Below are 54,868 nucleotides of genomic sequence, written 5' to 3'. Positions count from 1 at the left end.
ACAATGCTGGCTGCGGCTTGCAGCTGTTGGCGCACGTTGCCCGCCAGTTGGCGGAAGGCTGGTTGCATGGCCGCCGACAAAGGTACGGTGTCGTTGAGTTTGGCAATGTTCATGGGGTCTTCGTGCTGACCATTGACACGGAATTCAAAATGCAGGTGCGGCCCGGTGGACCAGCCAGTAGACCCCACTGCGCCCACGTGCTGACCCTGGCTGACGCTTTGGCCTTTTTGAACATTGATTCGGCTGAGATGGGCGTACAAGGTTGTGTGGTTGTTGCGGTGTTTGACAATTACCACGTTGCCGTATCCGCCCTGGACTCCGGCAAACTCGACCACGCCATCACCCACGCTGCGCACTGCGGTGCCTGTTGGCGCTGCATAGTCGACGCCAAGGTGGGCACGCCACGTTTGCAAAATCGGGTGAAAGCGCATCTTGAAGCCGCTGCTGACGCGCGAGAACTCCATGGGCGAGGCCAGGTAGGCGCGGCGAAGGCTTTGTCCGTCAAGGGTGTAATAGCCGCCCTTGACAGCGCCGGCGCTGGCAGTCGTGGCGCCCGATGTTGCCGGGTCGCTGAACCACATGGCTTGCAGTGTCTTGCCGTTATTGACAAATTCAGCGCTCAGGACTTTGCCGGTGCGAAGTGCTTCGCCATCGGCTTCCAGCGTTTCGTACACCACGTTGAAGCGGTCGCCTTTGCGCAACGCGCGATGAAAGTCGATGTCGCCAGAGAAAATTTCAGCGATCTGCACGGCAACGGCGTCAGGGACGCCGGCGTCATCAGTGGCGGCAAACAGGGAAGTCCTGACCATGCCGCTGGCCAGCTGTGTGGAGCGGGTGTAAGGCGCTGTTTCGAGGCGGGAGGTGAAGGTGTTTCCCTCGCCACGTTCCACCACGAGCCGGGTGAATTTGAACTCGTCGTCTGTGCTCCAGCGGGCAGAGAGCTTGAGCAACTGGTTGTCGTCAGTGGCCTCCACGGTCACGTTTTTGCCGGCGCGGCCCAGCAGGGACATACGCGCCTGGGTGTCGTTGCGCAGAAAAGCGGCGGCGGCCGTGTCATGAATATTCAGGCGTTGCAGCAAGGTGTCGGCTGTATCGGTGCCGCGTGTGCTTTCAGTGCGAAAAAGTTTGAAGCGGAAATCGCTGAGGGCGTCACCTTGATCTGCGGTGGGCAAAGTCTGTACGGCTTCCAGAACCTGCCGCACGGGCAACAGGGCGGCATCAGGAGCCAACGGCGCGACGCCGAAGGCCGTGACGCCCGTACCGAGCAACAGCACGGCGAGGCTGCCAGTGATCCGCTTAGGGTGCTGACGCAGGGTTTGAAGAATAGGGGCAACGAGGCGGGAGAAAATAGGCAAACGCAAAGCGGAATATCCCAACTGGATGCATCTGGCCGCGTTGACGCGGCAGACTGCGATATAAGGACATCGGCGACCGGCCCCATACTTGGTCGGTGGGGTCTTGTGACGCCGGACTTGAAAGCTTCAGCCTGATCAGCAAGTTGCACGCCATTTAAAATGGTCAGCTGATGTAGGCGAGGGGCCAGTATACCTGTCAGACAAATGCCCGACCCAAGAAAAACCCTTATGAATCAAGAGCTTGTTACAAATATGCCGGTGTCTAACAGTGTAAAGCACGCGCTGGCCGTCTCCTTGCGCGGATGCGAAGAGTTACTTCCTCAGGACGAATGGGTCAAAAAACTGGTGCGCTCCGAGGCGACGGGTCAGCCGCTGCGCATCAAATTGGGGCTGGACCCCACCGCACCTGACATTCATGTCGGGCATACCGTGGTTTTGAACAAGATGCGTCAGTTGCAGGATCTGGGGCACACGGTCATTTTCCTGATCGGGGACTTTACCTCCCTGATTGGCGACCCGTCCGGGCGCAACACCACCCGACCCCCCCTGACCCACGAGCAAATCAAGGCCAATGCCGAGACTTATTACAGACAGGCCTCGCTGGTGCTGGACCCGACCAAAACCGAGATTCGCTACAACAGCGAGTGGAGCGACCCGCTGGGCGCGCGCGGGATGATTGAGCTGGCGGCCAAATACAACGTGGCCCGCATGATGGAGCGCGATGACTTCAACAAGCGCTTCAAGGCCGGGCAGTCCATCAGCGTGCATGAGTTTTTGTACCCCCTGATGCAGGGGTATGACTCGGTGGCCCTGAAATCCGATCTGGAGCTGGGCGGTACCGACCAGAAATTCAATCTGCTGGTGGGGCGCCACCTCCAGGCGGAATATGGCCAGGAGCCGCAGTGCATTTTGACCATGCCGTTGCTTGAGGGGCTGGACGGCGTGGAGAAAATGTCCAAGAGCAAAAACAACTACATCGGGATTTCAGAAGACGCCAACACCATGTTTGCCAAGGTGCTGTCGATCTCTGACGTGTTGATGTGGAAGTGGTTCACGCTGCTGAGCTTCAAAAGCGAGGCCGATATTGCCGCGCTCAGGAAAGAAGTCGATGCTGGCCGCAATCCCAAGGATGCGAAGGTGGCGCTGGCAAAAGAGATCACAGCGCGCTTTCATTCCGCCGCAGCGGCGGATGCAGCGGAGCAGGACTTTATCAATCGCAGCAAGGGCGGCGTGCCTGACGAGATCCCAGAAGTCACCCTGAGTGGCGCGCCGCTGGGCATAGGCGCGATGCTCAAGATGGCTGGTCTGGCAGCTTCAAGTGGTGAGGGCAACCGCCTGATTGACGGCGGCGGCGTCCGGGTTGATTCCAGCGTGGTCAGCGACAAGGCGCTCAAGCTTGAGGCAGGCACGTACGTGGTGCAAGTGGGTAAGCGCAAGTTTGCCAAGGTTTTGCTCACCTGAGATGTTTTGGGCCTTTCGCGACCCCGCGTTTTCGCGTTATCTGGCACCCGCTTTTTCCAGCATCTTCACCATTTCTGTATAGCCCCGCGACTTTGCCAGTTGCAGGGGCGTGTTTCCCTGACGGTCTGTGAGTTGTAAATTTGCGCGCGCCGCGATCAGGGCTTCCAGAGTTTTCTGGTGCCGCGGGCCCCCGTCGCCCAGCACCACCGCTTCATTTGCCGCTGTCCAGTGCAGGTTGTTCACATGGTCCAGCGGTGCGCCTGCGGCAATCAGCTGGCGGACCACTCCGTCATGGCCCAGGTGCGCCGCAGCGATGAGCGCCGTCCCGTCATACCGACTCGTGACTTGTTTGGCGCTGGCGCCCAATGACAGCAGCACCTTCAAGGTCTCTTCATCATCAGCCACCGCGGCAATGGTGACGGCGTCGTAGCGATCCTTGTCGAGCAGGTTGAGCGCGGCCCCGGCTTTCACCAGGGCGTGAATGGCGCCCCGCTGACGGGCAAAGGTGGCGACGTGTAGCGCTGTTCGGCCATTGCCATCGCGGGCATTGAGATCGGCTTTTGCGCTGGCGAGTTTTTCGATGTCGGTGATGCTGCCCGCGTGGGCGGCTGCGTGCAGGCCCTTGTACTGCGCCGATTCCGCAGCGCTGGGAGCTAACTGGGCGGAGGCAGGTGCCATCCCCACTGCGAGCAGCCCAGAGGCAAAGATAAAGGCGAGCATGAGCCCTTGCAGGGAAAGGCGGCGGTTTCGGTTCATGGCGCGACTCCTGATAGCCGCTTCATGATGGGCGGCACTAGCGCATTTTGCGACATACGTGGCAGGGCATGGAAGATCATTCACAATGAGCTGATGCGTTTTTTCCGCCTGCAATCCCTGAGTCCGCAGCGCCTGCTACAGGCCTCGGTGCTGGTGGCGCTGGTGACCATCGTGCTTAAAACCGGGGCTTGGTACATCACGGACTCGGTCGGGCTGCTGGCCGATGCGATGGAGTCTTTCGTGAACCTTGCGAGCGCGATCTTCGGGCTGGTCATGGTCACTATTGCGCAGCGCCCTCCTGATGAGGGTCATCCCTATGGGCACCACAAGGCCGAGTATTTTTCATCCGGGTTTGAAGGGCTGCTGATTGTGGGCGCGGCGCTTGCCATCATCTGGGCGGCGAGCCACCGGATTTTTGATCCGCAGCCCTTGCAGCAGGTCGGATGGGGTTTGGGCCTGTCAGTGGTCAGCTCGGCGCTCAATGGTTTGCTGGCCTGGGTCATGTTTGGTGTTGCCGCCAAAAGTCGCTCGATTGCACTTGAAGCCGATGCCAGGCACTTGGTGACTGATGTCTGGACCTCCGCCGGTGTGGTGGTTGGCATCACCGCAGTTGCGTTGACCGGCTGGCTCTGGCTGGATGCGCTGGTGGCCATTGGCGTGGCGCTGAACATCCTGTCGGAAGGTTTCCGGCTGATATGGCGATCATCACAGGGCCTGATGGACGAGGCGCTTGAGCCTGAATTGCTGGCGGACATACACAAAACCCTGAGCGGTTTCGAGCATGCCACCATCCGTTTTGACCACCTGAGCACACGCCGGTCCGGTCAGCGGCGCTTTGTTGATCTACACATGCACATGCCGGGCAGCTGGTCGCTGGACAGGGCAGCGGCGCTGCGCACCAGGGTTGAGCAGGCGCTCATGAGCGCCGTGCCGGGCCTGCGCGCCACCATCCAGATGTTGCCGTCCGACGTGGAAGCACATTTTGACGACGAGAAGGATGTGATTTGATCAGCGTAATCCAGAGGGTAAGCCAGGCCCGTGTGCTGGTCGATGGCGCGATGATCGGTGAGATCGGCCCTGGCCTGCTGCTACTGCTGTGCGCCGAGCGTGGAGACAGCGAATCGCAGGCCGACAGGCTGCTGGCGAAAATCCTTAAGCTGCGGATTTTTTCAGACGAGGCTGGCAAGATGAACCGCAGCGTGCAGGACACAGGCGGTGGCCTGCTGATTGTGAGTCAGTTCACGTTGGCGGCTGATGTGTCAGGCGGCAACCGGCCCAGCTTCACAGGTGCAGCGGCTCCTGAAGAAGGGCGACGGCTTTATGAGTACTTTGTGGCGCGGGCCCGGGCAGCGCATGCAGACGTTCAGACCGGGCAGTTTGCAGCGGACATGCAGGTTCACCTGGTTAATGATGGGCCGGTAACGATTCCACTGCGGATTAACTAGCTACTGAATAGATAGCAAACTATTGCCGTCAATTAAGGGCCGGGTGCCGATTTCATTCTAAATAATGGTCATGCATAGGGATTTTTGATGCCCAGCCCCGCCAGGATCTCAATCTCCCGCGCTTCCATGGCGTCAGCATCTTTCACGCTGGTTTCATGGTCCCAACCCTGCGCATGCAGGGTGCCGTGCACCAGCAAGTGTGCATAGTGAGCCTGCAAAGTCTTCCTGTTCTCGCGGGCTTCTTTGGAGATCACTGGCGCACAGAGCACAAGATCGGCCGTTACCAGCGGCGCTTGTGTGTAGTCAAAGGTCAACACGTTGGTGGCGTAGTCTTTCTGCCGGTAGCCGCGGTTTAGCGCCTGGCCCTCTTCAGCATCCACAATACGCACCGTCAACTCGGCATCACTTTCAAGGGCGTGGCGAATCCAGCGCGCAACGCTGTGCCTGGGCAATGCAGCGCGGTGACGTTTGGCATCCTTGATGTCGCCAAACTGCAGCGACAGGCTTAGTTTTTTAAGAGCCATTTCTGCTTTTGGTTCGCGTCGGGCGCGCGACTGGCACGATGGTCTCAACATCATTCCCGGCTGTGACCGTGGGGCTTTTGTAGCCGTCATACGCATCCACAATACGCGCCACCAGCGGGTGACGTACCACGTCGGCGCTGGTCAACCTTGTGATGGCAATGCCCTTGACACGCTTGAGCACACGTTCAGCGTCCACCAGTCCGCTGAGTTGGGTACGCGGCAAATCAACCTGGCTGACGTCACCCGTGATCACCGCCTTGGCGCCAAAGCCGATGCGGGTCAAAAACATTTTCATCTGCTCGGGCGTGGTGTTTTGCGCCTCATCCAGAATCACAAACGCATGGTTGAGCGTGCGGCCGCGCATAAAGGCAAGCGGCGCGATCTCGATCTGCTGGCGCTCGAATGCTTTCTGCACACGCTCGAAGCCCATCAGTTCATACAGCGCGTCGTAGAGCGGGCGCAAATACGGGTCCACCTTCTGGTTCAAGTCACCGGGTAGAAAGCCAAGCCGTTCGCCGGCTTCCACCGCGGGGCGTGTCAACACGATGCGCTGGACGGCGCTGCGCTCCAGCGCATCAACCGCGCAGGCCACTGCCAGGTAGGTCTTGCCCGTACCAGCGGGACCGATGCCAAAAGTAATGTCGTGGGTTGCAATGTTTTCAAGGTACACGCCCTGGTTGACGGTGCGGGCACGCAGGTCGGCGCGCCGGGTCGACAGCGCGGTGGCGCCATCGGGTGCCACGCTGAGCGCGGTGTCGCCGGCCAGCATGAGTTGCACGGTTTCTTCGGGGATGGGCCGCTGCGCCAGCTCATACAGGGCCTGCAGCACTTCCAGCGCCTGCTGCGCCTTGGCCTTGGGGCCATCAATCTTGAACTGCTCGAACCGGTGCGCAATCGTCACCTGAAGCGCGGCTTCGATGGTGCGGATGTGCGCATCTGTGGGCCCGCAGAGGTGGCCCATGCGGGTATTGTTCGGGGGCGTGAAGGTATGGCGGAGGATCAAAAGCTTGTTCTCGCTGGTGGTGGACAGGCAGATGTGTGATTGTCCCCCGATATTCAAGATGAAGCGCACTGATAAGATTTGGGCATGATCGGACGAACATGATAGGAAGAATACAAGGCCTGCTGGCTGAAAAGAACCCCCCGGAGCTGCTGGTGGATTGCAACGGCGTGGGTTACGAAGTGATGGTGCCGATGAGCACTTTTTACAACCTGCCGGGGCTGGGCGAAAAAGTCTCGCTATTGACCCATTTTGTGGTTCGCGAAGACGCGCAAATCCTTTACGGCTTTGGCTCATCCAGCGAGCGCGCAGCCTTTCGCCAACTGATCAAAATTTCTGGCGTCGGCCCGCGCACCGCGCTCAGCGTGCTCAGCGGGATGAGCGTTGAAGAGCTGGCCCAGGCCGTAACCCAGCAGGAAGCTGGCCGCATCATCAAGGTGCCGGGCATAGGCAAAAAAACCGCAGAGCGCTTGTTGCTTGAGCTAAAGGGCAAACTGGGTGCCGACATGGGCATCACCGTCAGCGTGGCCAATGATGCGCAGTCCGACATTTTGCAGGCGCTGGTGGCACTGGGCTACAGCGATCGGGATGCAGCGCTGGCGCTGAAAGCATTGCCCAAGGACATTGGGGTTAGTGATGGTATCAAGCTGGCCTTGAAGGCGCTGGCGAAATGACCATCCAGACCGACGACTTCGACATGTCCGGCATGCCGCCTGCGAAGCGGGTCATGTCTGCCGCGCCAGCATCTCCGAATGAAGAGGCCATAGAACGTGCGCTTCGCCCCAAGCTGTTCGACGAGTATGTCGGCCAGTCCAAGGTACGCGAGCAGCTTGAAATCTTCATTGGTGCTGCCAAAAAGCGCAGTGAGGCGATGGACCATGTGCTGCTGTTTGGCCCGCCCGGTCTGGGCAAGACCACGCTGAGCCACATCATTGCGCACGAGCTTGGCGTCAACCTGCGTCAAACCTCAGGCCCGGTGCTGGAAAAACCAAAAGACCTGGCGGCCCTGCTCACCAATCTGGAAAAAAACGATGTGCTGTTCATCGACGAGATCCACCGTCTGAGCCCGGTTGTTGAAGAAATTTTGTACCCCGCGCTGGAGGACTATCAGATCGACATCATGATCGGCGAAGGCCCTGCGGCGCGAAGCATCAAGCTTGATTTGCAGCCCTTCACGCTGGTGGGCGCCACCACCCGCGCCGGCATGTTGACCAATCCGCTGCGCGACCGGTTTGGCATCGTTGCGCGACTTGAGTTTTACACCGCTGACGAGCTTGCCCGCATCGTGAGGCGCAGCGCCAAGCTGCTTAATGCCCCCATGGACGAAGACGGTGGTTTTGAGATTGCACGCCGGTCACGCGGTACGCCACGTATTGCCAACCGGCTGCTGCGCCGCGTGCGTGACTATGCGGACGTCAAGGGAACGGGCCATATCTCGCTCGACATCGCCAACAAGGCGCTGGCCATGCTGGACGTGGATCCGCAGGGTTTTGATGTGATGGACAGAAAACTTCTCGAAGCTGTGATCCACCGCTTCGACGGCGGGCCGGTTGGACTGGACAACATTGCCGCCAGCATAGGCGAGGAACGTGACACGATTGAAGACGTGATCGAGCCCTATCTGATTCAGCAGGGCTATCTTCAACGGACGCCTCGTGGGCGAATTGCTACGCTGGCTGCCTACCGACACCTGGGTGTTGCCGCGCCGGCGGGACGCCAGGAAGGCGCTCAGGATTTGTTTGTACCCTGAGCTAGCAGTAGTTCCCAGCGACTAGCTGCCCATTTTTCCCTGAAGCACAGCCACCAGATGCCCTTTGGCCTCGGCCAGCTGCGCCTTGTCTGCGTCGTGCACTTTTCGAAAGAACGCAGCGCATTCAGCAGAGCCGGCTGCCTCGGCATCCTTGATGTACTGGTCATACGCCATCAGCGCCTGGGCCTTGTTCTGAATCAGGGTGATCCAGTCGTAGGCGAGGTTGCTGATGGGGTGTTTGTCGGTTGATTGCTCTTGCATGAAAACTCCTGTTTAAACGCAAAGCATAGATAGCCACAGGCTTCGGATATGTAGGCCGGTGCCGACGGGTGGGCGTCCATATTGACGCAAGCTTCACACCGCGTTTGAAGCCTCAGATTCGAGGTGCTTGGCGATCACAGGTTTTGCATTGCAGAGGATCAAGATTTGCGCCGCGTAGTAAGTAGCCAGAACCCACAGCTGCGCCATCGGCAGGGCCTGAACAAAACGGTCGGTTGCCAGCAGTGCATCGCTCACCATGAAAACACAGGCCCCCGTGGCAACGGCAAGGGAAGCCCTGTCCTTCAGGATTGTTGCGCGGCCAATCGCCTGCCCCGCCATCAGGGCAATCACCAGCACGTAGGCTGCCACTGCACCCTTAAGCAGCGGCTCCAGCCCACTCCACAAGAAGGCATACATGGCTGCCCCCACGCCCAAGGTGATGACCAGGGCGCGCCGGTTTGGAAACCAGGCCACGCCCTGTTTGAACAGGGGGATATAAAAGAGATGGGCAATCAAAAAAGACACCAGCCCAGGGATGAAGTACCCGGGGACCATCAGCAACACATCGCCAGCGAGGCTGGCAGCCAGGGCGGCCAGCAGATACAAAGCAAATCGCGAGTCTGTCCAGGATCCACGGGCGCGTGCAGCTATCAAAATAATAGCAATTGCCATGGTCAACGGTTTGAGAATGTAGTGCAGTTCCATCAACCCCAGCGCTGCAGTAGTGGTGGCGCCCACCGCAGATTCGATCAGCAGCACCTGCAGTACGTCAAGCCGACCCTGCAACAAGCCGCCCACACACCACAGGCCGGAGCACAATGCCAGTAGCCACACCGCTCCTTCGCTTGGTGGCATGGCTTCAGCCTCCCACAGGAAGGCGGCAACGCCCAGCAGCAGAACGGCAAATTGCGCTGCGCCCAGCCACAAGACGGCCTTGCTGACGGGTGGGTGATAAGTGGCTGCCTGGCGAATGTCGAAGGCCTGCCTCGGAAAACGCTCTGCCAGCTCGGGTGGCCGCCAACCGGGCGGCTTGTACCAGATGCGCAGCTTGTCACCCCAATGTTTGGCGTGCCACGAATCTTTGGCCAGAGACCAGTAGACCTCGGTATTGGCCCAGAGCGGGTCCCAGCTGTTGAGTGGACTGCGCGTGCCATACACGCACTTCTCGTCCTCTTCCTTGAAGCTGCCGAAGATGCGGTCCCACACCACCAGAATGCCGCCATAGTTGCGGTCCAGATAACGATCGTTGACGGCGTGGTGGACGCGGTGGTTGGATGGCGAGCAGAACCAGCGGTCAAACCAGCCCAGCTTGGGCACATGCTCGGTATGCACCCAGAACTGATAGAGCAGATCGACCAGCGCAACAATGCCAAACAGCAGCGGCGGCACGCCCGCTACCGCCATGGGCACATAAAAAATCCAGCCCAGCAGCGCACCGCTGCTGGTTTGCCGAAGGGCGGTTGAGAGGTTGTAGTCCTGGCTCTGATGGTGCACCACATGGGCCGCCCAAAAGACGGCGCTTTCGTGGCCGGCCCGGTGCAGCCAGTAATAACAAAAGTCGTAAAACACCAAAGCCAGCAACCAGCCGTACCAGTGGTTCCATATCTCTGCATCCGGAAACAGCGCCACTGATGAATAAATTGCGGTGTAGATACCAATGCGAAACAACCCGGTGAACACCGCGCTGATCTGGCTCAGCATGCCCAGGCTGACGCTGCTGATGGCGTCGTTGACGCGATAGGTGTTGCGACCCTTGAAGTGGCCCCACGCAAATTCGGCAGCCATCAGCAGCAAAAAAACGGGAGTGGCAAGAACGATGATCTGGCTTGGCGTCATGGAACGAAATTGTCGCTTGCACAGGCTCACGACGCCCCTAGCGCCAACCCTGAGACGACGGGACCCGGATCTGGGGCGTGATACAAAGCGTCCTGCATCACTTGGGGCCATGATGGCCGTCCAATTCCCATGAAGATCTTGTTGCGCCTGACTCTTTGCGATCCTGCGCTTGCCCGCGCGCTGGCAGCCGATCCCGAGTTGGCCAAAGTGCTCGGAGCGCGGCCCAACGCTGCAGTGGCTTATGTGTTCCCAAAGTATTTTGACGCGTCCGGACCCATACTTTCGCGCGTGCTGCGATACGCCCGGGACCATGGGCAATCGTTGTCGCTGCTGCGTGACATGCAGTTCACCAGCGCCGAGTTGAATGCTGCGTCGCATCTGGAGGTGGTGTGCCGGACCACCATCGCGCAGACGCGCCCTGACGCAGATGCGACCCGCGCAGCGTGGAAGGCGGATACCTTGCACCCGACGTCCAGCGAGTGGGCGGTACGTTTGCCAAGTCAGCTTTACCTCACCGAGGTCGTGCCAACGACAACGATTGCCATCGTGGACCAGTGGACCGGTGAATACGCTCTTGGAGCCGATGCAACCCAATCGGTGCGTGCAAGTGGACTGAGCGGCTGGAAGCTGACGCCGGTTCTGCACCCCCGCCATGGCGCTCTTCCGGACGCAAGCCAACACCTCACCACCAGCGAGCTGCTGCCTGCAGCCCTAATGGACCTGACGCGCATTGCTACTTACGACGATGGCCCACGGCAACCCAGCCAGCCGCGTCGTTACGGGTTGTTATCCTATATGGCCGCATCCCTTGCCAATACTGCCGACTTCACTCGGACGGCCGAGCCCTGGGGGCCGTGGCGCACCCCTCAGTGGGTAGTGCGGCAACGCGTTCGCCAGTGGTTTTTGGGGAGTGGCTTGCGGGGTTGGGCGTTCTGGCCCATTCTGGAGGAAGGAACCGCCTTGCACGCCGAACACGTGGCGCGATGGACTGAGACGCTGGCGCAGCTGCGCGCTGCAGATGCCTGCGTGTCCATATAAGGTTCACGCTGTGTTAACTACGCCGATCTCGAAAGCTTGTCGCCAGCCGAGACCTGCGCCATGCTTTGTGAGCCCGGCTCCAGCGCCGGCTAGCCCTGGCCATCGACCATGCAGGCGCAGACCAGGTGCTGGAGATCGGGTGTGGTCACGGTGACGATACCGCCATGCTTGCCGGCGCCGAGGCCTCGGTTCGTCTGCTTTTCAATGATGGATGGCTGCACTTGTCGCTGGAGCACGTTGTGACGCCCAAGTACATCAGGTCAAAAGCCTTTGTGGGAAGTGGTGCTGCCCGTGGAGGCTTGAACGCCCAAACCCAGCGGGCCTGCGCCCTCAAGTCAAGGCGCCGCGGCCATCCACCCTGATGATCTGCTCAACGGTACCGTGCCCCAACCCACCACGCACACCCAGCAGATGGTCGTGCAGATTAACTGTGGGATCGCAGTGGCCCGGAATAAGCCACACGGTATCCCCCAGCGCGGGCAAAACCGCGCCGCGCAAAATCCCGTGTTCGTCCCCACCGTTGGCGTACTCAAGCGCCAGCCCGTGTACTGCCGGCAGGCCCGAATCGATCGCGTGGCACTTATGGCCCGCATCGATGACGGCGTGACTTGCGCACACGCTCATGACCTGGCTTTTGACAAACAGCGCGTGCTCAAAGCTTGGTTGTGCGGGGTCGTGTTCGTTGCCTGCGTAGTCGCGGTCCATAAAAAGGTAAGAGCCGGCCTGCAGTTCACCATAGACGCCGCTGGCTGCCTCGAGTGCAAAGGTACCGGTGCCTGCGCCCGTAACCAGGGGAACCGCGTGGCCCGCTGCCTGTAGCGCGGCTTGTGTGGCTTTTACATCGCTGATCACCTGCGCGATGCTTTGCTGCCTCTCCGCGACAGACCGCAGATGCTGGGCCCGGCCGTGGTAGGCCTGCAGGCCGTCAAACTGCAAGGACGGGTGCCGCTTGATCTCTTCAACCAGGGCCACACCCGCAGAACCTGGCGTAACGCCACAGCGGCCCTGACCCACATCAATTTCAACCAGCACCCGAATCAGCGTGTGCTGGCCATGCGCGGCGTGGGCCAGGCGCTTCACACCTTCCAGGCTGTCCACGGCAATGGCCAGCTGTCCGCCCAGGTCGTCAAGTTCCCGGGCGACGGCGACAACACGTTTCAGCTTGAAAGGTGACACCACCTCGTTGCTGATGTAGATGTTGTTAACACCCAGACCGGCCAGCGCTTCCGCTTCGGATGTTTTTTGAACGCAGACGCCGACTGCCCCATGCGCCATTTGCAATTTGGCGAGCGTGGCGCTTTTATGCATTTTGGCGTGCGGTCGCAGTTTGACCTTGTGTTTGGCCGCAAAGGCGGCCATGGTGGCCAGGTTGCGCTCCATCGCGTCCAGATCAACCACCAGTGCGGGGGTGTCGATTTCGGTGGCGGGGCGACCAAGCAGATCAGACAGGAGGTGCATCATCCGTTCGTTTCATCAAGAGGGACAGCGTCCAGATGCCGGCTGTCGGCCCAGCCCACCAGGGTGAAGCCGTCTGGGGTCCACAGCAGCCGGTTGATCGAGGCATTGCCCAGTGCCCAGGTGCGCGCGGCCTGCAGCTCCACGCGGGTTGCGGCGCGGTACAGCACATCGAGCACGCCGCCATGGGTTACCAGCGCAATCAGTTCACCGGGGTGTCGCGCCACCAGCTTTTGTGTGGCGTCCAGCACGCGGCCGCGAAACTGCACCAGAGACTCGCCGCCAAGCGGTGCATAGTCCGGGTCGCGCGTTCGCCAGCGCATGGCCTGCCCGGGTTGCGTCGCTTCAAGCTCTGCCAGCGTTCTGCCTTGAAACTCGCCAAAGTGCCGCTCGCGCAAGCCAGTGTCGGATTGCGCAGGGACAGTCAACTCGCCGCTGATCGCCTGCGCGGTGTCAAAGGCGCGCAGCAGATCGCTCGTATAAATAGCAGTGATGGGTTCGTCGATCAAGGCCTGAGCCACACGGTCCGCCTGCCAGCGCCCAGTGTCATTCAGTGCGATATCCAGGTGCCCCTGCATTCGGGCGTTAACGTTCCATTCAGTCTCGCCGTGGCGGATAGCGATGATGCGTGTCGGCTCAATCATTCTCAGCGGGGAATCTCGACGCTCACCCGGCGCGGGCCGGGCGGGGGCACGGGGAACCCCAGCAGCGCTGCGTCCAATATTGCTCCCATCAAAGGGCGGCTTTCGTGCCACGGGTCGTCGCTGATTGCACGGGTTTCGTACACCACGGCATTGCTGCGTAAATCGCGCATGACGATGCTGATGTCGCGTCTGTAAATGTGAGGATCCATTCCGCCGAGTGGAAAGCCCATACCAACTTCAATGGAGCCACCGCCGGAGCCGCCGCCGATAAATATGCTCGAGCCGCCGAAAGGACGATCAAAACCGCCCCAGCCGGGGCGCACCATGGGCAGCGTACTCGCGCTAATTTGCACGCTGAAGGCCGCTGCCTGTGGGTTGAATTGCATGCCGACTTTGGCCAGCGCGGCCTGGGCAGAGGCCTCCAGCTGGGCCTGGTACGGATCGGCCTGCTGCTGCGACGGCAATCGCTCAAAGCGGTAGGTCGCACCCGGCGCCGGTGGCGCGGGTGTCCAGCGGGCAAAACTGGTGATGTCGCTGTGCACCGTGCGGGTAGTGCCGCAACCACTGACCAGTGCAGCGAGCGACACTGCAAAAAGGAAAGTCGAGAGTAGTCGTTTCATAAAAGCTCCAGAAAGTTTGGTGGAGAACTATTTCAGCTCCATCACGGCCAGGGCCGGACGAACCGGTTCAAAAAACTCCTCCGCATCAAACGCCTTGTCGCCCTCCGGGTCGGGCATGCCTGTGCTGCGTATGCCCTTGAAATCGTGTTGTTTGCCGTCCATCAAATGAGAAGGCACGACGTTTTGCAACGAGGTGAACATGTTCTCCAGACGGCCGGGAAATTTTTTGTCCCACTCGCGCAGCATGTTGCCCACCTGCACACGCTGCAGGTTTTGCTGGCTGCCGCACAGCGTGCACGGAATGATCGGAAAGTCGCGCACCTGGGCCCAGCGGATCAGGTCTTTCTCTGGCACATAGGCCATGGGGCGAATCACCACATGGCTGCCGCTATCGCTCACCAGTTTGGGCGGCATGCCTTTCAGGCGTGACGCAAAAAACATGTTCAGAAAAAACGTCTGCAACATGTCGTCGCGGTGGTGGCCCAGGGCAATTTTGGTGGCACCCAGCTCGCCAGCCACGCGGTACAAAATGCCGCGGCGCAGGCGCGAGCAAAGCGAGCACATGGTTTTACCCTCGGGTATGACGCGCTTGACGATGCTGTAAGTGTCCTGCGTTTCGATGTGATACGGCACACCCAGCTTTTCCAGGTACTGCGGCAGGATGTGGTCGGGAAAGCCGGGCTGCTTCTGATCCAGGTTGACGGCAATCAATTCGAAGCGAATGGGCGCTCTTGCCTGAAGCTTGAGCAAAATGTCCAGCATCGCATAGCTGTCTTTTCCGCCAGACACACACACCATCACCTTGTCGCCTTCTTCAATCATGTTGAAGTCAACAATGGCGCGGCCCACCTCGCGGCACAGGCGCTTTTCCAGCTTGTGTTCTTCGCGCTCAATCTTCAGACCGGGTTTGGCGGGCGCAGCGGGGGCTTCACTCGCTCCATCGGTAGTTGGTTCGTTTAATACGGCACTCATATCGTTTTCCATTTCATTCACCACTGACCGGTCTCGACCCGAATAGCCACTTCGCAGTCATCAAAAATCTCAAGTTTTGCAATCTTCACGCGTACGCCCAGCACCCCAGGCAAGGTCATCAGCCGGTGCGCCAGTTTGCCGATCAGGGTCTCCAGCAAATTAACGTGCTCAGACGTGCACTCACTGATGATGATCTGCCGCACCTTGCGGTAGTCCAGCACATGATTAATATCGTCGTCACTCGGCAGCAAGGGCTGTGTGCCCAGGTTGAGTTCTGCGTCCACCTGAATGGGTTGCGGCGCCGTTTTTTCCTGGTCAAGAATGCCCAGGTTGGCGTCAAAGCGCAAACCGTTGAGTGTCAGGATTTGAGTACCCCGTGTATTGAACATATTCAGTAGCGTCTAGCTTGTGTGTAGGAAAACGCGCTCACATCAGTGAAAAATCACGCTCGAATTTCATGAGGTGCTGGCCACCATCCACCAGCAGCGTGGTGCCCGTGATTGAGGCATTTTCAAGCCCAAATTTCACCGTGGCGGCCACATCGGCGGGGCTGGAAGACCGGCCCAGTGGCGACAGCTTGTGCAGGGCGGCAAATTTCTCGTCGCTGAGCATGTGGCTGGTCAGGGTCAGTCCCGGCGCCACGCCCACCACCCGTACCTGCGGGGCCAGTGCCATGGCCAGCATGGTGTTGGCCGCTTCCAGCGCAGCCTTGGACAGGGTGTAGCTGAAAAAATCAGGGTTCTGGTTCCAAAGCTTTTGGTCCAGCAGGTTGACGACCGCGCCTGTTACACCGCGGGCCACCACATGGCTATGCAGGGCTTGCGCCAGCACAATGGCAGCGCCCGTGTTGCCGCGCAAGTGTTTGTCCAGGGCTTCAAAACTGAAGCTGGTCGCGGTGTCGTGTTCGAAGGTCGACGCGTTGTTCACCACGGCGTCTACCTGCCCAAAGTGGTTGATGACTTGCGGCAAAAGACCCCGAACCTGCGTTTCATCGTCCAGTTCGGCCTGAAACAGTGCTGCTGCCCCCGCCAATTGGGCGCACTCCGCTACTGTTTTGCTAGCGTCATCCTTTGAGCTGCGGTAATGCACCGCCACCCGCCAGCCGCCCGCCGCCAATACAAGCGCGATCTTGCGGCCCAGCCGTTTGGCGGCGCCTGTAACGAGAACAACGGGAGCGGGAGACGTGGGCTTCATGCAAGGGCAGGTTAAGGGGAAGGTGTGAGTTAAGGGGGCCGGGGCCGATCGCCGACAATTCGGGGGTGACTACCTCCCCCATGACAACACCCCCTAGTTTAACGAGCACCCTGACATCGCACATCCGTGCGGCCATAGCCGCCGCTGGCGGCTGGATGGGCTTTGACCAATTCATGTCCTTGGCCCTGTACACCCCCGGTTTGGGCTACTACGCCAACGACTCGCGCAAGTTCGGGCTGATGCCGGGGTTGGGCAGCGATTTCGTAACTGCCCCCGAGTTGTCGCCGCGTTTTGGGCGAGCCCTGGCACGCCAGATCGCGCAGGCACTGGAGGCCACAGCCACCAGCGAGGTCTGGGAATTTGGCGCCGGTTCGGGCGCCCTGGCGCTGCAGGTGCTGGACGCTCTTGGAAACGGGATCACTCGCTACACCATTGTTGATTTGTCTGGCAGCCTTCAGGCGCGCCAGCGTGAACGGTTAGCAGCTTATGGAGACAAGGTGCATTGGGTCAGCGAGTTGCCGGCGCAGATGCAAGGCGTGGTCATCGGCAACGAAGTGCTGGACGCCATGCCGGTGCAGCTGCTGGCGCGTGTGGACGGCGCTTGGTGTGAGCGTGGCGTTGCCTTAAGGGAAGAAGGTTTTGCGCATGCGGATCGCCCCACCAGCCTGCGGCCGCCCATGGAGGTAGACGGCAATCATGACTACCTGACAGAAATCCATCCCCAAGCCGAAGCCTTTGTGCGAACGCTGGCGGACCGGCTGCAGACTGGTGCAGTTTTCTTGCTGGACTACGGGTTTCCTGAACACGAGTATTACCACCCGCAGCGCAGCATGGGCACGGTCATGTGCCACCGCAGTCATCTGCAGGATGCCGATGCGCTGCAAGACGTGGGCGAAAAAGACATCACCGCTCATGTCAACTTCACAGGCATTGCGTTGGCCGGGCAAGAGGCCGGTTTTCAGGTGCTGGGTTACACCAGCCAGGCGCGGTTTTTATTCAACTGCGGCTTGCTGGAGGGTATGGATGACGCGCCTCTTGCAGAGCGGGCCATGGTGCAGAAACTGGTCAATGAGCATGAGATGGGGGAGTTGTTCAAAATGATTGGTTTTGTGGTCGATTCGGCGGCTTGTCCCTGGAGTGGGTGGCAGGCTGTGGGGTTTGGGGTTGGGGACCGGTCGCATACTTTGTGAGGGTGCTGCTGTCTGTCATCCCGGGCTTGATCCGGGATCCATGCTCGCTTCCTACTGTTTCTACTTCTAGCTTTTGTGGTGTGCCTGCTAGCCGGGGGTTGCCCGGCGGCAAGTAACTTTCTTTTGCGTCGCCAAAAGAAAGTCACCAAAGAAAAGGCGACCCCGCTGTCTGCGTCCCTCCGCTGCGCTACGGGCAACCTGCGGTGCTCGGTTCAGCCGGGGTCTGGCTAAACTCGCTTTGCTCAAACAACGCCAGCCCTGATCCGTCTGAACCTCCGCTCCTCGGCGCATACAGAGGGGGTGGGGAGCGCAGGCGGGGCCGGAACCGGGAGCTGGCTCCGGCAAGGGCGCGCTTTGCGCGCCCTTGCTTCCCCGAATTGGTTTGGTGTTTGTATTGTTCTGCTCAGCCCGTCGGGCCGGGCCGAGGAGCGCAGGTCAAAGCGGATCAGGGCTCGCAGCTGTCTGAGCCGAAGGCGAGTTCTGCGAGACCCCGCTTTGACCGAGCACCGCAGGTTGCCCCGAAGCGAAGCGCAGGGGACCCGGACCATCGGGTCGCCTTCTCTTTGCTTACTTTCTCTTGGCGAAGCAAGAGAAAGTGAGTCGCCCGCCGGGGCGAGACCCGGCTTCTATGAAGAACCATGGCCGTGGCAAGCTTGTATAGGCTTCGACAGGCTCAGCCTGAACGGGCAAGAGTACGTCGTAAGCATGGATCCCGGATCGAGTCGGGGATGACGACCTAAGAGGAAAGGAGGCTGCGACGGCCTCGGCCCGAGGCGCGTCCCTCATGAAGCCCTAAACTAACTCCATGATTCGCTGGATGCTGGTGATTTTTCTCGCGCTGATCCTGATCAGCTGGTTTACGCCGATGTTGCAAAAACTTGGCTTCGGAAAATTGCCTGGCGACTTTCGTTTCAAGCTTTTTGGCCGCGAATGGTTTATTCCGCTGACCACCACCATCATCCTGAGCATGTTGGCTGGCCTGATCAGCAAGTTGATCTAAAGCCTCTTTGCATGATGATTGCTACTAATTGAGTAGCAAACTAGTCCCGTAGTGAAAGGGCGATCATCGTCTTTAACACCAAATGAACGGCCAGAAGGTTGCCGGCGGGTGGATTAACCTGTCAGAGCCTCCAGATACGTCCGGCACCACCAATGCACGTCCTGCTCTCGTATACGGGCCAGCAATTGCTGGTGCCGCCGTTGCCGCTCTGCCAGCGGCATCTGCAGCGCCTGCTGAATACTTTCCGCCGTGCCGAAGGTGTCATAAGGATTGACCAGCAGGGCTTCTTCAAGCTGCTCGGCCGCGCCGGCAAAGCGCGACAGCACCAGCACGCCGGGATCTTCCGGATCTTGCGCGGCGATAAATTCCTTGGCCACCAGGTTCATGCCGTCGCGCAGTGGGGTGACCAATGCAACGCTGGCAACGCGGTACAGGCCCGGCAGCCGTTTGCGCGCAACGTTTCGGTGGATATAACGTACCGGCATCCAGTCCAGCTCACCAAAATCGCCGTTGATCGAACCGCACAGGCTCTCCAGCTCCTGGCGCAGGCCGGAGTAAGTGTCCAGTGCTTCGCGGCTGGGCGAGGCAATCTGGATCAGCGTGGAGCTGCCCAGGTTTTCGGGGTATTGCCTCAGCAGCTGGCGAAATGCGCGCAGGCGATGCGGCAGGCCTTTGGAATAATCCAGCCGCTCCACGCCGAGCAAGAGTCGGCGGCGTGAGTACTCGACCGCCATGCGGTCAAACATCTCGCGCGCTTCCTTGCCGTCGGCCAACGCTACAAACTCGTCGACATCAATGCCGATGGGAAAAGCCTGGGCGTGTACGGTGCGGCCGAAGGCACGGAACTCGTGCTCGTTCAGGGCCTCGGCGCCTACCTCTTTGCGCGCATAACGCGAAAAGTGGTCCACGTCGTATTGCGTCTGAAAACCCAGCACATCGTAGGCAAAAAGGGACCGAATCAGCCACTCGTGTTGCGGGATGGCCGCCAGAATCAGCGGCGGCGGTAATGGGATGTGCAGAAAAAAGCCGATGCGGTTTTTGCAGCCCATGGCGCGCAGTTCTGCTGCGAAGGGGATCAGGTGGTAGTCATGCACCCAGATGATGTCGTCAGGCTGCAGCATTGGCATCAGCTTGCGCGCCATCAGCTGGTTGACGCGGCGATAGCCACCTATGTAGCCCGCATCAAAATCAGCCAGGTCCAGCCGGTAGTGAAACACCGGCCACAACACGCCGTTGCTGTAGCCCAGGTAGTAGCTGTCGTGGTCCTCCTTGCACAGGTCCACGGTGGCCAGGGTCACGTTGCCAGCTTGCTGGGTATGCACCTCGCCTTCGCCGGGTGCGCCGTCCTCCACAATGGTGCCGCTCCAGCCAAACCACAAACCGCCGTTCACCGATAACGCGTCGCCCAGAGCGACCGCGAGACCACCAGCTGCCGTTTTTCGCGGGTCCGCCAGGCGGTTGGAAACAACAACAAGCCGACTCATTGCACGCAGCCTGCGATGGCCTTGGCTGCGACCAGCAGGGGCCGCGGAACCGGCTTAGCCGGGCCGCTGGCGCCGCCCCCTGGAAGGGGGGAAGGGACTACACGAAGTGAGTCTCCGACGGGGGTGTACTTCATACCTGGCTATCCCATGGGGCAGACAATCTGACAGCAGCATTGATGATGCCCACCATGGAGTAGGTTTGCGGAAAGTTGCCCCACATCTCACCGGTTACCGGATGGGTGTCTTCCGACAGCAGGCCGACGTGGTTGCGCGCGGCCAGCATGGTCTCGAAAATTTCGCGCGCCTGCTCCTTGCGGCCAATGCGCGCCAGCGCGTCAATGCGCCAGAAGGTGCAGATGTTGAAGGCGGTTTCGGGTTTGCCAAAATCGTCGGGCGCTTCGTAACGGCGCATGTAGGGGCCGTCGCACAGGTGTTTTTCCAGGGCGTCCACCGTGGCGATAAAACGCGGATCTTTGGGGTCGATAAACCCGACCTCGATCATCAACAAAACACTGGCGTCCAGATCGCTGCCGCCAAAACTTTCTGCAAAAGCCTGGCGCTCCTCGCTCCATGATTCGCGCAGGATCCGTTCGCGCATGACGTCGGCATGGTCGCGCCAATAAGCTGCGCGTCCGAGTTGCTCAAGTGTTGCCGCGATCTTGGCCAAGCGGTCGCAGGCGGCCCAGCACATCAGTGCAGAGGACGTGTGCACACGGGCGCGGGTGCGCAGCTCCCACATGCCGGCATCGGGCTTGTCATAGTTGCGCACGGCTTGCTCGCCCACCGCCTCAAGGCGCGCAAACTCAGCCTGTCCGGCTTGATGCAGCAAACGCTTGTCGTGAAAGGATTGCGCGGCGCCCAGCACCACATTGCCATACACGTCGTGCTGAAAATGCTCTTGCGCCTGGTTGCCCACACGAACCGGCCCCATGTTGCGGTAGCCGCCCAGGTGTTCATAAATCGCCTCTGGCAAGTCGCGCTCGAGGCCGATGCCGTACAGCGGCTGAATATGTCCGCCGCCGGCCTGCACCACCACGTTGCTGAGCCAGCGCAGGTAATCTTCCATGGTGCCGACTTCAGACAGGCTGTTGAGCGCTCGCACCACAAAAAAGGCATCGCGCAGCCAGCAGTAGCGGTAGTCCCAGTTGCGCTGGCTGCCCGGTGCCTCGGGGATGCTGGTGGTCATGGCTGCCACGATGGCGCCAGTGTCTTCAAACAGCGAAAGTTTGAGCGTGATGGCAGCGCGTATAACGGCCTCCTGCCACTCCAGTGGAATGTGCAGACGCTGGCTCCATTTGCGCCAGTAGGTCAGTGTCTCTTCTTCAAAAAGACGCGCTGTGTCGGCAATGCCATCTTGCAGGGTCTCGTCCGCACCGAGCAAAAAATTGTGCTCACGCGTCAACACAAAAGCCTGACGTGCCAGCAGGTGCGAGATGGGTGCGTCTGTGTTCAGGCGAAGGGTCAGCGCATCGCCGACATAGCGCAAGTGATTGCTGCCCTGGGTGATCACCGGTTTGCTGCGGCCCCAGTCATAACGCACATCCACCGACACCCGGATGCGCGGCGCACCCTGAATCGGCCGCACCCGACGCACAAGTGTCATGGGACGAAAAAAGCGCGAGCGGTTAAAGAAGCGCGGCGCAAAATCGGTGATTTCTATGCCCTGACCGGCGGCGTCAAACAGTTGGGTGCGCAGCACGGCTGTGTTGGGGTCATACGATTGCTTTGAGTGGGAGAAGTTTTCAATTTCGATGGAGAAGGCACTGCCTTTGTCGCTGGGGTCCAGGAGGGCGTTGAACACCGGGTCGCTGTCAAAGCGAGGCAGGCAACACCAGACAATACGGCCCCTCGCATCCACCAAAGCGCTGAAGCTGCAGTTGCCGATGACGCCCACCTGCAGGGACGGTGACGCGGGCGGCACGAAGCCAGTGGAGGGTGCGGCTGTGGTCATGCGGAAAGCCTTTCGGAGCCTTTGGCGTTCGAGTTGTGGGTGTCGGTTGCCTGATTGGCCATAACTGCTGATTGCAGCCATGCCATCAGTTGCCCGACGCTGTCGCAGCGGTGCTGCGCTACGGTGGGCCCCTGACCTACCTTCACGGCATAACCACCCATGCTTTGCACTTGTGTGAAACCAGCTTCGTCGGTGACGTCGTCTCCTGCAAACAGCGGTGTTCGGCCGGCAAACGGGGCCTCCGCCATAAACGCAGCGATGGCCGTGCCTTTGCTGACGCCGGCGGGCTTGATGTCAATCACACATTTGCCCTGCATCAGGTCCAGGCCGGTGCTGCGTGCGATGCCGGCCTGCATCTCAGCAAGGCACAAACTTTCAAGCTCGGGCGCGTGGCGGTAATGAAGGCTGATCGCCAGATTTTTTTGTTCCAGTCTGAGACCGGGGTGTTGGCTCACCAGCGCTCCGGCCGTTTGCAAAACTGCTTCCATATTGACGGCGTGAGCGCTCGTCAGCTCCCCATCGGCGCTGCGTCGGTGCGCGCCATGTTCAGCTGCGGTGGGCAATCGAAGGGGAGATAAAAACTGGTCCAGATCCAGCATGCGCCGACCTGAGACCAGAGCCAGCGCGCCGTTCAGCTGGTGAGACAGGGTCTTGAGTGAGTCCACCAAACCGGGTGGAATTTCAACCGCTTCGGGTTGCGAGGCCAGTTCAACCAGCGTACCGTCAAAGTCCAGAAAGAGGGCGGTGTCGGCGCTTATACGGGGAAGCATTTCTGAAGGCATTTTTAGAGGCAAGTGCATCGGAAAATACCTTAGCAGAGACTTTGCAAACCGCTTGTAGGCCAGATTCGTTTTTGCCTTCAACCGCTTTTAACCGTTTCATCAAAAGGAGCCCGCGTATCCGGCTGGTAACCCGACGGCCTGCCAGCCGTTAGCATACAAAGTTCGTTTGAATGCAGCCCCAAGGAGTTTTATCTTGACGAAAACCACAGAACGTACCGAGACCATCGAGCGGACCGAGCGCCCATGGGGCTGGTATGAGACCGTCTCCGAAGTTGCTGGCAACAAGATCAAACGCATTGGCGTGAACCCGGGGCAGCAACTGAGTTTGCAAAAGCATCACCAGCGCTCGGAACATTGGGTGGTGGTGCAGGGCACGGCCCGCATCACACTGGATGACCGCGAGTTTGACCTGCAGCCGGGCCAAGCCTGTGACATCGCGATCGGGCAGGTGCACAGACTGGCCAACCTCACGCAGGACACTGTTGAAATTGTTGAAGTGCAGTTTGGCAGCTACCTGGGTGAGGACGACATTGTGCGGCTGCAAGACAATTACGGACGCGCATAAAACGCAAAGAGTCACATGACCAACAGCACCGTTACCCCACCGTCCTCTGGCTTCAGCTTTCGCCTGCCCGAAGGCAGCGCACCTGTTGCGTGCGTTGATGTTGGCGGCACCAAGGTGGCGGTCAGCATTGCTGACCAGCGTGGCACCGTTGGTCGCGTGACAGAGCCCACCGCCACACAGGGCGAAAGCGACGCTCTGGGCCGCCAGGTGCTGCGAATGATTGCCGAAAGCTGCCGTCTGGCTGGCGTGCAGCAGCAGGCTTTGGCCATGGTCGGCGTTGCTTCCTGCGGGCCTTTTGTGTTGAACCGCGGCATGGTTGAACTGGCAGCGCCCAACATCTGCGGCGGCCTGGCTGGCAAGGCGCGAGGTTTGCCCAATGACTGGACCAGCGCGCTGCTGGAGGCGCCGCTGCACGAAGTCTTCAAGCAGGTGAGGGTGGAAAACGACGGCATTGCCGGGCTGGAGGCAGAGCGCCGTTGGGGCGCCCTGCAGGGCGTGGAATCCTGCGCTTACGTCACCTGGAGCACCGGCATTGGGATGGGGCTGTGTGTCGACGGCCATGTGTTGCGCGGCAAAAACGGCAACGCGGGGCATGCTGGCCACATGTTTGTCAGCGACAACACAGACGCCTTGTGCGGCTGCGGCAATGTGGGTGATGTGGAAGGCCTGGTTGCCGGCAATGCGATGGGGCGCCGTTTCGGGGCGCAGGGCTACCCGGATGCTGCTACTCTTTTGATAGCTGCCAAGGCTGGTGAATCAAGGGCGCAGGCCATTGTTGATGGCCTGTGCCGGGACATGGGGCGGGCACTTTACAACCTCATCGTTACCCTGGACCTGCAGCGCATCAGCGTGGGCGGCAGTGTGTTCTGGCATCACCGCGCCTATTTGCTGCCGCGCTTGCAATCAAACATCACGGGCAAGCTGGCCTCGCTGACCGACAGCTGCACCCTGGTTGCGGCGGGGCTGGAAGACAAGGTGGGCGATTTTGGGGCCCTTGCCCTGGTCGCTTAGAGCCTTTTTTCCTGAAATTTGAGGGCGTAGAGAACCGTTTGGATCGGACTTCGGGTAAATCCTATGGTCGATTATGAAAGATTAATGAAAAATTAATTAATTCGACAAACATCGTGTTTGCCGGATTCCATTTATGCCCCGGCAATGCTGCAGAGGGCGCCAACAAGGAGACCCCATGTTCAAAGTTTCGAGTCTGACTGCTGCTGTTTTTTTGGCCACTGCCGCTCTGACGGCCCAAGCCGGTGAGGTTGAAGTCCTGCATTACTGGACGTCCGGCGGCGAAGCCAAGTCCATCGCCGAGCTGAAAAAGATCATGCAGTCCAAAGGCCACGTCTGGAAAGACTTCGCCGTGGCTGGCGGCGGTGGTGACAACGCCGCAACCGTGCTGAAAAGCCGTGTGGTTTCGGGCAACCCACCTGCCGCTGCCCAGATCAAGGGCCCGGCCATCCAGGAGTGGGCCGCCGAGGGCGTTCTGGCCAATCTGGACACCGTGGCCAAAGCCGAAAAATGGGACTCCCTGCTGCCCAAAGTGGTCGCCGATGTCATGAAGTACAAAGGCAACTACGTTGCTGCACCCGTCAATGTGCACCGCGTCAACTGGGTGTGGGCCAACCCCGAAGTGCTGAAAAAAGCCGGCGTCGCAGGCATGCCCAAGACTTATGACGAGTTTTTTGCGGCCGCTGACAAGATCAAGGCCGCTGGTTTGATCGCCGTGGCCCATGGTGGTCAAAACTGGCAGGACTTCACCACGTTTGAATCCGTGGTGCTGGGTGTGGGCGGCGCCAAGTTTTACAACGACGCACTGATCAAGCTGGATCCCAAGTCGCTGAACAGCGACACCATGAAAAAATCGCTGGAGACCTTCCGCAAGATCAAGGGTTACACCGATGCAGCCTCTGCCGGGCGTGACTGGAACCTGACCACCGCCATGGTCATGCAGGGCAAAGCTGGTTTTCAATTCATGGGCGACTGGGCCAAGGGCGAGTTTCTGGCCGCAGGCAAAGTTCCGGGCAAAGACTTCCTGTGCGCCGCTGCCCCTGGCACGGCCAACGCCTACACCTTCAATGTCGATTCCTTCGCCATGTTCAAGCTCAAGGCCGCTGATGCGCAAAAAGCCCAGGGTGACCTGGCTGCCAGCATCATGGGCACCGAGTTTCAGGAAGTCTTCAACCTGAACAAAGGCTCTATCCCCGTGCGCCTGAACATGAAGATGGACAAGTTTGACGACTGCGCCAAGACTTCGACCAAGGACTTTGTGGACACCGCCAAAACCGGTGGTCTGCTGCCTTCCGTCGCACACGGCATGGCCATCAGCCCCGCCGCTGAAGGCGCCATCAAGGACGTGGTCAGCCAGTTCTGGAATGACGACAAGATCACTGTGGCTGACGCGATGAAAAAAATCACGTCCGCAGCAGCGACCAAGTAAGCGGGCCTTCTTGCATCTCTCCCATCTGCCCACGCGGCAGGTGGGGGCTGACTTATCCTTGAAATTGCTCCCATGAAACCGACCTTTGAGTCAGTCCTGCCCAAGCTGGTGATTGCGCCTGGCTTTGTGCTGGGCCTGGCCTTTATTTACGGGCTGATGATCTGGAACGGGGTGTTGTCCCTGACCGCGTCACGCATGCTGCCCAACTACGACGAGTTTGTAGGCTTGGCCCAGTACGCCCGTCTGTGGGAAATGGACCGCTGGTGGCTGGCGCTGAAGAACCTCGGGATTTTCAGCGTGCTGTACGTCGGCGGTGCCATGCTGATCGGCATGGCGCTGGCCATTGTGCTGGACCAGAAAGTGCGCGCTGAAGGCGTGCTGCGCACCATTTACCTGTACCCCATGGCCTTGTCCTTCATCGTCACCGGCACCGCCTGGCGCTGGATGCTTAACCCCAGCCTGGGGCTGGAAAAACTGATGCATGACATCGGCTGGACCAGCTTCAGCTTTGACTGGCTGGTGCAAAGCGAAACTGCAATTTATTGCGTGGTGATGGCCGGCATATGGCAATCAGCCGGGTTTGCCATGGCCCTGTTTCTGGCTGGCTTGCGCGGTATTGACGACAGCATCATCAAGGCTGCGCAGATTGATGGCGCAAGTTTGCCGCGCATTTATTGGCGGATTATTTTGCCGATGCTGAGGCCGGTGGTGTTTTCAACCGTCATGGTGTTGTCGCATCTGTCGATCAAGAGTTTTGACCTGGTGATGGCCCTGACTGGCGGTGGCCCTGGCTACGCAACTGACGTGCCCGCAACCTTTATGTATGTGATGAGTTTCACGCGCGGGCAAATTGGCCTGGGCGCGGCCAGCGCCACCATGATGCTCGCTACCGTAGCGGCGATTGTGGTCCCCTATCTCTACAGCGAACTGCGGAGCAAGCCTCATGATCGCTAAAAGTTTTTCGCGCGTTTTGCTCTACACCGTGCTGCTGCTTGCAGCCCTGTTTTTTCTGGCGCCGCTGTATGTGATGCTGGCGACGTCCTTTAAAGACGCTGAAGAAATCCGCAGCGGCAATTTGCTCAGAATGCCCGGGAGTCTGAACTTTGAAGCCTGGGGTCTGGCCTGGTCTACCGCCTGCACCGGTACGGATTGCCGGGGGCTCAAACCCTTCTTCTGGAATTCGATCCTGATGGTGTTTCCCGCGGTGCTGCTGTCCACACTTTGGGGCGCGATCAATGGTTATGTGCTGAGCATGTGGAAATTTCGCGGCAGCGAGCTGCTGTTTGGCTTCATGCTGTTTGGTGTCTTCATGCCGTTTCAGGTGGTGCTGCTGCCCATGAGTCAGGTGCTGGGCTGGCTGGGCATTTCCAGCTCGGTGGGCGGCCTGATTTTTGTGCATTGCCTGGCCGGCCTTGCGGGTACCACGCTGTTCTTTCGCAACTACTACGCTGCCATTCCCAAAGAGCTGGTGAGTGCGGCGCGCATTGATGGCGCTGGCTTCTGGCTGATTTTTCTTCGCATCATCGTGCCGCTGTCCACGCCTATCCTGATGGTCACGCTGATCTGGCAATTCACCAACATCTGGAATGACTTTTTGTTTGGCGTGGCTTTCAGCGGCGCCGACAGCAAGCCGGTGACGGTGGGTTTGAACAACATGGTCAACACCAGCAGCAGCGTCAAGAACTACAACGTGGACATGGCCGCAGCCATGATTGCCGGCTTGCCCACCATCCTGATTTATGTACTCGCAGGCCAATATTTTGTAAAAGGACTCACGGCTGGCGCCGTGAAAGGATAAGCACCATGGCTTCAGCACTGCATGTTTCCGGCATCCGGAAAACCTTTGGCAAGGGCGACAAAATGGTCGAGGTGCTCAAGCGCATCGACATCGACGTTGCGCCCGGTGAGTTTCTGATTCTTGTGGGGCCGTCAGGGTGCGGCAAGTCCACTTTGCTCAACATCATTGCCGGACTGGATGATCCGACCGAGGGTGAAATCCGGATTGCTGACCGCAACGTGGTGGGCGTGCCGCCGGCCGCGCGCGACATTGCCATGGTGTTTCAGAGTTATGCGCTGTACCCCACCATGAGCGTGGCAGAGAACATCGGCTTTGCGCTGGAGATGCGCAAGGTGCCCAAGGCCGATCGGGATAAACGCATTAACGAAGTGGCCACCATGCTGCAAATCACGCATCTGCTGGACCGCCGGCCCGCTCAGCTTTCGGGTGGCCAGCGCCAGCGGGTGGCCATGGGCCGAGCTTTGGCGCGCAAGCCGCAACTTTTTTTGTTTGACGAACCTTTGTCCAACCTGGACGCCAAGTTGCGCGTCGAAATGCGAGCCGAGATTAAGCGCTTGCACCAGCTCAGCGGCATCACCAGCGTGTATGTCACGCACGACCAGATTGAAGCGATGACCCTGGGCAGCCGGATTGCGGTCATGAAAGACGGGCTGGTTCAGCAGCTGGGCACGCCCGACGACATTTACAGCCGGCCGGCCAACACCTATGTGGCGTCCTTTATTGGTTCGCCTACTATGAATTTGATAGCTGGACGTGCGCGTAATGACGGGGCTACAGGCACTTTTGACATACAAGGCGCGAGCCTGCCCCTGAAATGCCCGAGTCAGAGCGAGGCGGTGCTTGGCATGCGACCCGAACACATCACCCTGACCAGCGACGCGCCCTGGCGTGGCGAAGTCAGTGTGGTGGAGCCAACCGGAGCGGACACCTATGTGGTGGTCAGAACCGGTTTTGGTGACATCACGGTGCGCACCTCGCCGCAAGTCAAGGCAAGGCCAGGCGACGCGGTGGGGCTGCAACTGAGCCCCGAACATGCCAACTGGTTTGATGCGGCCAGCGGCGCACGCCTGTAGCTACCTGGTTAGGCACTTAAGGGCAGCGCCAGCCGCACCAGCAGGCCTGTAGGCAGCACAGCGTGCGCGCTGGCCGTGCCGCCATGCCGGTTGGCAATTTCAGCCACGATGGCCAGGCCCAGACCGCAGCCGCCGGGCAACTCGCTGGCGCGCCAGAAGCGCTCAAACACATGGCCCCTGTCGCTTCCAGACAAGCCGGGTCCGTCATCTTCCACTTCCAGCACTCCCTGCCCGGCCTCGCTGCGCACCCTGACAGTAACCGTGGCGCCGCGGCCTGCGTAGTGAAGCGCGTTATCGATGAGGTTGTTCATGGACTCACGCAGCAACAGCTTTTCGCCTTGCACCAAAAGCGTGTCTTCGCCCTCATAGCCCAGATCTACGCCGGCCGCCAGCGCCTTGGGCGTCCATTCGCGGGCAACCTCACGCGCCAGTGCCGCAAGATCCAGCGACTGCAGATTCACCTCGGCCTCGGTGCGAGCCAGCGACAGCAACTGATGCACCAGATGGGCGCTGCGCAGCGCCCCGGCATGAACCTTCACCACGCGGTCTTTTATCGCGGGGAGGCTGGTCTCCTGCAGCGCCAGTTCGGTCTGGCTCACCAGTCCTGCCAGGGGGGTGCGCAACTGATGCGCTGCGTCGTTGAGAAAGCGCTTTTCCTGACCGACGCTGCGCCGCACGGCGTCCAGCAACTGGTTAACGGCCGTGGCCAATGAGTGGACTTCCTGTGGTGCCTGCGTTAACTCGATCAGCGGCAGGGCAGGCAGCGTGCGTCCGGTGCGATCACCCAGTTGTGCTTCCAATCGTTTTAGAGGACGCAGCCCGCGCGTGATGCCGGCATACACCAGCGCGCCCAGCAGCAGGCTCAACACCAGCAGCGGTAGCAGCATGTCGGCTACCAGCTCGCGCGCAATGCGCTGTTGCACAGCCAGGCTTTTGGCAATCTGCACGCGCAGGCGCTGCGGAGAGTCCGCGTCGCCATAGTTCACTTCAAGCAGGGCCACGCGCACGGCCTTGTCGGCCAGCCGTGCTTCGTAGATCAGCGGCTCACCAGCTTCAATCACAAGATTACCGGGCGGTGGGGGCAACTGCCCGTTGCCCAAAACAAACTGGCCGGGTGGCGACGACACCATGTAGCCCACGCGGTCTGTGGGGTCCTGCTCAAGAATGTCCTGAGCCGCCCTTGGAAAGTCCACCAGCAGTCCTGACCCAATGGGCTTGACCTGCCGCGCGAGAGACCGCACCGATTGCGTGAGGGACTGATCAATTCCTTTTTCGGCGTAGTTCAGTGCCACGCGCCAGGCCAGTACACCGCCAGCGAGCCACAGCACCAGTTGCGGCAGCAGCAGCCACAGCAGCAGCTGCCGCCGCAGCGACAGGCCAGGCGCTGGCGTTTGGGCGGTTTGTTTCACTCGACGACTGATTCGAGCATATAGCCCAAACCCCGCACATTGCGAATGTTCAGACCCGACGACTCACCCAGCTTGCGCCGCAGTCTGTGCACATAAACTTCAAGCGCGTTGGACCCCACGCCGCTCTCGGCGGCCTCGGCCTGCCAGGCCGTGAGCACGTCTTCGCGGCTGACCACCTGCCCGGCATTGGCCACCAGCAGGGACAACAGCGCCCACTCGCGCTGGGTCAGTTCCAGAGCGTCTTCGCCCAGCCAGGCGCGCGGTAGCACAGCATCCACGCGCAGCTTGTTGGCGCCGGCGGCGCTGATCTCCAGCGATCCCCCAAAGGCCGGCAGGCGAGAGCGCCTGAGCATGGCCTGCAGCCGCGCCTGGAGCTCGGCCATCATGAAAGGTTTGGTGAGGTAGTCATCCGCGCCGGCGTTCAGGCCCTGCACCCGGTCGTCCACACCGTCGCGCGCGGTCAGGATGAGGACCGGCAATGCCAGCAGGCGCTGGCGTATCCAGCGCAGCACGTCCATGCCGTCAATCAGCGGCAGCCCCAGGTCCAGAATGACGCCGTCAAACCGGGTCGACTCCAGCATCTGGCGCGCCTCTGCACCGTTGGCCACACAAGCCACGCTGTACCCACCCTGCACCAGCTGCGCCGCCAGGGCGTCGCGCAGCAATTCGTCGTCTTCAGCAATCAGCAGATGAGCCATGGGGCGAGCATAGCAAGACAACCCGGCTGTTGGCCACCAGCCTCAAGGCGCTGCCAACGGATTGGCAGGCGCTTCAAGTGATGCCAGCCACTGGCCGACGGCTTGTGTGCGGGCGCGCTGGATCAGCTCGCCAATCTGTTTGCCGCTGCTCCCAGCCGACATGGCGCTGGCAGCAACGCTGGCCGTGTCCACACTTTGCGCGCTGGTCAGTGCGGCCAGCAAGCGCGGACGCTGCGGATAAGGCTGATCGTGCAGACCCAGGCGACCGCGTGCATCGCATTCACAAGCCAGCAGGATTTGATCAAAACGCTGCGGCTTGCGAAAGGCATCACAACGCTCCAGCAGGCGCACGATGGCTGCGGCGGCCAGATCGGCACTGCGGTGAGTGTTGCCGTGCTCACGTGCCACCACGTCGGCCAGCTCACGGCATTCAACCGGGACGCGCAGTCGCTCGCACACTTTCAGCAGCAGCCGCGCGCTGCGCTCCTCGTGGCCGATGTGCCGTGGCAGCACGTCAGCAGGCGTCGTGCCTTTGCCCAGGTCATGGCAGAGGCAGGCAAAACGCACGGCAAGGTCAGCCTGCAGCTGCGCCGACATGTCCAGCACCATCATCAAGTGAATCCCGGTGTCAACTTCCGGGTGGTAGTCCGCGCGTTGCGGCACACCCCACAGTTTGTCGACTTCAGGCAGCAGTTTTTTCAAGGCACCGCATTCGCGCAGCACTTCAAACATGCGTGACGGTTTGGCTTCCATCAGGCCGCGAGCCAGTTCCTGCCAGACTCTTTCAGCGACCAGTGCATCGGCCTCACCTGCCTCAACCATATGTTTCATCAAGGCCATGGTTTCGGGGGCTACGGTGAAGTCGGCAAAACGTGCGGCAAAACGCGCGGTGCGCAGGATGCGGACCGGGTCTTCACGAAAGGCGTCGGTAACGTGCCGGAGCACTTTGTCAGCCAGATCCCTCTGCCCGCCGTATGGATCGATCAGGGCAGCAGAATCAAGGTCAAATTGGCCGTTGGCCCTTTCAGCACGGTCGGGATATGCTACTGAATTGATAGTGAGGTCGCGACGGGCCAGGTCTTCCTGCAGGGTGACATCCGGCGCTGCGTGGATCTCAAAGCCGCGGTAGCCGCGTGCTGTTTTGCGTTCGGTGCGCGCCAGTGCGTATTCTTCCCGGGTCCGGGGATGGAGAAACACCGGAAAGTCCTTGCCCACCGGCAGAAACCCAAGTGCGGTGAGTTCCTCAGGCGTGGCGCCAACCACCACCCAGTCGCGGTCCTGTACCGGCAAGCCCAGCAGGGCATCGCGCACCGCGCCGCCAACCATGAAAATTTTCATGCCTCAAGTGTAGGCTCCCACTGTGCAGAAGATATTGTGTGCGATCAGTCAAGGTCGCCAAAGCCGGAGCTGGCAGACGGCGCCGGGCCCGGCAGGGCGATGAAAAAGGTAGCACCGGCGCCCGGCGCGGAGTCGGCCCAGATACGCCCGCCATGGCGCAGAACAATGCGGTTCACAGTGGCCAGCCCAATGCCCGTGCCCGGAAACTCGGTCACCGCATGCAGGCGCTGGAAAGTTCCAAACAGCTTGTCCGCATAGGCCATGTCAAACCCGGCACCGTTGTCCCTGACATAAAAGGCGCCGGCTTCGCTGCTGTATCCCACTGAAATGCTGGCCTCAGGTTGCCGCGAAGAAAACTTCCAGGCGTTGCCGAGCAGATTTTCCATGGCGGCCCTTAGCAGGCTGGTGTCGCCGCGCGTTGACAGGCCGCTTTCTATGTCGATGTGGACCACCCGTTCCGGATCGCGGGCCTGCAAGTGCTCCAGGATATTCGTCGCCATCTCGCTCAGATCCACATCCTCGCGGCGCAAGGCCGCACGCGAGACCTGGGCCAGATCCAGTAAACCCTCAATGAGCTGCCCCATTTGTCCCACGCCCGCCTGAATCCGGGTGATGTAGTGCTTGACCTTGGCGTCGGGTGAGCCGTCGAGGTGGCGCGCCAGCAGGCTGCTGAATCCGTTCACGGTGTTGAGCGGCGATCGCAAATCGTGAGACACCGAGTAGGAAAAAGTCTCAAGCTCCTGGTTGGAAACACGCAGCGCGGTTTCGATGGCCTTGAGTTCGGTGATGTCTGAATCGATGCCGACCCAGAAGAGGATTTCCTGATCGTCATCCCGAACGGGTGATGCGCGGTACGACATCGTGTGATAGGTGCCATCAACCGCCAGCAGCCGCCGGATGCCGGTAAAAACGGCGCCGCTTTCTGCGCATCGATCCCAGTTGGCCGCCACTTCCTCGCGGTCTGCAGGATGAACCGCGCTATACCAGCGCGTACCGAGCCAGTCGTCGGCGGTTCCGCCCATCATCTCGTACCAGCGACGGTTAACGTAACTCAGTCCGCCGTGCACTTCCGCCGTCCACACCACCTCGGGAGCCTGCTCTGCCAGTGCACGAAACAATGCCTCCTGCCGCGACAGTGCGGCGGTCCGCTCGGCTACCTTGCGCTCCAGGTTTGCATTGAACAGCTTGACCTGTTCAAACAGTCTTGCATTTTCGATCGCAATCGACGCCAGCTGGGCAAGCTCGACAGCAACATATTCGTCCTGCAGGCTGAATTCACCCTCGTATTTATCCGACAGCTGCAGCAGTCCGATATTGCGGCCGTCACGCCCTGTCAGCGGAACGGCCAGCCAGCCCCTCATCGCCCGATTCACAGACTCATCCGGTCCCGCCCGTCGCCATCGCGGGTGCGTTTCCAGCTCCGCCTGAGTCAGGCGCATGGGCCGGTTGGCCTCGCAAACCAGCGCACACAGCCCGATGACGTCGAGTGGCTGGACATGGCCCGTTTGCCCGGTGTACTTGTCGGACAGCGACATCACCGTGTGCGTCTGGGCCGAGTCGTCTTCCAGGGCGAGGGTGACGACCGCCTGGTGGGCTCCAATCACGCCCCGGGCCTGATCTGCCACCTCCTGGATGGTGGCTTTCAGCGTCTGGTGAGCCGTGATCACCTGCGCCGCATCGGCAGCTCGTTGCAGGGTAAAAAGGTGGTTCTGCAAACTTTCTTCGGCCTTGACCTGGTCCGATATGTCGTAAGCCACGACAAACCGCGCCTGGCGACCGGCGTAGGTGACGTAACGCGAAATGGCGCGCGCCCAGAAAACACTGCCATCCTTGCGCTTGTGTCTCACGGGCGCACGCGGGTCCACCTTCAGGTTGATGGGTGGCAAGGCAAGCAGCTTGTCCAGCAGTTCGCGGTCTTCCTCCGGTCTGAGGTCGTAAAGGCTCATGCTCAGAAGTTCGGATTCGGAATACCCGTATTCAGCGGCGGTGGCGCGATTGACCGCAACAATTCGGCGCGTCTCCTCATCAAATACCCACATCGGCGTGGGGCCGGATTCGAACAGCGTTTCATAGCGTTTTTCGCTGTCAGCCAATGCCTGCTCTGCAACTCTGCGGGCAGTGATGTCCTGTGCGGTCCCGACGATCCGCGTAACGCCTCCGTCCGCGCCCAACACGGGGTAAGCCCGATCAGAAATCCAGCGTTCCTGTCCATCAGGGCGGCGGATCCGGAACTCGACTTCCGTCTGCTTGCCAGACCGCTGCCGGGTAAAAGCGTCCCTGATCTTGTGCGTATCCTCAGGGTGGAAGGATTCACGGATCGACCGCGGGTCGGCGTAAAGGCTTTCGCAGCTGCGGCCCCACACGGTTTCGTAGGCAGGACTGATGTAGATGGTCTCGCTGGTCTTTGCGTCAAAACTGTAAAACACTTCATCGATGTTTGCTGCCAGTTCGCGAAAGCGGGTTTCACTGGCAAAAAGATCCTGATGGGCTTTTTCGCGTTCAAGAGCGAGCGTGTGAGCGCGTTCTCGCTCCAGGTAAGTCACGCATATGCCGCCCGCGTATTTCACCAGGGCTTCAATGCAGGACTGCTCTTCGGCGGAGTACCCGCCGACCCGGTTGGCCAGGGCAACCACGCCACAAACCTCGCCCCCGGCCTTGATGGGTACGCCCAGAAAACTGTGCATGGGTGGGTGGCCCTGGGGACGCCCGGCGGCATTGGCGTGATGGTCGGGCTCATTGGCAATGACCACCTGTCCGGAGGTCACGGCCTTGCCAAACAGATTGTCAAGTCTTTCAAAAACCAGGTAACCCTCCTGCTCATAGTTGTGCATGGCGCGTTCGTAAAACTCCCGGTTCGTCACCCGGTCCCAGACAATGCCCTCCAGGGCAAGCACGCGCAGTTTTTGCCCGTCAACCACCACGCCGATAAAGCCATACTCGCTCTGGGTTTGCGTCATGGCTCCCTTTAACAACCGGCCAAACGCGCTTTTCCAGTCGCCGTTGTCGACGTAGGCGCCAAGTGACTCAGTGATGGTGGTGAGCGTTTCGCTCTGACTGGCCAGCTGCTCGCTGCTTGCCCGAAAGCGTTGTTCGCTTTGCTGAAGCGCCTGCTCTGCCTCTTTGCGTTCAGTGATGTCGGTGATGAACCCTTCCAGGCCATCAAAGTCACCAGAGGCCGAATGGACGGCACTGCCCTGCTCAAACACCCACTTAAGTGTCCCGTCGGCCGTGAAGATCCGATAGGTCATGCGAAAAGGTGACATCTCCGAGATGGCCTTCTGGACGCCAGCCTGGACGCCGTCGCGGTCGTCCGGATGGATCAACTCTGCGAAGGTCACCCCACCCCCGGGCGCAAATTTTTCGGGTGGATGACCCGTCAGTGCCAGCGCCCCGGAGCTGATGAAGATCATGGTCCAGTCGGCATCGTTCAGGCAGCGGTAAACCATACCGGGGAGGTTGTGGAGCAGCAGGTTCAGGGAAAGCGCGCTGTCCCCGAATGAAGCACCGGCTGGCGTCGGCATTGACGGGCGGCGAGCGGTATCAGGTGAGGGGGGCTGGGCGTCTGAATCCATTGGGGCCATGGGCGGTGTCGCTACGACTCCATGGTAGACCGGATCAGCCGCATCCACCAGTCGGATCAGGCTGTTTGAAGGGGCTTTACCCCGAGGCAAATGCCAATTGACATCTGCCAGACGGCGTGCGGCGGCCCGCGCAGCGCCGGGCCGCTTAGGAGAAAACCGGGCGAAAAAAACTGCGTTCGTAACTCACGATGCACTGGGTTTCTTCGGCAAACCGGAAGGCCGCCTGGCATTGCTCGTCTTCAAATGATCGCAAGCGGTAAGTTTCGTAAGCTGTGAGGCTTTCAAAGCTGAAGAGGGCCAGCGCGATGTTGCTGGCACCCTCGCTGGGCATGAAGTAGCCATGATGCTTTCCGCCAAATTTCTCCACCAGCGGAATCCACAGCTTGCCGTAGTGCTCAAACTCCTTGAGTTTCTGGGTATTCAGGACATATCTCAGGTAAATGGTGACCATGTGGGAAGGCTTTCTATTCTGTTTACGGCGTGCCGGGCAGGATTGCAGAAGCTGCCGCTTTCAGCTCGTTCCACACCAGGCCCGCCTGTTCTTCCGTGCCAGCCGGCGCTGGGGGCAATGGGAGTCGGCACTCGCCAACTGCCTGGCCCAGGGCGCGCATCATGGCTTTGACCGACATGGCGTACACCGAGGTGTCCGTGTTGACAAAACGCAGCGAGGGCAGCAGCAGGGCATTGATCTGGCGCGCAAGCCGGACGTCGCCACGGTCAAAGGCATCGATGATGGCCTGAAACTCGGGCCCGGTCCAGTGTGTGGAGGTGCCCACCACGCCGACGGCGCCCACGGCCAGCAGCGGCAGTGTGTTGCCGTCGTCGCCTGAATACAGATCAAATGCGCCAACATCTGCCAGGAGCGCAGCCGCAGCGGGCGCATCTCCCGTGGCGTCCTTGAGTGCCACAATGTTGGGCACCTCACGCAGCAGGCGCACCAGCACCTCATGGCTGATGCGGCGTCCGGTGCGCACCGGTACGTCATACAGCATGACCGGCAATGACGTGGACGCTGCTACCGCGCGAAAGTGCGCTTCAATGCCAGCCTGCGGCGGGCGGTTGTAGTAGGGGCTCACCACCAGCACCCCGGCCGCGCCCAGCGCTGCGGCCTGCCGGGTCAGGGCGACACTGTGCGCCGTGTCGTTACTGCCCGTGCCTGCCAGGACGGGAATGGTCACGGCTTCGCTGACTGCCCGCAGCAGGTCGCAGCGCTCGCTGTCGCTCAGTGTGGACGCTTCGCCCGTCGTGGCGGCAACCACCAGGCCGTCGTTGCCGCGTGCCGCCAGCCAGCGTGCCAGACCTTGCGCGGCGTCCAGATCCAGCGCGCCGTTGGCGTCAAAGGGTGTCACCATCACGCTCATGACCTTGCCCCAGTGGGGCGTGTGGGCGGTCGTCATCGCGACATTCGGTACGGTTCTTCAAAGGCGCGGAAATCGTTTTCGGCTTTGGCGTCGTCGATCCACGCCTTCACGCCAGGCAGGGCGCTCAGGCGCTGGATGTAGGCGGTAATCTGCGGGGGAACCGGTAACGCGTAGGTGGCCAGGCGCATGGCCACCGGCGCATAGTAGGCGTCGGCAATGGTGAAGGCGCCAAACAGCATGGGGCCCTTGTGTTCGGCCAGCAGCTCGCTCCACATCGCAATGATGCGTTGCACATCAGCACGAACCGCAGGCTTGTCGCGCCAGATCAGGGCGCCCGTGTCAGGCAGATCGGCCTCAATGTTCATGGGGCAGGCTGAGCGCAGCGCGCCAAACCCGCTGTGCATTTCGGCGCAGATGCTACGGGCGCGAGCACGGGCCTTGACATCCGCCGGCCACAGTTTTTTATCAGGGTGCTGCTCGGCCAGGTATTCCGCGATGGCCAGCGTGTCCCACACCGCCAGGTCGCCGTCTACCAGGACGGGCACCTTGCCAACCGGCGTCACACTGTTGACGGTCTTCTTGAAGTCAGAGCTGTCGTCAAACGAGTCAAAGCGCAGCTTGACCTCCTCAAAGGGGATGCCCGCCTGCTTGAGCAGCACCCAGGGGCGCATGGACCAGGACGAATAGTTTTTGTTGCCAAAGAAGAGTTTGAGCATGGGGTTTCCGTTGTGTGACAGCGTCTAAACAAGCGCCATCCTATCGTCCCGCCCATGCGGCATTGATGCAAAAAAGAGGAGAAATTGATGCGCGCGGCTAGCGACCCACTTCAGCCTGACCGCAGAAATCAGAACCGTCCGGCTGTTTTCCGCTTCAGTGTGAGGTGACTGCGCAGACCCCAGCCGCCGCTGGTGGGCCCCAGGTAAGTCGGTCCCACGGCCTCCAGCGAAGCGGGTGTGATTCCCAGTGCCTCAAGTCCCGGAAGGTTGCCGCTGGCAATGTTGGGAACGGTCATCGACGCCAGGTTGTCACGGCTCATCAGGGGCTCACCGGGTACCAGCGCCATCAGGCTCGCCTGCAGTCGACCCAGGCTGTCCGGCAGAGGGATCACGGGTCGTCCCTGGCCCTGGTTGATTCCCGCAAAATGCCCCGCCATCTGAACGAGCTGCTTGAGGGTAAAGATATCGGGCCCACAGGCCTCGAAGGTGTGGCCGACTGTGGCACTGGTGTGCGCATCCTGCAGACAGTGCACGATAGCCTGCGCCACGTCCTCGACCCACACCGGCTGGAACAGGGCGTGGCTGCCGGCCAGTGGCATGACTGGAAAGATTTTTTGCAGCTGGACAAACATGTTGAGAAAGCTGTCGCCGACGCCAAAAATCACACTGGGCCGCAAAACCGTCAGCGCCAGGCCGGGCTGGTGCAGAGCCACTTCACCGTGACCCTTGCTGCGCATGTACATCGACGGCGCACCATTGGGGTTGCGCGTATCGGCGCCGATGGCGCTGACGTGAATCACGCGCTGCACGCCTGTCGCCGCACAGGCCCGCGCTAGTTTTTGCGGTAACTGCACATGGGCCTTGTCAAAAGCCTCCTGGCTCCCGTGCAGGATGGCCACCAGATTGACCACTGCGTCATGCCCGGCAACCAGCCTAGTCAGGGTGGCCTCGTCGTGCACGTTGGCTGTCACCACCTCCAGCGCGGGGAGCATCTGAATGTCTCTGGCATTGGACTCGCGCCGCGTGGGGACAGAGACACGCCACTGGAGACGGGTCAGTTTTTCGCAAACATGGCGACCCAGAAAACCAGTGCCGCCAAGAATCAATATTTTTTTCATACGCGACATTAGACGCCTTCACGTGCACCGGTGTATAGAGCGGCACCTCAAAACACCCTGCGCTGAAAGGCGGCGTCTTGTCTTGCGCTGGGTTGCTGGCCTACAGCGTTTTTGCTCGCGAGCGTCCAGAATCGCGAAATGAACATTTTTGAAGCCCTGCGCACCAGCCACGAAACCCAGCGCCAGCTGGCCGACAACCTCATCAAAACCTCGGGCGCCAGTCCTGACCGGGATTCGCTGTTCAAGGCCTTGAAAACCGAACTGGCCGCCCATGCCGCCGCTGAGGAACGCTTTTTTTACGTGCCGCTGATTGCGCACGACATGACGCAGGAGCCGTCACGCCACGGCATTGCAGAACACCATGAGATGGACGAGCTGGTTGAAAAGCTGGAGGAAACGGACCCGAGTTCACCGGCGTGGATTGCAGTCGCCAAAGAGTTGCATCAAAAGGTTCACCATCATCTGAACGATGAAGAGCAGGGAATTTTTCAGCTCGCCGGCAAGGTACTCAGTGAGGCTGAGAAGCTTTCGCTTGCCAGGGAATACGAAGGTGAGTTTGTCTCGCAGCGGCTCAAGGACTGACTACCGGGGGTTTCGCGTCCTCGCTCGCGTCGGCAGACACCAGCATTGACGCCGGTTTTGCCCGTGTCCGTATCAGGACCGGCATCAGCGACAGGATGGCCAATGCCAATACTGTCGCAAGGACCGCAGTGGTTTCGCGCCCAAGACCGGCAGCTACGCCCACTGCCGCAGTCAGCCACAGGCCGGCAGCCGTTGTCAGCCCTTTCACGTCTCCCTGGTTGTCGCTTTTGAGGATCGTGCCCGCGCACAGAAACCCAACCCCGGCAACGATGCCCTGAATGACCCGGCTGAGGTCTTCCTGACCCATTTCGATTTGGGCCGACACCACCACAAACAGCGCCGCGCCCATGGCCACCAGCATATGGGTGCGCACGCCCGCAGCCTGGCCCTTGCTTTCCCGCTCCCAGCCAAGCAGACCTCCGAGCAACGCGGCCATCAGCAGGCGTACCAGCATGCGCGTGGTTTGAGCCGCGTCGGGCAGATCCGAGAATTCTGTCGCGACGGTGCTGACTACTTGCTGCCACCAATGAGTGTCCATGAGCTTCCTGCCAAAAATCCCAAGCTTATCCAGCGACGGCAGGCTTCGGAATAGGCGAAAACCTACAGCAAATGCGGCATGCCGTCACGGCTTGTGAAGGTTTTCTGCCGTTTGCCCATGAAGGACGGCAATTGTTTGCTATGTATTTCGTAGCAAATTTCAGGGCATCTTTTCATCGACCGGCGGTGCCGCTGCCTCGCGCGGCCCGACGGTGCCCAGTCGCGCTTTCAAGGATTGAGCCTGTCCGGTCATCAATGCCGCGTAGTTGGTCGTGTTGGACAACACTTTTTTCACATAGTCGCGGGTCTCATTAAACGGCACGTTCTCGGCCCAGATGGCTGCATCGAGCACGGGGCCGTTACGCCAGTTGCGCGGCCTTCCTGGCCCCGCGTTGTAGGCGGCTGCAGCCAGTGCCATGGATCCGCCAAAGTCATCCAGCGCGCGCTTGAGGTAGGCCGTGCCAATGATGATGTTGGTGTCGCGGTCGTTGATCTGGTTGGCGGTAAAGCCAGTCATGCCAATGTGGCGCGCGGTTTCGCGTGCGGTGGCCGGCATCACCTGCATCAGGCCCGATGCACCCACACCCGAGCGGGCATCCATGATGAAACGCGACTCCTGACGGATCAGACCGTACACGTAGGCGGGGCTCAGGCCGATGGCCTGACTGCGCTGGATGACCGCGTCGCGAAACGGCATGGGGAAACGCTGCTCGAAATCGATTTCGGTTTTGGTCCGCTCGCTTGTGTTGATGCAGCGGTCCCAGATGGCGCGGTCACACGCAAACTGCGCTGCAGCCAGCAATTCGCGGTCACTCATGCCCCCACGTTGATGCAGGTTGGTGCTGTAGTTCCACTCGCGTGTTCCTTCAGGGCGCAGACCGAGCGCGATGGCATACGCGGCGCGGTTAAGGCCGGGGTTCAGCCGTGCGGCTTCTTTTTCTTCGGGGCTTATGGGTGCGGGTCGTGCTGGCACTGTGATTTTTTGACCCAGATCCTCCAGCGCGAGCTGTTCGTAAAACCCGCGCACAGAGGCGATCGACTGGAGCAGGGCCAGTGCCTCTGCGCGCTGCGGTGAAACAGTCCCACTGGCAGTGGGGGCGGGCGCGTTGCTGAGCAGGGCGCGTGCTTTCCAGTACACCCAGGTCGGATCCTTGCGCGCTTCTTCGCTCATGGCATTGACGGCGGAGAGCACCAGCGGCCAGCGGGGCTCGCGCTCTGCACGCAAGGCAGCGCGCACCTTCCAGGCCAGCATGTCGTCGCTCAGATCGGCGTCCTTGCTTGCTTTCGCAAAATAGCCAAGCGCATCGCTGCTCAGGCGGCTCGCCGCCTGTTTTCCGATGGAGCCCCAGACCCAGTTGCGCTCCTCGCCCGTCAACTGCATGCCCCACTTGTCTTCCATAAATCGCGCGGCACCGTCAGCATCAGTGGTTGCCAGCTTGACCAGCGCCAGCACAATGATTTCGCGGCGCACGTCCCTGATCGCCAGCATCTTTGTGCTCAGAAATTTGACGGGGCTGGCGTTGAGCTCCGCCAGCAGATTCAGCGCGTCGGGTGCAATGATCTCGACGGCTTCGCGCGCGGCGCGTGGCCTGTTGATATCGGTGGCCAGCCTGGCCTTGACCCAGACATCATGCGTGCTCAGCTGTCTGGTGCCAACCAGCCGCGCTGCGGCAGAGGTGCAACCATCGCCAGCATCGCGCTGGGCCATCCAGTTTTTCCTGACTTCATCGGCGAGCCGTGCGTCGGCTGCAGGGTTTTTCAGGTGCTCGACCAGCAAGGCATAACAACGCACTTCCTTGTCGTCACCCATGCGGTAGTTGGGGTACTCCGCTGCAAAGGCGGCCCAGTCACGCCGCTGGCCAAGCAGCAGCAGCCAGTCGTTGCGCAAACGGTCTTCCTGATAACTGCCCGCATAGCGCGTGAGAAATTCCTGAACCTCCTGCGCGCTGGCTTCCCCGAGCCTGGCTTTCAACTCCCAATACGCGGCCCAAGGTTCCAGTGCATGTCCCCGTGCCTGTGGCAGCAACTGCGCAAGGCGCGCCTTGTCGCCGCGTTTGGAGGCCTGGCTCATCTCGAGCACGACATCGTCACCCCGGGAACTGTTGTTCTGAGCCCATGCGGGCATAAGCATCACGCAGCAGGGCAGAGCGGAAATCAGGGCTGTATGAATAAATTTGGATAGCATCAGGACATTATGGACAAATTAACCGCACGAAAAGCGTTGATCGAGCAACGCCTGAGCCTGCCTGATCGGGCAGAACGCGCCGACCTTTTGCAGACGGTCATGCGGATATGGCTGGTAGGCCGCAAAGACACGGCCATAGGAGCTTACTGGCCAATCAAGGGCGAGTTTGATCCTTTGCCTGCGCTTTACCGTTGGCAGGAGGACGTGATGCTGGGTGAGTTCTTTGAGCCCCAGACCCCTCTGGTGCCGGATGGTGCAACGCAAACCGTAACTGAGGATCTGGCCAGCCGTTCGCCCCGCAAGATTGGGCTGCCGGTGGTGAACAAAGCGCATAAAACCCTGACGTTTCATGCCTGGTATCCCGGATGCCCGATGGAAGAGGATGCCTACGGCATACCCAAACCCAAGGACACAGAGTTGATCGTGCCGACCCTGCTATTTGTGCCCTGTGTGGGTCATGGACCCGGAGGTTTTCGGCTTGGGTATGGCGGCGGGTTTTATGACCGGACACTCGCGGCGCTGCAGCCTCGGCCTTTCACGGTTGGTTTGGGTTTCAGCAACGGCTGGCTGCCTGATCTGGATGCAGAGCCGCATGATGTGCCGCTGGATGCGATTCTTAATGACAAAGGGGTGGTTTGGCCGGTTTGAGGTTGAGCTGCTTTTTTCGTCCCGCCTGTCATCCCGGACTTGATCCGGGATCCATGTTCGTGAGCCTCGTGCTTTCGTGGTGTGCCTATAAGCCGGGTCTCGCCCCGGCGGGCGAGGTCCTTTTCTTTGCGTCGCCAAAGAAAAGTACCCAAAAGAAAGGCGACCCTACTGTCTGCGTCCCTTCGCTTCGCTACGGGCAGCCTGCGGTGCTCGGTCCAGCCGGGGTCTGGCTAAACTCGCTTCGCTCAAACAACGCCAGCCCTTATCCGTCTGAACCTGCGCTCCTCAGCGCATACAGAAGAGGTTGCTGCGGGAGCGGATGCAGATGCGGGGAGACGATGACGCGCTTTGCGCATCATCGTCGGAACATGGAACCGTCATTCATGCACGCGGCATTGCACACACGCGACCAAATGAGGCCCCCTCCCTCGCCCAGCGGGGCGAGGGAGGGGTTAGGGGCGGGAGTGGGGAGTTAGTCCCTACTGTCCCAAGCAGACCCCAAACGCAGCGTGATGCTGATAGAGATCAATCCAGGTTATCAACCGTATCCGGATCCGGGACATCCCCAATCGCTTCCCGGGTCAGCGCGCTTTGAACCAGCAGCCAGTCACAAAAGGCTTTGACCTCTGGTCGGCCGGCACTTCGGGGGCCAACGACCAGCCAGTACGCCATGGGAGACTCCAGTCGCAGTTTGGGCAAGGGCTCAATCAAGTCACCAGACGCAAGGCTCTCGGCGATCAGGGGCAGGCGCGCCAGCACGATGCCCTGGCCGGTCAGCGCGGCTTGCACCATTTGGTAGGCGTAGTTGAAGTAGAGCCAGCGTTTGCCCTCCAGCTTGGGCGTACCGTGAACCTGCAGCCAGCGGCGCCAGGTCAACCACTCCATGTGGGTCGCGTGGGAGTCACCCGCTTCGATTAGCGCAAAGTGCACCAGGTCTTCCGGCTTTTTCAATCGCGGGCTGCTTTTAAGCAGCCAGGGGCTGATCACGGGTGTGAGCTGCTCGCCAAACAGGCGGATTGCGCCGGGCGCCATGCGGGCCGCCGGGCCGTAGCGCAGGGCCACGTCCAGGTCTGAGGTGTCCAGGTCAATTGCGTTGTCTGACGCATCAATGCGGATGTCCATGTCGGGGTTGTCGCGCTGAAAGGCCTCCAGCCGGGGGATAAGCCACATGGAGGCAAATGAGGCGAAAGTTGTCAGGGAAACGCTTTTGCGCCCCGTGCTCTGGCGGATCTGGCGCACTGCGCCGTCGATCCGCTCGAGCGAAGGGGACACTGCCCGCAGCAAAATGCCTCCGGCGCCTGTCAGCTCTACCGAACGGGTGTGGCGGTGAAACAGGCTCAGGCCAACTTCTTCTTCCAGCCCCTGGATCTGCCGGCTGACTGCCGATTGGGTCAGGGCCAACTCCTCCGATGCCGCGCGGAAGTTCAAATGACGCGCGACGGCTTCAAAAGCGCGGAGCTGGCCTGCCGAAATAGGACGGGAACGCAAATGGGTTTGTGAATGCTGCATGACAAGGCGCTTTTTGATTGATGCGGTTATGGAATGAATAGCTTAGCGCGATTTCATTGGACTGCCAAGCGCCTTGCGGCAATCATTCACTACCCCAAACGCCTTTCGAACGGAGAAAATCATGACCGCACAACTCAGCCATTCACTGCAACCATTGAGCAGCCCACACGCCGTATCGGGCTGCTGGAAACTTGCCGAGGGCCGGGCGCTGACCCTGCGGCCTGCTGAGGCTGGTGAATTGCGTGTAGCACACGGCATGGTGTGGGTCACCTTCGACCAAGGGCCGTTTGACGACAGTGCGCGCGGCGGCGATCACTTTTTCGGCGTCGGAGAAAGCATCAGGCTGTTGCCGGGGCAGGCGCTGGTGGTGGAGGCCTGGGGCGGTGGAAAGGACTCTATTGCTTATTTCAGCTGGGACCCGCTGCCTGCTGCCGCAGCGCTGCAGGTTGCAAGGGCACCCCGACGCGTGTTTGCCGCCAGCGGCGTGGTTCAGCCGCTGCGTGATTTGCGGTTGGCTTTCGGCATGGCCGCCGGGGCGTCTGCCCGCTTGGCTGCTGGTCTCGCTGGCGTGCTTGCTGATGCGGTGCTGGCGGTTTTGCCGCGTCCCTTGACAGGTTTAGTGGGCGGCACGGCACGCACCGATTTGGCTGAGCGCGCTTTCAGGGCGCAGTCCAGCGACAGCCGGGCCCAGTGCGCCATCAGTTGAGGTGACTCCATCGCGTCTTCGGGTGCGCTGTAGTAATTCATCCGGGATGTTCTGCCCTTGGCCTCATACACAAAGGGCTCGCAACCCGCCGCTTCATACAGGTGGCGGGTTTCTTCATTGGCCTTGAGCCACAATTTTTCTCCCTTGCCCAAGTCTGCCAGCAGTGCAATGGTCAGACCCCCGGTGCTGATACCGGCGCCGCCAAACATGCGTCGCGCGATACAGGGCCCCACACTTCCCAGCAGCTCGCAGCAATAGTTGGTAAAAGAAGGATCAGCGGCCATGCGCCGACTGTAGCCCGCCGCAGTAGTGCCGCACAATAGCGCATGGCCCGCCCCAAGTCCGCAACCCACGAGCTTCAGCGCGAAGCCATTCTTGACGTGGCCGCGCAGTGTTTTGCGCAGCGCAGCTACATGGCTGCCAGCATGAACGACATTGCTGCAGCCTGCGGCACTTCCAAGGCCCGGCTTTATCACTACTACGGCAGCAAGGAAGCGATTCTGTTTGACCTGCTGGACCGCTACACGCAGGGTTTGCTGGCAACCATAGGCCAGACCGAGGCAACAGCACAACGCCAGAACCTGGACGACCGCGGCGCCTTGCACGAGTTGATTCGCAACTTCTTGAGCGAATACGAAAGCTCGGCCACGCGCCATAGCGCCTTGCTTGGCGACACCAAATTTCTGGGCGATGGGCAGCGGGAGCTGATCCTGAACCGGCAGCGGGATGTGGTGTCGGCCATGACGCGCTTTCTCAAAAGGGCCTACCCGCAGCGCATCTCAGCGGCCAACCAGACCGCAGTGACCATGATGCTGTTTGGCATGATCAACTGGACCTTCACCTGGATGCGTCCGGAAGGGCCCATGAGTTACCGCGCGTTTTCCGAAGAGGTCATCGCCATGCTGGAGCGGGGGCTGGCCGCCTAGGCGCTAGTTTTACTATTCGTAATAAGTTACGTATAGTAAAATTCTGGCACTCCCGGAGACCGCATGTCCAAAGCTTTTGCTTCCCAGTCTGACCTTGCAGACAAAAAAATCACCTTCGAGCAGCTCAGCGCGCACTGCTGGGCCTACACGGCTGAAGGGGACCCGAATTCAGGCGTGGTGATTGGCGACCAATTCATCATGGTGAGCGACGCCACGGCGACGCCGGCCATGGCGCAGGACCTGATTGCCCGCATTCGCACAGTCAGTAGCAAACCCATCAAATATGTATTGCTCACGCATTACCACGCGGTGCGGGTGCTGGGCGCCAGTGCCTACCTTGCCGAAGGCGCTACGGAGGTGATTGCCAGTCAAGGCACGTACGAGCTGATCGTCGAGCGTGGCGCGCAGGACATGCAAAGTGAAATGGAGCGCTTTCCCCGCCTGTTTCGGAATGCTGAAAGCGTCCCCGGCCTGACTTGGCCCACCATGGTGATTTCGGGCGGCAATCCAGTGGATGGGGAAGTGCCGGGCAAGCTGGAGCTTAATCTGGGCGGCGTCAAGGTTCAGATCTGGCACCCCGGTCCCGGTCATACGCGGGGCGACACCATTGCCTGGGTGGCTGAGGAAAAAGTGCTCTTTTCAGGGGACCTGGTGGAGTACGAGGCCGGTGTCTACACAGGTGATGCCCAGCTTGAAGAGTGGCCAGCCACACTGGAAGCCCTGCGCGCGCTCGGCGCCGAGGCCATTGTGCCTGGCCGGGGCGAGGCGATGAAGGGCGCGGCGGATGTGAACAAGGCCATTGATTACACCAAGCGCTGGGTGGAAACGCTGTACCGCTGCGGCAAGGAAGCTGCTGCCGCGAAGATGGACCTTAAAGGCGCGATGTTGCACACCCGCAAAAGCATGGACCCCATTTTTGGCCAGGTGTTTATCTATGAACACTGCCTGCCTTTCGATGTGAGCCGCGCGTATGACGAGGCGAGCGGTATTAAAAATCCGCGCATCTGGACGGCGGAGCGTGACAAGGAAATGTGGGCAGCGCTGCAAGCCTGACCCGTGTTATTGGGCAGCGCGGATTTCACCTCACCATTTTTCGCTTCGATCCCCGCAAGCGGGGCCCCTCGCAGGTCGAAAAATGGCTCGCCACGCATCTGGACGGCTGAGCGTGACAAGGAAATCTGGGCAGCGCTGCAAGCCTGAGCTTCGCCAGTTTCAGGGGTCCAGATCGATAGACGGCAGCATTGCCAGGAACTGCGCCAGGGCTTCCTCGGGGCCAGACTGTTTCAGGCGGGACAGACCGTCGTCATCCTCGACGGCGCAAAAGCCCAGGTTAAAGCGCCTGAAGCGGCGGTCGGCCAGAGGCCCGTGGTGCAGGACCTCCATGTCTGTATGGCGCGAGTCCTGGCGGATTCGCTGCACCAAGCCCAGCACTTCATGCCGCGGCCCTTCAATGTGATGGCAAAAGCGCATGCCGTCAAAGGCCAGCAAACCCGTGATGCCCGCCGCTTCGTTGGCCGGACGTGACTGGGCCGCGATTTGCGCAACGACCTTCACGTTGGACTCGGGCGCGAGCGTGCTGAGATACAAAACCTCGTGTAGTTGTGGGTGTTCAAACATGGGTGGCAAATAATGTAGCGAGCCCGCCACATCGTTGCAATGTCAAAAGACACACATCTTCAGTACTAGAATTCCGCCGTGATCATTACCCCCCTGTCCCCCTCCAGCCCCTGTCCACAACACTGCGCAGATTGCCGGCTGCGACGGCTGGAGGCCTTCAAGCCGGTCACGGAGCAGGAGCTTGCTTTTATTCAGGGATTTCGCAGCGGTGCGGCATTTGCGCCTGCGGGCAGTTCCATCATCTCGGAGCAAAACCCCAACGGCAAGTTGTTCACTTTGTATTCGGGTTGGGCCTTTCGCTATAAGACATTGAGCGATGGACGCAGGCAAATTCTCAACTTTCTTTTGCCCGGGGACTTTATCGGCCTGCAGCAGGAGTTTGCGGATGGGGCCACTCACGGGGTGGAGGCGGTGACTGACGCAACCCTGTGCGTGTTTCCTCAGGATGGGTTGTGGGACCTGTTTCGCCAGTTTCCCAGCTTGGGCTATGACGTCACCTGGCTGTCTGCGCGGGAAGAGGGGATGGTGGATGAAAACATCCTCAGCACCGGGCGGCGCAACGCAGCCGAACGTGTCGCCATGCTACTCATTCACCTCTACCGTCGTGTTGAGAGGTTGGGGCTGGCGACAGACGGGTCCATCGAATTTCCGATCAACCAGCAACACATTGCGGATGCACTTGGTTTGTCGTTGGTGCATACCAACAAAACCATCAAACGCTTGTACAGCCTGGGCCTGCACGAGTTGAAGGATGGCAGGCTGCACCTGATCAATCCAAAAGCCCTGCACCGCATTGCGGACTATTACGAGCGCCCCATGAGGGCCGTGCCGCTTCTCTAACGGCGGCTCTTAAATTCGCTTGTAGGCTTCTTCCCACGTTGCCTTTCTTTGAAGACTGACAATTTTTTTGCTGCCTGCTTTTAAGCTGAAGTTGATGCGTTGTTTGACGCAATGAATCTCATGTTTAAAGAGCAGTCATGAACAGCAAAATTCTCTTCAAGCCAGGACAGCTGCAACAGCAGCCCAAACGACCGGTTAACCGCGAACAGCAGCAGAGTAGCGGCTTCGGGGAGCTTCAGCCCCGACAGATGAATTCACCGGCTTTGCCAGCGGCGGCTACGCCTCGGCCATCTTTTCTTGACCGGATCCGCGGCGTTTCGTCCGGTCAGGGTCGTTGAGCCGCCAGGGCTGCAAAATCCTTCGCGTATGTTTGCAGGGTCTGGACCGCGGCAGTGCGCTGCGCGGGTGTCGTGCTGTTGTGCAACTCGGCCAGCGTTTTGCAATTGTCGCGAGTCAGGCGCTCCTGGTAGCTGCGATAAGCAGCGTCTGGAGAATTGATTGACCTTGCAAAATACTGCTTCACCGCCGCTGCGGCTTGTTCAGTTGTGGACTGGCCTGCAATGACAGGCGTCAAAGTCTGCAAGGCGTCTTGCTGCCTGCGCTGGTGCTCACCCAGGGACAAGCCTGCATTGAAAGGCGATTGCGCGATGCGGGCGCGAAGCACACCCAGCTGCTTGTCTTCCAGCGGCCCGTACAGCATCTCAGCCCGGCTGACGGCTTTCTTGACGCGTTTGTCCAGCAGGTCTTGCGGCGTGCCATCCATGAAGTCGTTCCGATACTCCTTGTTGAGCTTGGTAAATTTGCGCTTCACATGATCCAGCTGATCCGGCACCAAGGTGCCCACCAAAGAAATAGCCGCCGATTCGCTCCGCTCCGAAATGGCGAGCAGCTTCGTCCGCGCATCGGTGTACATGCGGCACACCTGGGCTTCGTCCAGGTCCCCCGGCATGAGAGCCTGCCATTTTTGCAAGGTTTCTGCATACACCGGCAACTGGGTCTTGCGGTGCCACTGATGCACCTTGGCCAGTTCCTCCCTCGCTCGGGGCGATTGGGCTTCGTCAAAGTCAAAATAGCTGTCGAGTTGCCAGTACGCAAGCTCATGGGCCTGGTTGTACGCAATTTTCATGATGCCGCAAGACTGCAACACGCTGAGCAGCGTCAGCAGACCGATAATCCGCCCAAGCCGTCCCAAACGCGCTGCACCAGGTACCTTTTCAAAACACACAGGAAATCTCATGGCAACTCCGGTTGATGTCGTCATCATGGCAGCGGGCAAGGGCACCCGTATGAAGAGCAAGCTGCCCAAAGTGTTGCACCGATTGGGCGGCCGTGCTTTGCTTCAGCATGTAGTTGACTGCGTCGTGCAGTTGTTGCCGCGCCAGGCTGTGGTGGTTACCGGCCATGGTGCCGACAGAGTGGAGGCTGGCATTGCGCCCCAGGCCGGAGACGGCGCGCCCGCTTTGGCTGCACTTCATTTTGTGCGGCAGGAACCGCAGCTTGGGACCGGGCACGCTGTTCAGCAGGCGGTGCCGTGCCTGACGAACGACGGTGTCACTCTGATTCTCAATGGCGACGTCCCCTTGATAGAGGCCGAAACCTTGCGCGGTCTTCTGGCCGATTGCGCTGGAAAACGCCTGGCCTTGCTGACGGTGAACATGCCAGATCCGACAGGCTACGGCCGCATTGTGCGGGACGGTGATGCGGTGCAAAGAATCGTCGAGCACAAGGATGCGTCTGCCGACGAGCGCAAGATTGCCGAAATTTATACCGGTGTGATGGCTGTACCCAATGCGCTTCTCAAAAACTGGTTGTCGCGCCTGACCAATGACAACAGCCAGGGCGAGTACTACCTTACCGATATCGTCAAGCTCGCGGTGCTGGACGGCGCGGAAGTGGTGGCCACCCGCATCAGCGACAGGGTGCAGGTGGACGGCGTGAATAGCCCGGTTCAACTCGCCGAGCTGGAGCGCGCTTATCAGCTGCGGCTTGCCGCGCGTCTGATGGAGCAGGGCGTGCGCATCAGTGACCCGGCGCGTTTTGATGTGCGCGGCAGCTTGAGCTGCGGGCAGGATGTTGAAATTGACGTTAACTGCGTGTTTGAAGGGTCTGTGACGCTGGGCGACGATGTGCGCATAGGTGCCAACTGCGTGATTGCCAACTCCACCATCGCTACCGGCGCCGTGATTCACCCCTTTACCCATATCGACGGTGAAAAACTGGGCGTTCAGGTCGGCGAAGGTGCGCTGGTCGGGCCCTTCGCTCGTTTGCGCCCGGGCGCGCAGCTTGGGCCAGAAGTGCACATCGGCAATTTTGTCGAGGTGAAAAACTCCACGCTGGCCCGGGGCGCCAAAGCCAATCACCTGGCCTATCTGGGCGATGCCACGGTTGGCGAGCGAGTCAATTACGGCGCTGGCAGCATCACCGCCAACTACGACGGCGCCAACAAACACCGCACGGTGATTGAGGCCGACGCGCACATTGGCAGCAACTGCGTGCTGGTGGCGCCTGTCACCATCGGCGCTGGCGGCACGGTGGGTGGCGGCTCCACCATTACCAAAAACACCCCACCTGAATCACTCAGTGTCGCGCGGGGCAAGCAGGTGACCCTGGCTGGTTGGACACGACCAGTGAAACCGCCCAAAGGCTGAGCGGCAAAAATCAATGCATTAGGGGCTTTAGTCCCATATGGGTAGAGCGCGGCAAGCTATTGAATTAATAGCAACAACTGGCTTTCCCCATCACGCCATTGGTTCGCCAATTGAAACGTCCTCGGCCTTGTCACTCAGCCGAGGGTCCAGGCTACCCCTTCGACCACACAGGTGTGAGGCTTGTGACCTCTGGAGGACCAGCTAGCAACGGCTCAACTTCCTTCAGATAGTCTGCGTAGCTGCTTGTCTGCAAGAAGTTGCGTGACGCATCTACGCTGGCATATTGCTGAAACGCATAAATCGTATCGGGATCGGCGTTGTCAAAACAATAGAAGTAGGCGGTGTGACCCTCGTGCGACGAAACCGCAGCAGCCATGTGTTTCTCCCAGATGCTTCGAACCTCGTCCCGCTTCCCGGGCTGCGTTTTGTGTTTGATGATGAGTGCGAGTGACATTAAATCTCCTTAAGGTATTCATCTTGCAGGGTGATCGGTGAATGTGGGTTTTCCCGTCGTTTCTGCTGTTACAGGGCGTGTCACGGGGCGAGCGGCTTTTTGGGCAAGCCAAATGCTGACCATGACGAGACTGCCCCCGCAGATCTGCAGTGGCGTCATGGTTTGGCCCAGGCCAAGCCAGCCCAGCAGTACTGCTGCGACGGGGCTGAGCAAAAGCAGGGAGGAGACCGAGCTTGAGTCCAGGCGGGCTATGCCCCGCAGCCACAGAACATAGGTCAGCGCCATACCGACAAGGCCGAGCCAGCCCAGCGCCAGCAGATGGGTAACCGTCGGCATCGGGAGCACGGGCTGGTAGTAGAGTGCGACTGGCACGAGGAGAAGACCTCCTGCAGTCAGTTGCCATGCAGAGAACGTGATCGCCGAGACTGGTGGCTGCCACTTGCGGCTCAGAACGGTCCCGCAAGCCATGGCGCCCGCCCCAGCGAGTCCGGCAGCCAGGCCGACGGGATCCAGCGCCGCGCTGGGCGCCAGCACCAGCAGCGCGACACCGGCAGCGCCTACCAGGGCGGAGACGATGGAAAGAAGCCGGATGGGCGCGCCGAGAACGACGTAGGCCAGGAACACGACAAACAGTGGCTGAACGGATCCGACCGTGGCAGCTACACCACCCGGGAGGCGATAAGCCGCGACGAACAACATGCTCAAAAAAAATGAGAAGTTCAGCGCACCCAGGATGAAAACGCGCAGCCACCAGACGCCTGTTGGCAGTTGCCTGACAAATGCAAGCAGCAGCAAGCCGGCGGGCAGCGCACGAAGCATCGCCACCGTGATCGGGCTGAAGCCGGCGAGGTATTCCGTCGTGACGATGTAGGTGCTGCCCCAGATGGCTGGCGCGACAGCCGTCAGGCAAATGTCGGAGGTCCGCGGCTTCACGAGACCTCCAGCACCTCCGCCAGGGGGCGGCGGGGCTTCTGGGGCCAGTTGCCCGGCGCAGCCCGACCCACGGCGAGAAGCATCACGGGAATCTCCCGGGGCCCGAGGCCGAATTCGCGAGTGACGCCGTCGGCATCGAATCCGACCATGGGACCGGAAACAAGTCCCAATGCCTGCGCGGCATGGATCAGGGTGGCAGCACCCAAACTGGCTGAGCGCACGGCTTCGTCGCGTGCTGTCTGGGGGTGGGCATATTGAGCCAGCGCGCCTTCTTGCCAGCTGGACGCCATCTGCGGCGACATGTAACCGGAGGTTATGAATGGCGTCAACCTCGCGACGACGCTTTCGGCATCGGGCAATGTGCCGCAGATGATGAAGGTCACCGCAGCTTCCGAGACTTTTGCCTGTCCGTACGCGAGTTGACGAAGCTTGGCCTTGGCCTCCGAGCTGCGGAGGGCAAGGAAGCGCCAGTTCTGAAGGTTGTAGGCGGTCGGTGCGCGTGTCGCCAGGCGCACCAGGGCTTCGATGTCCGCTACGTCGATGGTGTGGCTTGCGTCGAATGCGTTGGCGGAGACGCGCTGTTCGATCAGCGCAATGGATGGGTGAATGGTCATATGTTTTGGGTGGTGAATGGTCTGGAGAAGTCTAAGCAATTCACTAATACGACACAATATGCCAATGCAAGAAGACACTATTCATCAATAGAGAAGAATCATGGATCGTTACATTGCTTTTCAGGTGTTCCGTCAGGTGGCAGAGCTCAATGGCTTTGCCCAAGCCGCAAGGCGACTGGGCCTGTCCCCCGCCGCAGTCAGCAAGAACATCGCCGATCTGGAGGCGCATGTTGGTGCCCGCCTGATCCACCGGACCACCCGCCGCATGTCGTTGACCGAAGAGGGCAAGACCTACCTCGAGCACGTTTCGCGAGGCCTGGACGCACTGGCCGACGCTGATCGGGCCTTGTGCCCCGTCAAACTTGCTCCTAGCGGGACGCTGCGCGTCAGCGCGCCCATGACGGTCACGCTGACCATGCTCTCCCAAGCCATTCCCCGTTTTTTGTCGGCCTACCCAGAGCTGACGCTGGATCTCCATCTGGATGACAGACGGGTGGACCTGGTCCGGGAGGGTTTCGACATGGCCATTCGCGGCAGTGACAGTCTGGAAGACTCCAGCATGGTCGCAAGGCGGCTCGTCACCATGAAACACGTCCTGTGCGCGGCACCGTCGTACTTCGAGACCCATGGCTGGCCCCAGTCGCCTGCCGATCTGGCTTCGCACAATTGCGTGCGCTTCACGTTATCCGGCCATGCGGATGCGTGGGAGTTCAGCAAGCAGGGGCGCACCGAGCGGTTTGAAGTGAGTGCCCGTTACTCCGTGACGTCCAGCCTTGCGGTGCGCGATGCGCTTCGGGCGGGTTTCGGGCTCAGCTTGATGCCCTACCCTTTTGTGGAGGACGATCTTCGCGAAGGCCGACTCGTTGCCGTACTGGAGGACTGGAGCACTGTGGAAACAACGCTCTACGCCATCTATCCGTCCCGGCAACATCTCGCCCCCAAGATCCGTGCTTTCCTGGAGTTTCTGATGGAGGAGTTGCGCGGGCCATAGTGCATCGCATGGAATTTAAGCTCTCGCGCGTACAAAATTGGGAGCGCCGTCGGCCGCTGGTTCTGATTCGACAAGAATCAAATTCAGGAGCAGCTCACGCCCGTGTTTATTGGGTCAGCAGCACTTTTGGTTCAAATTTGGACCGCTTGATGCTGAAAAAAGCCTTCACGTTGCGTACATTTGCATCGCCGGTAAAGAGCCGCTGCGCCAGCGCCAGGTAGCGCGGCATGTCTGCGACATGCACCACCAGCACGAAGTCGGGGCCTGGCGATACGCGGTAACACTGCTGCACGGCATCATCCTGCACTACCCGGGATTCAAACGCATCCAGCTGATCAGCGCCTTGGTGGTCAAGGCTCACTTCGACCAGGGCGGTCAGCCCTTGGCCCATCGCGGTAGCGAGTTTCTCGGTATTGAGGATTGCAATCTCGCGTTCAATCAGGCCGGTGTCACGCAGTCTTTTGACGCGGCGCAGGCAAGTGGGCGGCGAAATATGCACCTGCTCGGCCAGGGCTTGATTGGTCTGCGAGGCGTTGTCCTGCAAAGTTTCAAGCAATTGGATGTCAATGGCATCCAGCGGAATTTCATTCATTAATTTCATTTAATATTAGCAAATGGAATTTAATTCCAAATTTTGAGATTCAAGAAATAATATTCCAAAAAGACGGCCATTTCAAGGATAAATAAAATACAGAGTACGTAGCATCGCCTTATTCTTTTTTTCAGGAGTTGCTATGTGCGGCATCGTTGCGTCAGTTTCCACGCGAAATATCGTCCCCGTTCTGGTCCAGGGTTTGCAGCGGCTTGAATACCGCGGTTATGACTCTTGCGGCGTGGCGGTTTACTCCGACGGCCTCAAGCGGGCG

56 protein-coding genes and 1 pseudogene (2 of these 57 only partly in view) are annotated in these 54,868 nt (G+C 60.2%); 23 read left to right on the top strand and 34 right to left on the bottom strand.

Annotated elements, in window-relative coordinates; genetic code table 11:
* A protein-coding gene (locus VE934_RS04435) for a M23 family metallopeptidase (RefSeq protein WP_324884728.1) crosses the window boundary here: on the bottom strand, positions 1-1,361 show its 5' portion. The gene continues 19 nt to the left of window position 1, outside the view; only the first 1,361 of its 1,380 coding nucleotides appear in the window; it begins with the start codon at positions 1,359-1,361; the stop codon falls past the left edge of the window.
* 222 nt (positions 1,362-1,583) lie between these two features.
* Here VE934_RS04435 and tyrS point away from each other — a divergent pair, with 222 nt between their 5' ends.
* Positions 1,584-2,816, top strand: a complete 1,233-nt coding sequence (tyrS, locus tag VE934_RS04430; protein WP_324884726.1) for a tyrosine--tRNA ligase — start codon at positions 1,584-1,586, stop codon at positions 2,814-2,816.
* 36 nt (positions 2,817-2,852) lie between these two features.
* Here tyrS and VE934_RS04425 read toward each other — a convergent pair whose 3' ends face one another.
* The gene (locus tag VE934_RS04425) at positions 2,853-3,536 is read right to left on the bottom strand and encodes an ankyrin repeat domain-containing protein (protein WP_324884941.1); all 684 of its coding nucleotides are present in this window, start codon (positions 3,534-3,536) and stop codon (positions 2,853-2,855) included.
* 129 nt (positions 3,537-3,665) lie between these two features.
* Between VE934_RS04425 and VE934_RS04420 the strand changes: the two genes are divergently transcribed.
* Together VE934_RS04420 and dtd are read left to right on the top strand one after the other, a co-directional pair.
* A complete protein-coding gene (locus tag VE934_RS04420; RefSeq protein ID WP_324884724.1) occupies positions 3,666-4,580 on the top strand; it encodes a cation diffusion facilitator family transporter in 915 nt (304 codons plus the stop codon).
* Entirely contained in the window at positions 4,577-5,017 is a 441-nt protein-coding gene (gene dtd, locus VE934_RS04415; RefSeq protein ID WP_324884722.1) for a D-aminoacyl-tRNA deacylase, read from the top strand. The genes VE934_RS04420 and dtd overlap by 4 nt, the downstream gene beginning before the upstream one ends.
* A gap of 68 nt (positions 5,018-5,085) precedes the next feature.
* On the opposite strand, the gene ybeY is transcribed toward dtd, so the two are convergent.
* Both ybeY and VE934_RS04405 read right to left on the bottom strand, forming a co-directional pair.
* Positions 5,086-5,541, bottom strand: coding sequence for an rRNA maturation RNase YbeY (gene ybeY / locus VE934_RS04410; RefSeq protein ID WP_324884720.1), 456 nt, complete (start codon positions 5,539-5,541; stop codon positions 5,086-5,088).
* Complete coding sequence (locus VE934_RS04405) at positions 5,531-6,544, bottom strand: PhoH family protein (RefSeq protein WP_324884718.1); 1,014 nt, start codon at positions 6,542-6,544, stop codon at positions 5,531-5,533. The genes ybeY and VE934_RS04405 overlap by 11 nt, the downstream gene beginning before the upstream one ends.
* 98 nt (positions 6,545-6,642) lie before the next feature.
* On the opposite strand from VE934_RS04405, the gene ruvA reads away from it, so the two are divergent.
* Together ruvA and ruvB are read left to right on the top strand one after the other, a co-directional pair.
* Positions 6,643-7,215 (top strand): Holliday junction branch migration protein RuvA, encoded by a 573-nt coding sequence (gene ruvA / locus VE934_RS04400; RefSeq protein WP_324884716.1) that lies wholly within the window; start codon positions 6,643-6,645, stop codon positions 7,213-7,215.
* Entirely contained in the window at positions 7,212-8,291 is a 1,080-nt protein-coding gene (gene ruvB, locus VE934_RS04395; RefSeq protein WP_324884714.1) for a Holliday junction branch migration DNA helicase RuvB, read from the top strand. Before ruvA ends, ruvB begins: the two co-directional genes overlap by 4 nt.
* Before the next feature lie 21 nt (positions 8,292-8,312).
* On the opposite strand, the gene VE934_RS04390 is transcribed toward ruvB, so the two are convergent.
* Together VE934_RS04390 and VE934_RS04385 are read right to left on the bottom strand one after the other, a co-directional pair.
* Complete coding sequence (locus tag VE934_RS04390; RefSeq protein WP_324884712.1) at positions 8,313-8,552, bottom strand: hypothetical protein; 240 nt, start codon at positions 8,550-8,552, stop codon at positions 8,313-8,315.
* A gap of 93 nt (positions 8,553-8,645) precedes the next feature.
* Complete coding sequence (locus tag VE934_RS04385; RefSeq protein ID WP_324884710.1) at positions 8,646-10,388, bottom strand: lysoplasmalogenase family protein; 1,743 nt, start codon at positions 10,386-10,388, stop codon at positions 8,646-8,648.
* Positions 10,389-10,517: 129 nt separating this feature from the next.
* On the opposite strand from VE934_RS04385, the gene VE934_RS04380 reads away from it, so the two are divergent.
* The gene (locus VE934_RS04380) at positions 10,518-11,426 is read left to right on the top strand and encodes a hypothetical protein (RefSeq protein WP_324884708.1); all 909 of its coding nucleotides are present in this window, start codon (positions 10,518-10,520) and stop codon (positions 11,424-11,426) included.
* 89 nt (positions 11,427-11,515) lie between these two features.
* Here VE934_RS04380 and VE934_RS04375 read toward each other — a convergent pair whose 3' ends face one another.
* From VE934_RS04375 to VE934_RS04345, 7 genes are all read right to left on the bottom strand, one after another.
* Entirely contained in the window at positions 11,516-11,662 is a 147-nt protein-coding gene (locus VE934_RS04375) for a hypothetical protein (RefSeq protein WP_324884707.1), read from the bottom strand.
* A gap of 94 nt (positions 11,663-11,756) precedes the next feature.
* Complete coding sequence (locus VE934_RS04370; protein WP_414693810.1) at positions 11,757-12,884, bottom strand: DSD1 family PLP-dependent enzyme; 1,128 nt, start codon at positions 12,882-12,884, stop codon at positions 11,757-11,759.
* Positions 12,884-13,525, bottom strand: a complete 642-nt coding sequence (locus tag VE934_RS04365) for a histidine phosphatase family protein (RefSeq protein ID WP_324884703.1) — start codon at positions 13,523-13,525, stop codon at positions 12,884-12,886. Before VE934_RS04365 ends, VE934_RS04370 begins: the two co-directional genes overlap by 1 nt.
* Before the next feature lie 2 nt (positions 13,526-13,527).
* On the bottom strand, positions 13,528-14,145 hold the full coding sequence (locus tag VE934_RS04360; protein ID WP_324884701.1) for a DUF4136 domain-containing protein: 618 nt from the start codon (positions 14,143-14,145) through the stop codon (positions 13,528-13,530).
* 27 nt (positions 14,146-14,172) lie between these two features.
* Positions 14,173-15,117 (bottom strand): tRNA 2-thiocytidine(32) synthetase TtcA, encoded by a 945-nt coding sequence (gene ttcA, locus VE934_RS04355; RefSeq protein WP_324884700.1) that lies wholly within the window; start codon positions 15,115-15,117, stop codon positions 14,173-14,175.
* 17 nt (positions 15,118-15,134) lie between these two features.
* On the bottom strand, positions 15,135-15,506 hold the full coding sequence (locus VE934_RS04350; protein WP_324884698.1) for a dihydroneopterin aldolase: 372 nt from the start codon (positions 15,504-15,506) through the stop codon (positions 15,135-15,137).
* 37 nt (positions 15,507-15,543) lie between these two features.
* Positions 15,544-16,311, bottom strand: coding sequence for an SDR family oxidoreductase (locus VE934_RS04345; RefSeq protein WP_324884696.1), 768 nt, complete (start codon positions 16,309-16,311; stop codon positions 15,544-15,546).
* A gap of 80 nt (positions 16,312-16,391) precedes the next feature.
* Between VE934_RS04345 and VE934_RS04340 the strand changes: the two genes are divergently transcribed.
* Together VE934_RS04340 and VE934_RS04335 are read left to right on the top strand one after the other, a co-directional pair.
* Positions 16,392-17,501 (top strand): class I SAM-dependent methyltransferase, encoded by a 1,110-nt coding sequence (locus VE934_RS04340; RefSeq protein WP_324884694.1) that lies wholly within the window; start codon positions 16,392-16,394, stop codon positions 17,499-17,501.
* Positions 17,502-18,306: 805 nt separating this feature from the next.
* The gene (locus VE934_RS04335) at positions 18,307-18,501 is read left to right on the top strand and encodes a DUF2905 domain-containing protein (RefSeq protein WP_324884692.1); all 195 of its coding nucleotides are present in this window, start codon (positions 18,307-18,309) and stop codon (positions 18,499-18,501) included.
* Positions 18,502-18,614: 113 nt separating this feature from the next.
* Here VE934_RS04335 and otsA read toward each other — a convergent pair whose 3' ends face one another.
* The 3 genes from otsA to otsB all read right to left on the bottom strand — a co-directional run bounded on the left by otsA (position 18,615) and on the right by otsB (position 22,706).
* Positions 18,615-19,985: an alpha,alpha-trehalose-phosphate synthase (UDP-forming) gene (gene otsA / locus VE934_RS04330; RefSeq protein ID WP_324884690.1), complete on the bottom strand. Its 1,371-nt coding sequence runs from the start codon at positions 19,983-19,985 to the stop codon at positions 18,615-18,617.
* A 130-nt stretch (positions 19,986-20,115) separates the two neighbouring features.
* Positions 20,116-21,936, bottom strand: a complete 1,821-nt coding sequence (locus VE934_RS04325; RefSeq protein ID WP_324884689.1) for a glycoside hydrolase family 15 protein — start codon at positions 21,934-21,936, stop codon at positions 20,116-20,118.
* Positions 21,933-22,706 (bottom strand): trehalose-phosphatase, encoded by a 774-nt coding sequence (gene otsB, locus VE934_RS04320; RefSeq protein ID WP_324884687.1) that lies wholly within the window; start codon positions 22,704-22,706, stop codon positions 21,933-21,935. Before otsB ends, VE934_RS04325 begins: the two co-directional genes overlap by 4 nt.
* A 205-nt stretch (positions 22,707-22,911) precedes the next feature.
* Between otsB and VE934_RS04315 the strand changes: the two genes are divergently transcribed.
* The 6 genes from VE934_RS04315 (at position 22,912) to VE934_RS04290 (ending at position 28,591) form a co-directional block, all read left to right on the top strand.
* On the top strand, positions 22,912-23,283 hold the full coding sequence (locus tag VE934_RS04315; protein WP_324884685.1) for a phosphomannose isomerase type II C-terminal cupin domain: 372 nt from the start codon (positions 22,912-22,914) through the stop codon (positions 23,281-23,283).
* 15 nt (positions 23,284-23,298) lie between these two features.
* On the top strand, positions 23,299-24,294 hold the full coding sequence (locus tag VE934_RS04310; RefSeq protein ID WP_324884683.1) for an ROK family protein: 996 nt from the start codon (positions 23,299-23,301) through the stop codon (positions 24,292-24,294).
* A gap of 175 nt (positions 24,295-24,469) precedes the next feature.
* Positions 24,470-25,720, top strand: a complete 1,251-nt coding sequence (locus VE934_RS04305; RefSeq protein ID WP_324884681.1) for an ABC transporter substrate-binding protein — start codon at positions 24,470-24,472, stop codon at positions 25,718-25,720.
* A gap of 72 nt (positions 25,721-25,792) precedes the next feature.
* Positions 25,793-26,674 (top strand): sugar ABC transporter permease, encoded by an 882-nt coding sequence (locus VE934_RS04300; protein ID WP_324884679.1) that lies wholly within the window; start codon positions 25,793-25,795, stop codon positions 26,672-26,674.
* Positions 26,664-27,518 carry a carbohydrate ABC transporter permease gene (locus VE934_RS04295; RefSeq protein ID WP_324884677.1) on the top strand — a complete coding sequence of 285 codons (855 nt, stop codon included), beginning with the start codon at positions 26,664-26,666 and terminating at the stop codon, positions 27,516-27,518. The genes VE934_RS04300 and VE934_RS04295 overlap by 11 nt, the downstream gene beginning before the upstream one ends.
* A 5-nt stretch (positions 27,519-27,523) precedes the next feature.
* Complete coding sequence (locus tag VE934_RS04290) at positions 27,524-28,591, top strand: ABC transporter ATP-binding protein (RefSeq protein WP_324884675.1); 1,068 nt, start codon at positions 27,524-27,526, stop codon at positions 28,589-28,591.
* Between the two features lie 8 nt (positions 28,592-28,599).
* On the opposite strand, the gene VE934_RS04285 is transcribed toward VE934_RS04290, so the two are convergent.
* The 8 genes from VE934_RS04285 to VE934_RS04250 form a co-directional block, all read right to left on the bottom strand.
* Entirely contained in the window at positions 28,600-30,000 is a 1,401-nt protein-coding gene (locus VE934_RS04285; RefSeq protein WP_324884673.1) for a sensor histidine kinase, read from the bottom strand.
* The gene (locus VE934_RS04280; RefSeq protein ID WP_324884671.1) at positions 29,997-30,698 is read right to left on the bottom strand and encodes a response regulator; all 702 of its coding nucleotides are present in this window, start codon (positions 30,696-30,698) and stop codon (positions 29,997-29,999) included. Before VE934_RS04280 ends, VE934_RS04285 begins: the two co-directional genes overlap by 4 nt.
* 42 nt (positions 30,699-30,740) lie before the next feature.
* Positions 30,741-32,036: a multifunctional CCA addition/repair protein gene (locus VE934_RS04275; RefSeq protein WP_324884669.1), complete on the bottom strand. Its 1,296-nt coding sequence runs from the start codon at positions 32,034-32,036 to the stop codon at positions 30,741-30,743.
* A gap of 44 nt (positions 32,037-32,080) precedes the next feature.
* A complete protein-coding gene (locus VE934_RS04270) occupies positions 32,081-35,557 on the bottom strand; it encodes a PAS domain S-box protein (RefSeq protein WP_324884667.1) in 3,477 nt (1,158 codons plus the stop codon).
* Between the two features lie 205 nt (positions 35,558-35,762).
* Positions 35,763-36,068, bottom strand: coding sequence for an NIPSNAP family protein (locus VE934_RS04265; RefSeq protein WP_324884665.1), 306 nt, complete (start codon positions 36,066-36,068; stop codon positions 35,763-35,765).
* 22 nt (positions 36,069-36,090) lie between these two features.
* The gene (dapA, locus tag VE934_RS04260; RefSeq protein ID WP_324884663.1) at positions 36,091-37,014 is read right to left on the bottom strand and encodes a 4-hydroxy-tetrahydrodipicolinate synthase; all 924 of its coding nucleotides are present in this window, start codon (positions 37,012-37,014) and stop codon (positions 36,091-36,093) included.
* Positions 37,011-37,694 carry a glutathione S-transferase family protein gene (locus VE934_RS04255; RefSeq protein WP_324884662.1) on the bottom strand — a complete coding sequence of 228 codons (684 nt, stop codon included), beginning with the start codon at positions 37,692-37,694 and terminating at the stop codon, positions 37,011-37,013. Before VE934_RS04255 ends, dapA begins: the two co-directional genes overlap by 4 nt.
* A 128-nt stretch (positions 37,695-37,822) precedes the next feature.
* On the bottom strand, positions 37,823-38,812 hold the full coding sequence (locus tag VE934_RS04250; protein ID WP_324884660.1) for a complex I NDUFA9 subunit family protein: 990 nt from the start codon (positions 38,810-38,812) through the stop codon (positions 37,823-37,825).
* 138 nt (positions 38,813-38,950) lie between these two features.
* Between VE934_RS04250 and VE934_RS04245 the strand changes: the two genes are divergently transcribed.
* On the top strand, positions 38,951-39,394 hold the full coding sequence (locus VE934_RS04245; protein ID WP_324884658.1) for a hemerythrin domain-containing protein: 444 nt from the start codon (positions 38,951-38,953) through the stop codon (positions 39,392-39,394).
* Here VE934_RS04245 and VE934_RS04240 read toward each other — a convergent pair.
* Together VE934_RS04240 and VE934_RS04235 are read right to left on the bottom strand one after the other, a co-directional pair.
* On the bottom strand, positions 39,384-39,932 hold the full coding sequence (locus tag VE934_RS04240) for an MgtC/SapB family protein (protein WP_324884656.1): 549 nt from the start codon (positions 39,930-39,932) through the stop codon (positions 39,384-39,386). The genes VE934_RS04245 and VE934_RS04240 overlap by 11 nt on opposite strands.
* A gap of 159 nt (positions 39,933-40,091) precedes the next feature.
* A complete protein-coding gene (locus VE934_RS04235; RefSeq protein ID WP_414693809.1) occupies positions 40,092-42,116 on the bottom strand; it encodes a lytic transglycosylase domain-containing protein in 2,025 nt (674 codons plus the stop codon).
* Between the two features lie 9 nt (positions 42,117-42,125).
* On the opposite strand from VE934_RS04235, the gene VE934_RS04230 reads away from it, so the two are divergent.
* Positions 42,126-42,764 (top strand): 5-formyltetrahydrofolate cyclo-ligase, encoded by a 639-nt coding sequence (locus tag VE934_RS04230; RefSeq protein ID WP_324884654.1) that lies wholly within the window; start codon positions 42,126-42,128, stop codon positions 42,762-42,764.
* 525 nt (positions 42,765-43,289) lie between these two features.
* On the opposite strand, the gene VE934_RS04225 is transcribed toward VE934_RS04230, so the two are convergent.
* Entirely contained in the window at positions 43,290-44,273 is a 984-nt protein-coding gene (locus VE934_RS04225; protein ID WP_324884652.1) for a LysR substrate-binding domain-containing protein, read from the bottom strand.
* 121 nt (positions 44,274-44,394) lie between these two features.
* Here VE934_RS04225 and VE934_RS04220 point away from each other — a divergent pair, with 121 nt between their 5' ends.
* Positions 44,395-44,979, top strand: coding sequence for a DUF2917 domain-containing protein (locus VE934_RS04220; protein WP_324884650.1), 585 nt, complete (start codon positions 44,395-44,397; stop codon positions 44,977-44,979).
* 17 nt (positions 44,980-44,996) lie between these two features.
* Here the strand turns inward: VE934_RS04220 and VE934_RS04215 are convergent.
* A pseudogene (locus VE934_RS04215) lies at positions 44,997-45,188 on the bottom strand (TfoX/Sxy family protein); the annotation flags it as partial.
* A 117-nt stretch (positions 45,189-45,305) separates the two neighbouring features.
* On the opposite strand from VE934_RS04215, the gene VE934_RS04210 reads away from it, so the two are divergent.
* Together VE934_RS04210 and VE934_RS04205 are read left to right on the top strand one after the other, a co-directional pair.
* A complete protein-coding gene (locus tag VE934_RS04210) occupies positions 45,306-45,905 on the top strand; it encodes a TetR/AcrR family transcriptional regulator (RefSeq protein WP_324884648.1) in 600 nt (199 codons plus the stop codon).
* A gap of 63 nt (positions 45,906-45,968) precedes the next feature.
* A complete protein-coding gene (locus tag VE934_RS04205) occupies positions 45,969-46,958 on the top strand; it encodes an MBL fold metallo-hydrolase (protein WP_324884646.1) in 990 nt (329 codons plus the stop codon).
* 159 nt (positions 46,959-47,117) lie between these two features.
* Here VE934_RS04205 and VE934_RS04200 read toward each other — a convergent pair whose 3' ends face one another.
* The gene (locus VE934_RS04200; protein ID WP_324884644.1) at positions 47,118-47,522 is read right to left on the bottom strand and encodes a BLUF domain-containing protein; all 405 of its coding nucleotides are present in this window, start codon (positions 47,520-47,522) and stop codon (positions 47,118-47,120) included.
* 84 nt (positions 47,523-47,606) lie between these two features.
* On the opposite strand from VE934_RS04200, the gene VE934_RS04195 reads away from it, so the two are divergent.
* Positions 47,607-48,362: a Crp/Fnr family transcriptional regulator gene (locus VE934_RS04195; RefSeq protein ID WP_414693812.1), complete on the top strand. Its 756-nt coding sequence runs from the start codon at positions 47,607-47,609 to the stop codon at positions 48,360-48,362.
* A gap of 325 nt (positions 48,363-48,687) precedes the next feature.
* On the opposite strand, the gene VE934_RS04190 is transcribed toward VE934_RS04195, so the two are convergent.
* The gene (locus VE934_RS04190) at positions 48,688-49,599 is read right to left on the bottom strand and encodes a DUF6279 family lipoprotein (RefSeq protein WP_324884640.1); all 912 of its coding nucleotides are present in this window, start codon (positions 49,597-49,599) and stop codon (positions 48,688-48,690) included.
* Between VE934_RS04190 and glmU the strand changes: the two genes are divergently transcribed.
* Entirely contained in the window at positions 49,598-51,010 is a 1,413-nt protein-coding gene (gene glmU, locus VE934_RS04185; RefSeq protein WP_324884638.1) for a bifunctional UDP-N-acetylglucosamine diphosphorylase/glucosamine-1-phosphate N-acetyltransferase GlmU, read from the top strand. The genes VE934_RS04190 and glmU overlap by 2 nt on opposite strands.
* A gap of 151 nt (positions 51,011-51,161) precedes the next feature.
* Here the strand turns inward: glmU and VE934_RS04180 are convergent, their stop codons facing one another.
* The 3 genes from VE934_RS04180 to VE934_RS04170 are packed head-to-tail and all read right to left on the bottom strand — an operon-like array spanning position 51,162 to position 53,011.
* Positions 51,162-51,464 (bottom strand): putative quinol monooxygenase, encoded by a 303-nt coding sequence (locus VE934_RS04180; RefSeq protein WP_324884636.1) that lies wholly within the window; start codon positions 51,462-51,464, stop codon positions 51,162-51,164.
* 18 nt (positions 51,465-51,482) lie between these two features.
* Entirely contained in the window at positions 51,483-52,397 is a 915-nt protein-coding gene (locus VE934_RS04175; protein ID WP_324884634.1) for a DMT family transporter, read from the bottom strand.
* Complete coding sequence (locus tag VE934_RS04170) at positions 52,394-53,011, bottom strand: nitroreductase family protein (protein ID WP_324884632.1); 618 nt, start codon at positions 53,009-53,011, stop codon at positions 52,394-52,396. Before VE934_RS04170 ends, VE934_RS04175 begins: the two co-directional genes overlap by 4 nt.
* 100 nt (positions 53,012-53,111) lie before the next feature.
* On the opposite strand from VE934_RS04170, the gene VE934_RS04165 reads away from it, so the two are divergent.
* Positions 53,112-54,002: a LysR family transcriptional regulator gene (locus VE934_RS04165; RefSeq protein WP_324884630.1), complete on the top strand. Its 891-nt coding sequence runs from the start codon at positions 53,112-53,114 to the stop codon at positions 54,000-54,002.
* Positions 54,003-54,108: 106 nt separating this feature from the next.
* Here the strand turns inward: VE934_RS04165 and VE934_RS04160 are convergent, their stop codons facing one another.
* A complete protein-coding gene (locus VE934_RS04160; RefSeq protein ID WP_324884628.1) occupies positions 54,109-54,594 on the bottom strand; it encodes an Lrp/AsnC family transcriptional regulator in 486 nt (161 codons plus the stop codon).
* Positions 54,595-54,736: 142 nt separating this feature from the next.
* Here VE934_RS04160 and glmS point away from each other — a divergent pair, with 142 nt between their 5' ends.
* A protein-coding gene (gene glmS, locus VE934_RS04155; RefSeq protein WP_324884626.1) for a glutamine--fructose-6-phosphate transaminase (isomerizing) crosses the window boundary here: on the top strand, positions 54,737-54,868 show its beginning. It continues 1,716 nt past the right edge of the window; the window shows 132 of its 1,848 coding nt (coding positions 1-132); it begins with the start codon at positions 54,737-54,739; its stop codon lies off the right edge, out of view.

It is taken from the genome of Polaromonas sp. (genome assembly GCF_035638815.1).
Taxonomy (GTDB): domain Bacteria; phylum Pseudomonadota; class Gammaproteobacteria; order Burkholderiales; family Burkholderiaceae_C; genus Polaromonas.
Note: the sequence above shows the minus strand (reverse complement) of the source record. Positions and strands in the feature narration are given on the sequence as shown.

Excerpts from the sequence above, each read along its gene's own strand:
- tyrS (WP_324884726.1), top strand. The coding sequence starts at position 1,584 with ATGAATCAAGAGCTTGTTACAAATATGCCGGTGTCTAACAGTGTAAAG.
- VE934_RS04425 (WP_324884941.1), bottom strand. The coding sequence starts at position 3,536 with ATGCTCGCCTTTATCTTTGCCTCTGGGCTGCTCGCAGTGGGGATGGCA.
- VE934_RS04420 (WP_324884724.1), top strand. The coding sequence starts at position 3,666 with ATGCGTTTTTTCCGCCTGCAATCCCTGAGTCCGCAGCGCCTGCTACAG.
- ybeY (WP_324884720.1), bottom strand. The coding sequence starts at position 5,541 with ATGGCTCTTAAAAAACTAAGCCTGTCGCTGCAGTTTGGCGACATCAAG.
- ruvA (WP_324884716.1), top strand. The coding sequence starts at position 6,643 with ATGATAGGAAGAATACAAGGCCTGCTGGCTGAAAAGAACCCCCCGGAG.
- ruvB (WP_324884714.1), top strand. The coding sequence starts at position 7,212 with ATGACCATCCAGACCGACGACTTCGACATGTCCGGCATGCCGCCTGCG.
- VE934_RS04390 (WP_324884712.1), bottom strand. The coding sequence starts at position 8,552 with ATGCAAGAGCAATCAACCGACAAACACCCCATCAGCAACCTCGCCTAC.
- VE934_RS04385 (WP_324884710.1), bottom strand. The coding sequence starts at position 10,388 with ATGACGCCAAGCCAGATCATCGTTCTTGCCACTCCCGTTTTTTTGCTG.
- VE934_RS04380 (WP_324884708.1), top strand. The coding sequence starts at position 10,518 with ATGAAGATCTTGTTGCGCCTGACTCTTTGCGATCCTGCGCTTGCCCGC.
- VE934_RS04370 (WP_414693810.1), bottom strand. The coding sequence starts at position 12,884 with ATGCACCTCCTGTCTGATCTGCTTGGTCGCCCCGCCACCGAAATCGAC.
- VE934_RS04365 (WP_324884703.1), bottom strand. The coding sequence starts at position 13,525 with ATGATTGAGCCGACACGCATCATCGCTATCCGCCACGGCGAGACTGAA.
- VE934_RS04360 (WP_324884701.1), bottom strand. The coding sequence starts at position 14,145 with ATGAAACGACTACTCTCGACTTTCCTTTTTGCAGTGTCGCTCGCTGCA.
- ttcA (WP_324884700.1), bottom strand. The coding sequence starts at position 15,117 with ATGAGTGCCGTATTAAACGAACCAACTACCGATGGAGCGAGTGAAGCC.
- VE934_RS04350 (WP_324884698.1), bottom strand. The coding sequence starts at position 15,506 with ATGTTCAATACACGGGGTACTCAAATCCTGACACTCAACGGTTTGCGC.
- VE934_RS04345 (WP_324884696.1), bottom strand. The coding sequence starts at position 16,311 with ATGAAGCCCACGTCTCCCGCTCCCGTTGTTCTCGTTACAGGCGCCGCC.
- VE934_RS04340 (WP_324884694.1), top strand. The coding sequence starts at position 16,392 with ATGACAACACCCCCTAGTTTAACGAGCACCCTGACATCGCACATCCGT.
- VE934_RS04335 (WP_324884692.1), top strand. The coding sequence starts at position 18,307 with ATGATTCGCTGGATGCTGGTGATTTTTCTCGCGCTGATCCTGATCAGC.
- otsA (WP_324884690.1), bottom strand. The coding sequence starts at position 19,985 with ATGAGTCGGCTTGTTGTTGTTTCCAACCGCCTGGCGGACCCGCGAAAA.
- VE934_RS04325 (WP_324884689.1), bottom strand. The coding sequence starts at position 21,936 with ATGACCACAGCCGCACCCTCCACTGGCTTCGTGCCGCCCGCGTCACCG.
- otsB (WP_324884687.1), bottom strand. The coding sequence starts at position 22,706 with ATGCTTCCCCGTATAAGCGCCGACACCGCCCTCTTTCTGGACTTTGAC.
- VE934_RS04310 (WP_324884683.1), top strand. The coding sequence starts at position 23,299 with ATGACCAACAGCACCGTTACCCCACCGTCCTCTGGCTTCAGCTTTCGC.
- VE934_RS04305 (WP_324884681.1), top strand. The coding sequence starts at position 24,470 with ATGTTCAAAGTTTCGAGTCTGACTGCTGCTGTTTTTTTGGCCACTGCC.
- VE934_RS04300 (WP_324884679.1), top strand. The coding sequence starts at position 25,793 with ATGAAACCGACCTTTGAGTCAGTCCTGCCCAAGCTGGTGATTGCGCCT.
- VE934_RS04295 (WP_324884677.1), top strand. The coding sequence starts at position 26,664 with ATGATCGCTAAAAGTTTTTCGCGCGTTTTGCTCTACACCGTGCTGCTG.
- VE934_RS04290 (WP_324884675.1), top strand. The coding sequence starts at position 27,524 with ATGGCTTCAGCACTGCATGTTTCCGGCATCCGGAAAACCTTTGGCAAG.
- VE934_RS04280 (WP_324884671.1), bottom strand. The coding sequence starts at position 30,698 with ATGGCTCATCTGCTGATTGCTGAAGACGACGAATTGCTGCGCGACGCC.
- VE934_RS04275 (WP_324884669.1), bottom strand. The coding sequence starts at position 32,036 with ATGAAAATTTTCATGGTTGGCGGCGCGGTGCGCGATGCCCTGCTGGGC.
- VE934_RS04270 (WP_324884667.1), bottom strand. The coding sequence starts at position 35,557 with ATGCCGACGCCAGCCGGTGCTTCATTCGGGGACAGCGCGCTTTCCCTG.
- VE934_RS04265 (WP_324884665.1), bottom strand. The coding sequence starts at position 36,068 with ATGGTCACCATTTACCTGAGATATGTCCTGAATACCCAGAAACTCAAG.
- dapA (WP_324884663.1), bottom strand. The coding sequence starts at position 37,014 with ATGACGACCGCCCACACGCCCCACTGGGGCAAGGTCATGAGCGTGATG.
- VE934_RS04255 (WP_324884662.1), bottom strand. The coding sequence starts at position 37,694 with ATGCTCAAACTCTTCTTTGGCAACAAAAACTATTCGTCCTGGTCCATG.
- VE934_RS04250 (WP_324884660.1), bottom strand. The coding sequence starts at position 38,812 with ATGAAAAAAATATTGATTCTTGGCGGCACTGGTTTTCTGGGTCGCCAT.
- VE934_RS04245 (WP_324884658.1), top strand. The coding sequence starts at position 38,951 with ATGAACATTTTTGAAGCCCTGCGCACCAGCCACGAAACCCAGCGCCAG.
- VE934_RS04240 (WP_324884656.1), bottom strand. The coding sequence starts at position 39,932 with ATGGACACTCATTGGTGGCAGCAAGTAGTCAGCACCGTCGCGACAGAA.
- VE934_RS04235 (WP_414693809.1), bottom strand. The coding sequence starts at position 42,116 with ATGCTATCCAAATTTATTCATACAGCCCTGATTTCCGCTCTGCCCTGC.
- VE934_RS04230 (WP_324884654.1), top strand. The coding sequence starts at position 42,126 with ATGGACAAATTAACCGCACGAAAAGCGTTGATCGAGCAACGCCTGAGC.
- VE934_RS04225 (WP_324884652.1), bottom strand. The coding sequence starts at position 44,273 with ATGCAGCATTCACAAACCCATTTGCGTTCCCGTCCTATTTCGGCAGGC.
- VE934_RS04220 (WP_324884650.1), top strand. The coding sequence starts at position 44,395 with ATGACCGCACAACTCAGCCATTCACTGCAACCATTGAGCAGCCCACAC.
- VE934_RS04210 (WP_324884648.1), top strand. The coding sequence starts at position 45,306 with ATGGCCCGCCCCAAGTCCGCAACCCACGAGCTTCAGCGCGAAGCCATT.
- VE934_RS04205 (WP_324884646.1), top strand. The coding sequence starts at position 45,969 with ATGTCCAAAGCTTTTGCTTCCCAGTCTGACCTTGCAGACAAAAAAATC.
- VE934_RS04200 (WP_324884644.1), bottom strand. The coding sequence starts at position 47,522 with ATGTTTGAACACCCACAACTACACGAGGTTTTGTATCTCAGCACGCTC.
- glmU (WP_324884638.1), top strand. The coding sequence starts at position 49,598 with ATGGCAACTCCGGTTGATGTCGTCATCATGGCAGCGGGCAAGGGCACC.
- VE934_RS04190 (WP_324884640.1), bottom strand. The coding sequence starts at position 49,599 with ATGAGATTTCCTGTGTGTTTTGAAAAGGTACCTGGTGCAGCGCGTTTG.
- VE934_RS04180 (WP_324884636.1), bottom strand. The coding sequence starts at position 51,464 with ATGTCACTCGCACTCATCATCAAACACAAAACGCAGCCCGGGAAGCGG.
- VE934_RS04170 (WP_324884632.1), bottom strand. The coding sequence starts at position 53,011 with ATGACCATTCACCCATCCATTGCGCTGATCGAACAGCGCGTCTCCGCC.
- VE934_RS04165 (WP_324884630.1), top strand. The coding sequence starts at position 53,112 with ATGGATCGTTACATTGCTTTTCAGGTGTTCCGTCAGGTGGCAGAGCTC.
- VE934_RS04160 (WP_324884628.1), bottom strand. The coding sequence starts at position 54,594 with ATGAATGAAATTCCGCTGGATGCCATTGACATCCAATTGCTTGAAACT.